General features: G+C 65.0%; 57 protein-coding genes and 5 pseudogenes (2 of these 62 cut by a window edge). 38 read left to right on the top strand and 24 right to left on the bottom strand.

Features of this window, described 5'->3' with window-relative positions:
* The 4 genes and pseudogenes from FQV27_RS19095 to FQV27_RS01930 form a co-directional block, all read left to right on the top strand.
* Positions 1-280 (top strand): annotated as a pseudogene (locus tag FQV27_RS19095) (DNA cytosine methyltransferase) (its annotated part extends 227 nt beyond the left edge of the window); the annotation flags it as partial.
* A gap of 205 nt (positions 281-485) precedes the next feature.
* Complete coding sequence (locus FQV27_RS19090; protein WP_052095741.1) at positions 486-968, top strand: hypothetical protein; 483 nt, start codon at positions 486-488, stop codon at positions 966-968.
* Positions 965-1,201, top strand: coding sequence for a DUF7220 family protein (locus tag FQV27_RS01935; RefSeq protein WP_036751169.1), 237 nt, complete (start codon positions 965-967; stop codon positions 1,199-1,201). Before FQV27_RS19090 ends, FQV27_RS01935 begins: the two co-directional genes overlap by 4 nt.
* Positions 1,171-2,100, top strand: a complete 930-nt coding sequence (locus FQV27_RS01930) for a hypothetical protein (RefSeq protein WP_246132962.1) — start codon at positions 1,171-1,173, stop codon at positions 2,098-2,100. The genes FQV27_RS01935 and FQV27_RS01930 overlap by 31 nt, the downstream gene beginning before the upstream one ends.
* Positions 2,101-2,158: 58 nt before the next feature.
* Here the strand turns inward: FQV27_RS01930 and FQV27_RS01925 are convergent, their stop codons facing one another.
* Both FQV27_RS01925 and FQV27_RS01920 read right to left on the bottom strand, forming a co-directional pair.
* Entirely contained in the window at positions 2,159-2,731 is a 573-nt protein-coding gene (locus FQV27_RS01925) for a DUF3489 domain-containing protein (protein WP_036751167.1), read from the bottom strand.
* A gap of 95 nt (positions 2,732-2,826) precedes the next feature.
* Positions 2,827-3,099, bottom strand: coding sequence for a hypothetical protein (locus FQV27_RS01920; RefSeq protein WP_036751164.1), 273 nt, complete (start codon positions 3,097-3,099; stop codon positions 2,827-2,829).
* A gap of 110 nt (positions 3,100-3,209) precedes the next feature.
* On the opposite strand from FQV27_RS01920, the gene FQV27_RS01915 reads away from it, so the two are divergent.
* The 8 genes and pseudogenes from FQV27_RS01915 (at position 3,210) to FQV27_RS01880 (ending at position 10,995) form a co-directional block, all read left to right on the top strand.
* On the top strand, positions 3,210-3,806 hold the full coding sequence (locus FQV27_RS01915) for a hypothetical protein (RefSeq protein WP_147096140.1): 597 nt from the start codon (positions 3,210-3,212) through the stop codon (positions 3,804-3,806).
* Positions 3,754-5,757, top strand: a complete 2,004-nt coding sequence (locus tag FQV27_RS01910; RefSeq protein ID WP_147096139.1) for a phage terminase large subunit family protein — start codon at positions 3,754-3,756, stop codon at positions 5,755-5,757. The genes FQV27_RS01915 and FQV27_RS01910 overlap by 53 nt, the downstream gene beginning before the upstream one ends.
* Before the next feature lie 42 nt (positions 5,758-5,799).
* On the top strand, positions 5,800-6,009 hold the full coding sequence (locus FQV27_RS01905; RefSeq protein WP_028030714.1) for a phage head-tail joining protein: 210 nt from the start codon (positions 5,800-5,802) through the stop codon (positions 6,007-6,009).
* Positions 6,009-7,577, top strand: coding sequence for a phage portal protein (locus FQV27_RS01900; protein ID WP_147096138.1), 1,569 nt, complete (start codon positions 6,009-6,011; stop codon positions 7,575-7,577). Before FQV27_RS01905 ends, FQV27_RS01900 begins: the two co-directional genes overlap by 1 nt.
* Positions 7,578-7,582: 5 nt before the next feature.
* Positions 7,583-9,636 (top strand): annotated as a pseudogene (locus tag FQV27_RS01895) (prohead protease/major capsid protein fusion protein).
* A 77-nt stretch (positions 9,637-9,713) separates the two neighbouring features.
* Positions 9,714-10,052 (top strand): DUF2190 family protein, encoded by a 339-nt coding sequence (locus tag FQV27_RS01890; RefSeq protein ID WP_147096137.1) that lies wholly within the window; start codon positions 9,714-9,716, stop codon positions 10,050-10,052.
* Positions 10,049-10,360, top strand: a complete 312-nt coding sequence (locus FQV27_RS01885) for a head-tail joining protein (protein ID WP_147096136.1) — start codon at positions 10,049-10,051, stop codon at positions 10,358-10,360. Before FQV27_RS01890 ends, FQV27_RS01885 begins: the two co-directional genes overlap by 4 nt.
* A 5-nt stretch (positions 10,361-10,365) precedes the next feature.
* Positions 10,366-10,995, top strand: coding sequence for a DUF6441 family protein (locus tag FQV27_RS01880; RefSeq protein ID WP_093359950.1), 630 nt, complete (start codon positions 10,366-10,368; stop codon positions 10,993-10,995).
* A 69-nt stretch (positions 10,996-11,064) separates the two neighbouring features.
* Here the strand turns inward: FQV27_RS01880 and FQV27_RS01875 are convergent, their stop codons facing one another.
* Positions 11,065-11,919: a cation efflux transmembrane domain-containing protein gene (locus FQV27_RS01875; RefSeq protein WP_093359427.1), complete on the bottom strand. Its 855-nt coding sequence runs from the start codon at positions 11,917-11,919 to the stop codon at positions 11,065-11,067.
* Between the two features lie 53 nt (positions 11,920-11,972).
* Between FQV27_RS01875 and FQV27_RS01870 the strand changes: the two genes are divergently transcribed.
* The 11 genes and pseudogenes from FQV27_RS01870 to FQV27_RS01825 all read left to right on the top strand — a co-directional run bounded on the left by FQV27_RS01870 (position 11,973) and on the right by FQV27_RS01825 (position 20,659).
* On the top strand, positions 11,973-12,341 hold the full coding sequence (locus FQV27_RS01870; RefSeq protein ID WP_093359426.1) for an ArsR/SmtB family transcription factor: 369 nt from the start codon (positions 11,973-11,975) through the stop codon (positions 12,339-12,341).
* A gap of 108 nt (positions 12,342-12,449) precedes the next feature.
* Entirely contained in the window at positions 12,450-12,869 is a 420-nt protein-coding gene (locus FQV27_RS01865) for an acyl-CoA transferase (RefSeq protein WP_147096135.1), read from the top strand.
* Positions 12,870-12,893: 24 nt separating this feature from the next.
* A complete protein-coding gene (locus tag FQV27_RS01860; RefSeq protein ID WP_147096134.1) occupies positions 12,894-13,835 on the top strand; it encodes a phage tail tube protein in 942 nt (313 codons plus the stop codon).
* Positions 13,835-14,290: a hypothetical protein gene (locus FQV27_RS01855; protein WP_147096133.1), complete on the top strand. Its 456-nt coding sequence runs from the start codon at positions 13,835-13,837 to the stop codon at positions 14,288-14,290. The genes FQV27_RS01860 and FQV27_RS01855 overlap by 1 nt, the downstream gene beginning before the upstream one ends.
* A gap of 98 nt (positions 14,291-14,388) precedes the next feature.
* Positions 14,389-14,529, top strand: coding sequence for a DUF7697 family protein (locus FQV27_RS19080; protein WP_164555301.1), 141 nt, complete (start codon positions 14,389-14,391; stop codon positions 14,527-14,529).
* Entirely contained in the window at positions 14,510-16,927 is a 2,418-nt protein-coding gene (locus FQV27_RS01850) for a phage tail tape measure C-terminal domain-containing protein (RefSeq protein WP_147096132.1), read from the top strand. Before FQV27_RS19080 ends, FQV27_RS01850 begins: the two co-directional genes overlap by 20 nt.
* Positions 16,927-17,553, top strand: coding sequence for a DUF2460 domain-containing protein (locus FQV27_RS01845; RefSeq protein ID WP_147096131.1), 627 nt, complete (start codon positions 16,927-16,929; stop codon positions 17,551-17,553). Before FQV27_RS01850 ends, FQV27_RS01845 begins: the two co-directional genes overlap by 1 nt.
* Positions 17,550-18,434, top strand: coding sequence for a DUF2163 domain-containing protein (locus FQV27_RS01840; RefSeq protein WP_147096130.1), 885 nt, complete (start codon positions 17,550-17,552; stop codon positions 18,432-18,434). Before FQV27_RS01845 ends, FQV27_RS01840 begins: the two co-directional genes overlap by 4 nt.
* A gap of 8 nt (positions 18,435-18,442) precedes the next feature.
* Positions 18,443-18,733: pseudogene (locus FQV27_RS01835) on the top strand (hypothetical protein); the annotation flags it as partial.
* Between the two features lie 11 nt (positions 18,734-18,744).
* On the top strand, positions 18,745-19,821 hold the full coding sequence (locus FQV27_RS01830; RefSeq protein ID WP_147096129.1) for a DUF2793 domain-containing protein: 1,077 nt from the start codon (positions 18,745-18,747) through the stop codon (positions 19,819-19,821).
* 157 nt (positions 19,822-19,978) lie between these two features.
* Positions 19,979-20,659, top strand: a complete 681-nt coding sequence (locus FQV27_RS01825; RefSeq protein WP_090735029.1) for a L,D-transpeptidase — start codon at positions 19,979-19,981, stop codon at positions 20,657-20,659.
* Between the two features lie 36 nt (positions 20,660-20,695).
* Here FQV27_RS01825 and FQV27_RS01820 read toward each other — a convergent pair whose 3' ends face one another.
* Positions 20,696-20,980, bottom strand: coding sequence for a hypothetical protein (locus FQV27_RS01820; protein WP_040610620.1), 285 nt, complete (start codon positions 20,978-20,980; stop codon positions 20,696-20,698).
* Positions 20,981-21,161: 181 nt separating this feature from the next.
* On the opposite strand from FQV27_RS01820, the gene FQV27_RS01815 reads away from it, so the two are divergent.
* Both FQV27_RS01815 and FQV27_RS01810 read left to right on the top strand, forming a co-directional pair.
* On the top strand, positions 21,162-23,516 hold the full coding sequence (locus FQV27_RS01815; RefSeq protein ID WP_090735031.1) for a heavy metal translocating P-type ATPase: 2,355 nt from the start codon (positions 21,162-21,164) through the stop codon (positions 23,514-23,516).
* Between the two features lie 63 nt (positions 23,517-23,579).
* Positions 23,580-24,092, top strand: coding sequence for a L,D-transpeptidase family protein (locus tag FQV27_RS01810; protein WP_090735033.1), 513 nt, complete (start codon positions 23,580-23,582; stop codon positions 24,090-24,092).
* Here FQV27_RS01810 and lnt read toward each other — a convergent pair.
* From lnt to FQV27_RS01760, 10 genes and pseudogenes are all read right to left on the bottom strand, one after another.
* Positions 24,073-25,596 (bottom strand): annotated as a pseudogene (gene lnt, locus FQV27_RS01805) (apolipoprotein N-acyltransferase). The gene FQV27_RS01810 and the pseudogene lnt sit on opposite strands and share 20 nt — an antisense overlap.
* A 50-nt stretch (positions 25,597-25,646) precedes the next feature.
* The gene (gene lspA, locus FQV27_RS01800) at positions 25,647-26,105 is read right to left on the bottom strand and encodes a signal peptidase II (RefSeq protein ID WP_147096822.1); all 459 of its coding nucleotides are present in this window, start codon (positions 26,103-26,105) and stop codon (positions 25,647-25,649) included.
* 19 nt (positions 26,106-26,124) lie between these two features.
* Positions 26,125-26,907: a ZIP family metal transporter gene (locus FQV27_RS01795; protein ID WP_101498978.1), complete on the bottom strand. Its 783-nt coding sequence runs from the start codon at positions 26,905-26,907 to the stop codon at positions 26,125-26,127.
* A gap of 12 nt (positions 26,908-26,919) precedes the next feature.
* Positions 26,920-27,375: a DUF411 domain-containing protein gene (locus FQV27_RS01790; protein ID WP_090735037.1), complete on the bottom strand. Its 456-nt coding sequence runs from the start codon at positions 27,373-27,375 to the stop codon at positions 26,920-26,922.
* Positions 27,376-27,378: 3 nt separating this feature from the next.
* Positions 27,379-28,752 (bottom strand): M23 family metallopeptidase, encoded by a 1,374-nt coding sequence (locus tag FQV27_RS01785; protein ID WP_090735039.1) that lies wholly within the window; start codon positions 28,750-28,752, stop codon positions 27,379-27,381.
* Positions 28,749-29,375: an SCO family protein gene (locus tag FQV27_RS01780; RefSeq protein WP_090735040.1), complete on the bottom strand. Its 627-nt coding sequence runs from the start codon at positions 29,373-29,375 to the stop codon at positions 28,749-28,751. The genes FQV27_RS01785 and FQV27_RS01780 overlap by 4 nt, the downstream gene beginning before the upstream one ends.
* Positions 29,375-29,842, bottom strand: a complete 468-nt coding sequence (locus FQV27_RS01775; protein WP_090735042.1) for a copper chaperone PCu(A)C — start codon at positions 29,840-29,842, stop codon at positions 29,375-29,377. Before FQV27_RS01775 ends, FQV27_RS01780 begins: the two co-directional genes overlap by 1 nt.
* Before the next feature lie 23 nt (positions 29,843-29,865).
* Positions 29,866-30,525 carry a DsbA family protein gene (locus FQV27_RS01770; RefSeq protein ID WP_090735043.1) on the bottom strand — a complete coding sequence of 220 codons (660 nt, stop codon included), beginning with the start codon at positions 30,523-30,525 and terminating at the stop codon, positions 29,866-29,868.
* Positions 30,522-30,944, bottom strand: coding sequence for a disulfide bond formation protein B (locus tag FQV27_RS01765; RefSeq protein ID WP_090735045.1), 423 nt, complete (start codon positions 30,942-30,944; stop codon positions 30,522-30,524). Before FQV27_RS01765 ends, FQV27_RS01770 begins: the two co-directional genes overlap by 4 nt.
* Positions 30,945-30,949: 5 nt before the next feature.
* Complete coding sequence (locus tag FQV27_RS01760) at positions 30,950-31,552, bottom strand: SCO family protein (RefSeq protein ID WP_246132959.1); 603 nt, start codon at positions 31,550-31,552, stop codon at positions 30,950-30,952.
* A gap of 173 nt (positions 31,553-31,725) precedes the next feature.
* Here FQV27_RS01760 and FQV27_RS01755 point away from each other — a divergent pair, with 173 nt between their 5' ends.
* The 4 genes from FQV27_RS01755 (at position 31,726) to FQV27_RS01740 (ending at position 34,617) form a co-directional block, all read left to right on the top strand.
* Positions 31,726-32,154 carry a MerR family transcriptional regulator gene (locus FQV27_RS01755; protein ID WP_007426244.1) on the top strand — a complete coding sequence of 143 codons (429 nt, stop codon included), beginning with the start codon at positions 31,726-31,728 and terminating at the stop codon, positions 32,152-32,154.
* Positions 32,155-32,236: 82 nt separating this feature from the next.
* Complete coding sequence (locus FQV27_RS01750; protein ID WP_147096128.1) at positions 32,237-32,839, top strand: cation efflux transmembrane domain-containing protein; 603 nt, start codon at positions 32,237-32,239, stop codon at positions 32,837-32,839.
* A gap of 88 nt (positions 32,840-32,927) precedes the next feature.
* Positions 32,928-33,698 (top strand): transglutaminase-like domain-containing protein, encoded by a 771-nt coding sequence (locus FQV27_RS01745; protein WP_147096127.1) that lies wholly within the window; start codon positions 32,928-32,930, stop codon positions 33,696-33,698.
* Positions 33,688-34,617: a cation diffusion facilitator family transporter gene (locus FQV27_RS01740; protein WP_090735052.1), complete on the top strand. Its 930-nt coding sequence runs from the start codon at positions 33,688-33,690 to the stop codon at positions 34,615-34,617. Before FQV27_RS01745 ends, FQV27_RS01740 begins: the two co-directional genes overlap by 11 nt.
* Before the next feature lie 173 nt (positions 34,618-34,790).
* Here FQV27_RS01740 and FQV27_RS01735 read toward each other — a convergent pair.
* The 3 genes and pseudogenes from FQV27_RS01735 to FQV27_RS01725 all read right to left on the bottom strand — a co-directional run.
* Positions 34,791-35,036, bottom strand: a pseudogene (locus FQV27_RS01735) (IS3 family transposase); the annotation flags it as partial.
* Between the two features lie 201 nt (positions 35,037-35,237).
* Positions 35,238-35,660: a carboxymuconolactone decarboxylase family protein gene (locus tag FQV27_RS01730; RefSeq protein ID WP_147096126.1), complete on the bottom strand. Its 423-nt coding sequence runs from the start codon at positions 35,658-35,660 to the stop codon at positions 35,238-35,240.
* A 96-nt stretch (positions 35,661-35,756) separates the two neighbouring features.
* Positions 35,757-36,776: an alpha/beta hydrolase gene (locus FQV27_RS01725; RefSeq protein ID WP_147096125.1), complete on the bottom strand. Its 1,020-nt coding sequence runs from the start codon at positions 36,774-36,776 to the stop codon at positions 35,757-35,759.
* 279 nt (positions 36,777-37,055) lie between these two features.
* Between FQV27_RS01725 and FQV27_RS01720 the strand changes: the two genes are divergently transcribed.
* Positions 37,056-37,964 carry a LysR family transcriptional regulator gene (locus tag FQV27_RS01720; RefSeq protein ID WP_147096124.1) on the top strand — a complete coding sequence of 303 codons (909 nt, stop codon included), beginning with the start codon at positions 37,056-37,058 and terminating at the stop codon, positions 37,962-37,964.
* 78 nt (positions 37,965-38,042) lie between these two features.
* Here the strand turns inward: FQV27_RS01720 and FQV27_RS01715 are convergent, their stop codons facing one another.
* The gene (locus FQV27_RS01715) at positions 38,043-38,552 is read right to left on the bottom strand and encodes a fasciclin domain-containing protein (RefSeq protein WP_222611651.1); all 510 of its coding nucleotides are present in this window, start codon (positions 38,550-38,552) and stop codon (positions 38,043-38,045) included.
* Positions 38,553-38,692: 140 nt separating this feature from the next.
* On the opposite strand from FQV27_RS01715, the gene FQV27_RS01710 reads away from it, so the two are divergent.
* The 6 genes from FQV27_RS01710 to FQV27_RS01685 all read left to right on the top strand — a co-directional run bounded on the left by FQV27_RS01710 (position 38,693) and on the right by FQV27_RS01685 (position 43,998).
* Positions 38,693-39,238, top strand: coding sequence for a sigma-70 family RNA polymerase sigma factor (locus FQV27_RS01710; RefSeq protein ID WP_147096123.1), 546 nt, complete (start codon positions 38,693-38,695; stop codon positions 39,236-39,238).
* Positions 39,235-39,933: an anti-sigma factor gene (locus tag FQV27_RS01705; protein WP_147096122.1), complete on the top strand. Its 699-nt coding sequence runs from the start codon at positions 39,235-39,237 to the stop codon at positions 39,931-39,933. Before FQV27_RS01710 ends, FQV27_RS01705 begins: the two co-directional genes overlap by 4 nt.
* A 139-nt stretch (positions 39,934-40,072) precedes the next feature.
* A complete protein-coding gene (locus tag FQV27_RS01700) occupies positions 40,073-40,930 on the top strand; it encodes a putative selenate ABC transporter substrate-binding protein (RefSeq protein WP_147096121.1) in 858 nt (285 codons plus the stop codon).
* On the top strand, positions 40,927-41,586 hold the full coding sequence (locus FQV27_RS01695; protein ID WP_147096120.1) for an ATP-binding cassette domain-containing protein: 660 nt from the start codon (positions 40,927-40,929) through the stop codon (positions 41,584-41,586). The genes FQV27_RS01700 and FQV27_RS01695 overlap by 4 nt, the downstream gene beginning before the upstream one ends.
* Complete coding sequence (locus FQV27_RS01690; protein ID WP_147096119.1) at positions 41,579-43,102, top strand: PhnE/PtxC family ABC transporter permease; 1,524 nt, start codon at positions 41,579-41,581, stop codon at positions 43,100-43,102. Before FQV27_RS01695 ends, FQV27_RS01690 begins: the two co-directional genes overlap by 8 nt.
* 116 nt (positions 43,103-43,218) lie before the next feature.
* The gene (locus tag FQV27_RS01685) at positions 43,219-43,998 is read left to right on the top strand and encodes a transglutaminase-like domain-containing protein (protein WP_147096118.1); all 780 of its coding nucleotides are present in this window, start codon (positions 43,219-43,221) and stop codon (positions 43,996-43,998) included.
* A gap of 24 nt (positions 43,999-44,022) precedes the next feature.
* Here the strand turns inward: FQV27_RS01685 and FQV27_RS01680 are convergent, their stop codons facing one another.
* The 4 genes from FQV27_RS01680 to FQV27_RS01665 all read right to left on the bottom strand — a co-directional run bounded on the left by FQV27_RS01680 (position 44,023) and on the right by FQV27_RS01665 (position 49,203).
* Positions 44,023-44,850, bottom strand: coding sequence for an inositol monophosphatase family protein (locus FQV27_RS01680; protein WP_147096117.1), 828 nt, complete (start codon positions 44,848-44,850; stop codon positions 44,023-44,025).
* Positions 44,851-44,857: 7 nt separating this feature from the next.
* A complete protein-coding gene (locus tag FQV27_RS01675; RefSeq protein ID WP_147096116.1) occupies positions 44,858-45,913 on the bottom strand; it encodes an ABC transporter ATP-binding protein in 1,056 nt (351 codons plus the stop codon).
* Positions 45,910-48,105, bottom strand: coding sequence for an ABC transporter permease (locus FQV27_RS01670; protein WP_147096115.1), 2,196 nt, complete (start codon positions 48,103-48,105; stop codon positions 45,910-45,912). The genes FQV27_RS01675 and FQV27_RS01670 overlap by 4 nt, the downstream gene beginning before the upstream one ends.
* 69 nt (positions 48,106-48,174) lie before the next feature.
* Positions 48,175-49,203 carry an ABC transporter substrate-binding protein gene (locus FQV27_RS01665; RefSeq protein WP_147096114.1) on the bottom strand — a complete coding sequence of 343 codons (1,029 nt, stop codon included), beginning with the start codon at positions 49,201-49,203 and terminating at the stop codon, positions 48,175-48,177.
* A 173-nt stretch (positions 49,204-49,376) separates the two neighbouring features.
* Between FQV27_RS01665 and FQV27_RS01660 the strand changes: the two genes are divergently transcribed.
* Complete coding sequence (locus tag FQV27_RS01660; protein ID WP_147096113.1) at positions 49,377-50,405, top strand: LacI family DNA-binding transcriptional regulator; 1,029 nt, start codon at positions 49,377-49,379, stop codon at positions 50,403-50,405.
* A gap of 25 nt (positions 50,406-50,430) precedes the next feature.
* On the opposite strand, the gene mfd is transcribed toward FQV27_RS01660, so the two are convergent.
* Both mfd and FQV27_RS01650 read right to left on the bottom strand, forming a co-directional pair.
* The gene (gene mfd / locus FQV27_RS01655; RefSeq protein WP_147096112.1) at positions 50,431-53,865 is read right to left on the bottom strand and encodes a transcription-repair coupling factor; all 3,435 of its coding nucleotides are present in this window, start codon (positions 53,863-53,865) and stop codon (positions 50,431-50,433) included.
* A gap of 44 nt (positions 53,866-53,909) precedes the next feature.
* Positions 53,910-54,479 carry a hypothetical protein gene (locus FQV27_RS01650; protein WP_147096111.1) on the bottom strand — a complete coding sequence of 190 codons (570 nt, stop codon included), beginning with the start codon at positions 54,477-54,479 and terminating at the stop codon, positions 53,910-53,912.
* 72 nt (positions 54,480-54,551) lie between these two features.
* Between FQV27_RS01650 and hemB the strand changes: the two genes are divergently transcribed.
* Positions 54,552-54,959: the 5' portion of a porphobilinogen synthase gene (gene hemB, locus FQV27_RS01645; RefSeq protein ID WP_147096110.1), read on the top strand. 591 nt of this gene lie beyond the right edge of the window; only the first 408 of its 999 coding nucleotides appear in the window; the start codon lies at positions 54,552-54,554; the stop codon falls past the right edge of the window.

Raw genomic sequence — 54,959 nt, 5'->3', positions numbered from 1 at the left:
CGTTGCCACCTTCGACGGCCGCCCGTGGCGCGGCGCGGTGGATATCGTCACTGCGGGCTATCCGTGCCAGCCGTTCTCGGTCGCGGGCAAGCGCCGGGGCGCGGACGACCCGCGCCACCTCTGGCCCCATGTCGCCCGGATCGTCGGCGAGATCGAGCCGCCCTTCGTGTTCCTCGAGAATGTCGCCCATCATCTCCGCCTCGGCTTCCCCGAAGTCGCCAGCGGACTGGTCCGCATGGGCTACCGCCTTGCGGCAGGCCTCTTCACGGCGGCGGAAGTCGGCGCGCCTCACAAGCGCGAGAGGCTCTTCATCCTTGCCATCCGCGAGGGGGACGAGCTGGCCGACCCCGCGCGCCTGCTCCGGCACCCGCTCGAGTGGCGGGAACCGGACGGAATTGCTGCGCCTATGGCCGAGGGCGAGGGCCAGCGCCAACGAGAACCGGCAGACCAAACCGACGCCATCGCAGGCAGCGGGCCAGCACGGGATGAACCTCGCGACGACGGCTGCGCTGTGGCCGACGCCGCAGACGGACAGTTTCCACAGCCGGGGCGGCGAACGGCGCGACGAGAAGGGTCTGGACCGCATGGCGCGGGACTGGCCGACGCCAATGGCGAACGACGGCTGCAAGCCGAGCGCGGGCAACCGAAAGACGGCCGATCTGACCCATGCCAGCCGCATGTGGATGACGCCGACGGCGCGGGATCACAAGGATGGGGCAACCACACTGGCGAACACACCGGTGAACGGCCTGCTTGGCCGCCAGGTCCTGGTGACGACGATAGCTGGGAGCGATACCTCCGAGCCGCGCCGGACCTTGAACCCGCTGTTCGTCGAGGCGCTGATGGGCTGGCCCACCGGGTGGACCGGCTTCGGCTCTGTGGCAACGGCGTGGTCCCCTTGGTTGCGGCGCATGCGCTGCGAACTCTGGCGGCTGAATTGCTGGCCGATGGATGAGGCAGCGGCATGAAGCAATCGCGTGCCATGTCGCTGGTCGAGTCCGTCGCCAACGTGATCGTCGGCTACGGCGTCGCGGTGGTCACGCAGATCCTGATCTTCCCGATCTTCGGGCTGCACACGACGCTGGCGCAGAACCTGAAGATGGGCGCGGTGTTCACCGTGGTGAGCATCGCACGATCCTTCGCCCTGCGGCGGGTGTTCGAGGCGATCCGATGCGCCATGGACAAGGAACACCAGCGTTAGGCCGACACCACGAAGCGGTTTCCAAGTTGCCGCTATACCACTCAGATCCTATGGTTTCTCCGAGTTGGAGACGGCGGCTGATCTATTTTGCCGCCCAGAGATTTGGGATCGAGATTGTAGTGCTGCAGAACCAAGAGGAAGAAGGAAATAGCGACGCCGCCGACTTGCTTCCAGACGGCCTAGAGGCGTTGCGGCGAGAGCTCGGCCTCGGAGACGTGATGGGGTTGATCGAGAGGACTGCGCGATGGGTCGATCCGCGAACATTCGAGTATCTTTCCGTCTGGTATCCAGAACACGCGAGACGAGCCCTGTTCTATAAGGCGAACTGGTCCGAGCCGCAGATGAACCGCAATCGGCAGACGGGCGCGATCATCCACAAATTCGAAGGAAACATTCACGCGAACAAGGCACTGACGCTCGCATTGGGCCTTCGTGCCGGGGAACGGCCGAACTGGTCATGTTGCCATATATGGGGTGTGGATGATGCTGCTTATCAGATCAGCAACGCCGTGGTGCAGGATCGGCGCTTCTTTTCCTGCGTGGCGAACATGGTCCTTCTCCCCACGCCACTAAAGGCATTCACGGACGTCATGACCGAAGTAAAGATGATGCTGCGCGTATGCGCGTTGCAACTCTACGGTTGGTCTTGTGACCATGAGGAGGTCGCAGACAACGCGCGGCAGGTGGCGGAATGGTCGGATTGGGGCGCTTACCCGGAAAGCTGGCCGAAGCCTGATCGGCCCTCGCTCCCTCTCGGCACGGCCAAGTTCTCGGCGCGGATCAAGGACGCGGCAGACCGCAGGAAGGCCGTCATTCGCAAGGATCTAGCATCCGCTGGCCCGCACTATCCTCGGGATGATGTCCTCAAGGTGCTCGACTACTGGAACATTTCGCTTTGAGACAAAGAAGCCGCCGCCCCGAGGGACGGCGGCATTTCGACTGGCGTGGTGCGCGGCGCTAGTCGCGCGGCAGGCTATAGACCCGCCCTCGGTTCTCGACCTTCTCCGAAGTCACCTCGAGCCCGAGCTTCTTCTTCAGCGCCCCGGCCATCGCGCCGCGCACCGTGTGCGACTGCCAGCCCGTCGCGGCCATGATCTCCTCGATGGTCGCGCCGTCCGGCGCGCGCAGCATGGCGATCAGGGTGGCCTGCTTGGTGCCCTCGCGCGGCGTGCGCGCTTTGGGCGAAGCCTTCGGTTCGGTGGGGGTGTCCGGCGCAGGCTCCTCGGTCGGCGCGTCCGTCGCGCCCGCAGGCGCGGCGTTCGCGTCCTCGGGCTCGATCCCGATGGCGGCGAGGCCTGCGTTGGTGGCGACCAGCGTGACGCCGTTTCCGTCGCCGGTCTCGCGCCAGACGGGCTCGCCATTGCGCATGTCGGCGTCGACCTCCTGCAGGAAGTTCTTCGCGAGCATCGCGCCGACCACCTTGGCGGCAGCGCCGCCGCGCAGGCTCTCGGGCAGCGGCAGAGCGATGCGGTCCTCGCGCTGTGCGGCGGCGCTGAGGATGATGGCTTGGGTATCGGAAAGCTTGGTCATGGGGTCGTCTCCGTATTCGGGCCCGCGTCATGCGGCGCCTTCTACGACCCCGAGCCGCGCAGGGCGCGCGGCGGGAGTTCCGGCAGTGCCGGAGATCAGCGGGCGTGTTCGCCCTCGCCGAAGGCGCTGTCGGTGATGCGCTTCAGAAGGCTGGCGTAGTGTTCGAGGGTGCCGACCATCGCCCAGCCCGCCTCGTCGGGGGCGCAGTTGAAATGGTCGTCGCTGAGTGCCTGCAGGCGGGCGAGCATCTCGTCGATCTCGGCCTTCTTGCCGATGAAGGCCGCGAGCGCGGCTTCCTTGTTCCGGCGCGCCTTCTCGGCGCGGAGTTCGTGACGCGGGGTGGTGATCGGGTTCAGGCGGGTGGTCATCGTGGTGGCTCCGGGTGAGTTGCATCGCTTCGTTGGAGTGACATTCCCTCTGTCCGCGAGGCTTATCAACTCGATAAGCACTTGAATCTGAATGATAATCGGAGCCGGCGATGCAGGGCATGAGCGAGCGCCAGTACGCCGCCCATGTCGGTCTGTCGCGGGGCGCCATCCAGAAGGCAAAGACGGCCGAGCGGCTGGTTCTCTATCCTGACGGCAGCATCAACGCGGCCGCCAGTGACGCGCGGCGGGCGGAAACGACCGACCCCTCCAAGATCCGGAAGCCGCTCACGCCGAAGCTGAAACCCGTCCCTGAAGCGGCCGTGGCCGCCGTCGGCGACACGCTCCGCGAACAGGGGCTGGCGGTTCCGGCGGTCGGCGGCGGCACGACCTTCCTGCAGGCGAAGACGGCGAACGAGGTGCTGAAGGCGCAGGAGCGGCGCATCCGGCTCCAGAAGCTGAAGGGGGAGTTGATCGAGCGGGCCCGCGCGCTGTCGCTGGTGTTCCGGCTGGCGCGGGAGGAACGGGACGCATGGGTGAACTGGCCCGCGCGCGCGGCGGCGCTGATGGCGGCCGAGCTCTCGGCCTCGTGCAGCGACGCGACGGGCCAGCAGATCACCGTGGAGCCAGCCGCGATGCAGAAGGTGCTGGAGAAACATGTACGCGCCCACCTCATTGAGCTCGCCGAGGTCCGGCCCGACTTCAGGTGATGATGACGCACTGACGGACTTCGACGGCGCGGGCGAAATCCTGCGCGCCTGGGGCAACGGGCTCCGGCCCGACCCGGACCTGACGGTGTCGGAATGGGCGGACCGGCATCGGATGCTCTCGGGCCGCGCCTCGGCCGAACCCGGGCGGTATCGCACAGTGCGCACGCCCTACATGCGCGAGATCATGGACCGGCTCTCGCCCGGCGACACGATGCAACGCATCGTGTTCATGAAGGCCGCGCAGGTCGGAGCGACCGAGGCGGGCAACAACTGGATCGGGTTCGCGATCCACCAGGCGCCCGGCCCGATGCTGGCAGTCCAGCCCACGGTGGACCTGGCCAAGCGCAACTCGCGCCAGCGGATCGACCCGCTGATCGACGAAAGCCCGGAGCTGCGGGAGCGGGTGAAGCCCGCGCGCTCCCGCGACGCGGGCAACACGATGCTGTCCAAGGAGTTCGCGGGCGGCATCCTGATCATGACCGGCGCGAACTCGGCAGTCGGGCTGCGCTCGACCCCGGCGCGGTACATCTTTCTGGACGAGGTCGACGCCTATCCAGCCTCGGCCGACGAGGAAGGCGACCCGGTCACGCTGGCCGAGGCCCGGTCATTGACCTTCGGCCATCGGCGCAAGGTGCTGCTGGTCTCGACGCCGACGATCCGGGGGCTGAGCCGGATCGAGCGGGAATACGAGGCCAGCGACCAGCGCCGGTTCTTCGTGCCGTGCCCGCATTGCGGGCACGCGCAATGGCTGAAATTCGACCGGCTGCGCTGGCAGAAGGGTCGCCCGGAGACGGCGGAATATCACTGCGAGGGCTGCGAGACGCCCATCGCGGAGCATCACAAGACGGCGATGCTGGAGAACGGCGAATGGCGGGCGACCGCCACGGCCGCCGATCCGACCACGGTCGGCTATCACCTCTCGGCGCTCTATTCGCCGATCGGCTGGCTGAGCTGGGAGCGGATCGTGCGGGCCTGGGACGCGGCGCAGGGCTCGGACGAGGCCATCAAGGCGTTCCGCAACACGATCCTCGGCGAGACCTGGGTCGAGACCGGGGAAGCGCCGGACTGGCAACGGCTCTACGACCGGCGCGAGCGCTGGACATCCGGCACGGTGCCAGCGGGCGGGCTGTTCCTGACGGCCGGGGCCGACGTGCAGAAGGACCGGATCGAGGTCGATGTCTGGGCTTGGGGTCGCGGGCTTGAAAGCTGGCTCGTCGATCACGTCGTCATTGAAGGCGGGCCGGATCGGCACGACGCCTGGTCGGAACTGACAGCGCTGCTGGACAGGTCCTGGCCGCACGAACGCGGCGCGCATCTCAGGATCGCGCGGCTCGCCATCGACACCGGCTACGAGGCCCCGGCGGTCTATTCCTGGTCGCGGGCGCAGGGGTTCGCACAGGTCTCGCCGGTGAAGGGTGTCGAGGGGTTCAACCGCTCGAGCCCCGTGTCGGGGCCGACCTTCGTCGACGCGACCGAGGGCGGCAAACGCCTGCGGCGCGGTGCGCGGCTCTGGACCGTGGCGGTGTCGACCTTCAAGGCCGAGACCTACCGCTTCCTGCGGCTGGCGCGCCCGACCGACGAGGAGATGGCCGACGGGGCGGCATTCCCGCCCGGCTCTGTGCATCTGCCGCATTGGGTCGAGAACGAATGGCTGAAGCAGTTCGTCGCCGAGCAGCTGGTGACGGTGCGCACGAAACGCGGCTTCGCGCGCCTCGAATGGCAGAAGCTGCGCGAGCGCAACGAGGCGCTGGACTGCCGGGTCTACGCCCGCGCCGCCGCCTGGATCGCGGGCGCGGACCGATGGCCCGACGAGAAATGGCGCGACCTCGAGGATCAGCTCGGGGCGGCCCCCACCGACACCGATCCCGCCGGTCAGATCAACCGGCCGGGACAGGCCCCGCAGGGCAAGCGCCGCTCCGACTGGCTCGGACGGCGCGGAGGTTGGTTCTGAACAAGAGGCGCAGAGGGCCAGCGGCCCGACAGGGAAACAACAATGACCGACTGGACGGAAACCGAGCTTTCGGCGCTGCGCCGCGCCTATGCCAGCGGCACGACCCGCGTCAGCTATGACGGCAAGTCCGTCGACTACGGCTCGGCCGAGGATCTGCTGGCCCGCATCCGCACCATCGAGCGCGCTATCGCCGGGACCACTCGACCACTGCCGGTGGCCGGGCTCGCGGGCTTCTCGCGCGGGGATCGCTGATGTCCGCAACCTGGTTCGATCACGCCATCGCCACGGTGGCGCCGCGCATGGCCGCGCGCCGCGTGATGGCGCGGCAGGCCTTCGAGACCCTGACGCGGGGCTATGACGGCGCCGCGCGCGGGCGGCGCACCGAGGGCTGGCGCGCGCCGGGATCCTCGGCTGACACTGAGATCGGCGTGGCCGGGGCGCTGCTGCGCGACCGGATGCGCGATCTGGTGCGCAACAACCCGCATGCGGCCAAGGCCGTGGCGGTGCTGGTCAACAACATCATCGGCTCAGGGCTAATGCCGCGCGCCGCGAGTGGCGACGACACGCTGGACCGGAAGGTCGACGCGCTCTTCGAACGCTGGACGGCGGACTGCGATGCCGACGGCCAGCTCGACTTCTACGGGCTGCAGACGCTGATCTGCCGCGAGATGGTCGAGGCGGGCGAGGTGCTGGTGCGCCGCCGTGTCCGGCGCGCGAGCGACGGTCTGCCGGTCCCGCTGCAACTGCAGGTGCTCGAGGCCGACTTCCTCGACGCCACGAAATCCGGCGCCCTCGGCGCGGGACGCCTCGTGCAGGGGATCGAGTTCGACCCGGTCGGCAAGCGCCGGGCGTACTGGCTCCATGCCGAACACCCGGGCGACGCCTATGGGGCCTTGCAGAACGGGTTGCAGAGCCGCCCGGTCCCCGCGACCGAGATCGCCCACGTCTACGAGAAGCAGCGCACGCAGGCGCGCGGCGTGCCTTGGGGCGCACCGGTGATCCGCAGCTTGCGCGATCTCGACGATTACGAGGTCGCCGAACTGGTCCGCAAGAAGACCGAGGCCTGCGTGACCGCCATCGTCTTCGGCGATGACGAGGCCCAGCAAGGGATCGCGCCCTCCGTGGTCGATGCCGATGGCAACCGGGTGGAGCAGTTCGAGCCGGGGCTGATCGCCTATGCACGTGGCGGCAAGGACATCCGCTTCAACCAGCCCTCGGCCACCGGCGGCTACGGCGAATACAAGCGGGCGAGCCTGCACACGATCTCGGCGGGCTTCCGGGTGCCCTACGAGCTGCTGACCGGCGATCTCAGCCAGGTCAACTATTCCTCTATCCGGGCGGGGCTCGTCGAGTTCCGCCGCCAGATCGACGCCGTCCAGTGGCAGTTGTTCATCCCGATGTTCTGCGCCCCGGTCTGGCGGTGGTTCACGGAAGCAGCATGGGCCGCGGGTCAGATCCCGTCGCCCATCGTACCGGTCGAATGGTCGCCGCCGAAGTTCGAGGCGGTCGATCCGCAGAAGGACGCGATGGCGAACCTGTTGTCGATCCGCTCCGGCACCATGACGCTGGCCGAGGTGATCGCGAAACAGGGCCGCAACCCCGACGCGGTGCTGGCCGAGATCGCCGCAACCAACGCCAAGCTCGACGCGCTGGGGCTGGTGCTCGACAGCGACCCGCGCCGCGTCACCAAGACCGGCAGCGCACAATCCAAAGACGGGGCCAGCGATCCGGCGACCGATCCGGCCGCTGACGAACCGGACACGGACGACCCGGCCGCCGACGCGGAAATAGACCCGGCGCAGGCCGACCAACAGGACTGACCCTCATGGACACGATGATCGAACTGCCGGCCATGCGCCGGTCGGCGGAGCTTGCTCCGAACACCGCCGATGCCGACAGCCGCACCGTCGAGGTGGTCTGGTCGGCCGGGGCCCGCGTCCGCCGCGCCACCTTCTTCGGCGAGCCCTATGACGAGGAACTGAGCCTCGATCCGGCCCATGTCCGGCTCGACCGTCTGAACGCGGGCGCGCCCTTCCTGAAGGTGCACGAGCTCGACACGCTCGATGCGGTGATCGGCTCGGTCGTGCCGGGCTCGGCGCGGATCGAGAACGGCCGCGGCATCGCGCTGGTGCGGATCAGCGAGCGCGCCGACGTCGAGCCGATCTGGCGCGACATCCAGGCTGGGCACATCCGCGCGGTCTCCATCGGCTACCAGGTCCACCGCTTCGAGGTCTCGAAACCCGAGGCCGCCCGCGAACTCTGGCGGGCGGTCGACTGGACGCCCTTCGAGGTGTCCGCCGTCGCGGTCGGCGCGGACCCCGCCGCGGGCTTCCGCGCCCAGCATCCCCTTCACGACTGCGTCCTCCACCGCCGGGACGCCCCCACACCGCAAGGAGCATCCCCGATGACCGACAAGACCCAGACCCCGGCGAGCGACGCCGCCGCACCCGCCACCACCCAGCCGACCGCGCCGGTCGAAACCGAGGACGCCCCCATGACCGAGCCGAAAGCGGCTGCGCCCGAGCCGAAGGCTGCCGCAGTCGAAACGCGCAGCCAGCCGAAGACGCAGGCAACTCCCGCGCCCGACACGGAAGCGGTCGCGACGCGCGCCCGCGAGGCCGAGCGCGACCGCGTCTCCACCATCTACGATCTGGCAGGCCGCCTGAACCTCGAGCGCGGCTTCGCCGAGGACCTGGTGAAGCGCGGCGTCAGCGTGGACGAGTCCCGTCGCCTGATCCTCGACCAGGTCGCGGCCAAATCGGACGAGGCCCGGACCTTCAGCCAAGTCTCCGTCCCGCTCGGCGGCCGCGACGAGCGCATCACCCGCCGCGATGCCGTGGCGAACGCGCTGCTGCACCGCTACAGCCCGACGCTCTTCCAACTGGAGGACGCCGCGCGCCAGTATCGTGGCATGACGCTGCTGGAGCTTGCCCGCGAAAGCTTGGGCAATGCCGGGGTCAACACGCGCGGCCTGTCGCGCGACGAGGTGGCGACGCGGGCGCTGCACTCGACCTCGGACTTCCCCGAGATCCTGTCGGCGGTCACCAACAAGACCCTGCGGCAGGCCTACGAGGCCTATCCCCGCACCTTCATGCTGTTCTGCCGTCAGGTGCTGGCCACCGACTTCAAGGCGATGCACCGGGTCCAACTCGGCGAAGCGCCGCAGCTGCTGGAGGTCGGCGAGAGCGGTGAGTTCAAGCGCGGCACGCTGGGCGAGAGCAAGGAGAGCTACAAGGTCAAGACCTATGGCCGGGTGGTCGCGATCACCCGCCAGACCTGATCAACGACGATCTCGACGCCTTCACCCGCATCCCGGCGATGTACGGCAACTCCATCGCCCAGCTGGAGTCGGACGTGGTCTGGGGCATCATCACCTCGAATCCGGCGATGGCCGACGGCAACGCGCTGTTCCACACCACGCACAAGAACCTCGCGGGCACCGGCGCGGCGCTCGATGTAGGCAGCGTGGGCGCGGCGCGCGCGGCGATGGCCAAGCAGACGGGGCTCGACAAGAAGACGGTGCTGAACGTCCGCCCCGCCTTCCTGATCGTGCCTGCCTCGCTGGAACTGAAGGCCGAACAGCTGGTCGCCCAGAACCTGGTGCCCGCCGCAACGTCCAGCGTGGTGCCGCAGTCGATCCGCACGCTCGCGCCGATCAGCGAGCCGCGCCTCGACGCCGCGAGCGAGACCGCCTGGTATCTGGCGGCCAGCCCGAACCAGATCGACACCATCGAGTACGCCTATCTCGAGGGTCAACAGGGCGCCTACATCGAGACGCGCAACGGCTTCGACGTCGATGGCGTCGAGATCAAGTGCCGCCTCGACTTCGGCGCCAAGGCCATCGACTGGCGCGGCCTCTACAAGAACCCGGGCGCATAAACCGCACCCCATGCTGAACCCTGACACACGGGCGGTCCAATCGGGCCGCCCTTCGTCTTTCCACGAGGATCACCCCCATGAAAAACTACGTCCAGCCCGGCAACACCATCACCCTGACAGCGCCCTATGCCGTCGCTTCCGGCGATGGCCTGCTCGTCGGCTCCATCTTCGGAATCGCCGCTGGCGCCGCCGCCCTCGCCGAGCCCGTCGAGACCGCGCTCGTCGGCGTGTTCGACATCACCAAGGTCGGCTCTCAGGCCTGGACCGTCGGCGCCAAGGTCTACTGGGACGACACCAACAAGCGCTGCACAACCGTGGCCACCGACAACACCCTCATCGGCGTGGCCATCGAGGCGGTGGCGAGCGGCGCGGGTGACACCATCGGCCGGGTCCGCCTGAACGCGGCGTTCTTATGAGCGCGTTTGCCGCCGCCGTGGGCGCGCTCTTCGCCGATCCGAACGTCGGTCGGGACGCGGTCTACATCGCCGACGGCGGCGCGCCCGTGCTGGTGCGCGCCGTCGCCCGGCATGCGGACGCGACCACCGACTTCGGCGATGCGCGACTCTGGTCCGAGACCACGCGGATCGATCTGCGCGTGGCCGAGGTGGCGAACCCGCGCCCCGGTGACCGCATCGAGATCGACGGCGACGCCTTCCTCATCCAGGGCGAGCCCGTCCGCGACCGCGAGCGGCTGGTCTGGACCGTCGATCTGCGCCCGGCGTGACCGTGATGAAGCTGAAGCTCGACATCGATCCCGACATCGTCGCGATGATGGCGGCCGAGGTCGCGGCGGGCGAACGCGCGGTGACGGCCGCCATGCGCGAGGCCGGGTCCGGGCTGAAGTCGGCCTGGCGGTTGCAGATCACCGGCGCGGGGCTCGGCCCCCGGCTCGCCAACTCGATCCGCAGCCAGAACTTCCCGAGGTCGGGCGAGAGCCTCGACGCCGCGGCGCTGGTCTGGTCGAAAGCGCCGGTCATCGTCGGCGCGCATGACACCGGCCCGCTGATCCGCTCGAAAGACGGGTTCTGGCTGGCGATCCCGCTGCCAGCTGCTGGCAAATCCCTGCGCGGCGGCCGCATCACGCCCGGCGAATGGGAACGACGGCGCGGGCTGCGCCTGCGCTTCGTCTATCGCCGCACGGGCCCGAGCTTGCTGGTGGCGGAAGGACGGTTGAATACGAAGGGTCAAGCGGTCGTGTCGCGGTCGAAGACCGGCCGCGGCAAGGTCACCGCGCCGATCTTCCTGCTGGTGCCGCAGGTGAAGCTGCCGAAGCGGCTGGACCTGGCGCGGGATGCGGAGCGCGCAGTGGACGGTGTGCCGGGGCTGATCGTGGCGAGCTGGGTGGAGCAGAGGTTCTGAAGATGACTGCTGTGGCGGGCCTTGCGCTTATTCGACGATGTCCGCGATGGCCGCTTCGAACTGATAGCATCAAGTTGTCTTCAGATCAGCCCGCGCGTCGCGGATAATCGACCAGGACGAATGCAGGAATAGTCCCGCAATCCCGAACGCGACGATCAGGTCGGGCCATGCGCTGCCCAGCCACGCGACGAGGGCCGCGGCCACAACCACGGCCGCATTGCCGATCGCGTCGTTGCGCGAAAAGAGCCAGACGGCCCGCATGTTCGCGTCACCCTTGCGAAACCGCAGCAGCGGCAGGACCGCGAGGACGTTGACCACGAGAGCGATGAGACCGAATAGCCCCATGAGACCGGCGTCCGGCGTCGTCTGGGTAAAGGCGCGCCAGATCGTCGTCCCAAGAACCCCAAGGCCCAGAACGCCAAGGAAGATGCCTTGGATCAGGGCGGATCGCGCCCGCCAGACAATGCTCCAACCGATTGCCAGAAGGCCCAGAAAGGTGATGAGGCCGTCGCCAATGAAATCGAGCGCGTCGGCCTTCACGGCCTGCGATCCGGAAATGAAGCCGCCGATCATCTCCGCAATGCCATACCCGACGTTGAGAATTACCACGATCCAGAGCGCGCGCCGATAGGCCGGGTCTTGGTAAGCTGCGCCCTCCTGCGCTTCGTCGTCGCCCGCTTCGATGCGATCGAACCCGTAGCCGGTCGCGGCCACGGCCCGTTCGATCTCGGACAGCCGCGCTTCGGGGACGTTCAACGTCAAGATGTGGGTGGCGGAGGAGACCTTTACTGCCTCCGGCGCCACGCCCGCCGACTGCGCGGCCCGCTCGATCTGGGCGGCATCCTTGGCGCAATCCATTCCGGAGACGCGGTAGCGGAAAGATGCGACATCTGCGGTCGGTTCGGCGCCTTGGGCATTGGCCATGCTTGCATTGGTCCTGCTATCTTGATGTGCGAAACACATCAGCGGAGAATGATATGGAACAAATCGCCGCGGACCGCAATGCCGTCGCGACGGCCACCGAGCGGCGGGCGAAGTTCTTTCGCGGCCTCGCGGACCAGAGCCGGTTGGCGATCCTGGATGCTCTGTGCGCCGGGCCGCTGGTCGTTCACGAGATCGTCGGGCGCACGGCCCTGACACAACCCAACGTCTCGAACCACCTTCGATGTCTGTCGGAGTGTGGCCTCGTAACCAGCATGCGCGATGGTCGTTTCGTGCGCTATCGGATTAGCAGCCCCCGGATTGCGGATCTTCTGCACGATGTGGAGGCTCTGCTCGACGCGGTGGCTACAGGCGTCGAAGCTTGTCGCAATTATGAGCCTGACGAGGATGAGTTCCACCGCTGACCCGCGTCACGACCTTAGCACATTGGCGCCGTCCGTGAATGCTGCTGCATTGGTCCGACTGGGCTTGAGGCGTATTCTTTCCGCAGTCGCCAATCGTGGTCCATCTCCATGCCCAGCCCTCGTGAAACCATCCTCGCCGCGCTGCACGCGCGGCTCTCGGCGCTGCCCGCGACCGCGCTGCGCGGCGAGGTGCTGCCCGAGCGTGTCCCGGCCGAGGGCCTGCTGATCCTGCGCGACGGCGAGCCGGGGGAGCCGGAGGTGACGTTGTCGCCCCTGCGGTATCACTACCAGCACCGCGCCGAGATCGAGGCGGTCGTGCAGGGCGCCGCCCGTGACGCCGCCTTCGACACGCTCTGTGCCAGCATCGGGGCTGCGCTCTCCGCCGACCGGACGCTTGGCGGGCTCTGCGACTGGGTCGAAGCGGAAGCGCCGCGGCCGGTGGACTTGGCCGTAGAGGGCGCGGCCAGCCTGAAGGCCGCCGTGATCCCGGTGGTCCTGCACTATTCCACGGCCGATCCGCTGGCCTGATCCCGACAACCCGAGGAGAACACCATGGCACGAGCCCAGGGGGCGCGGGCGCTGATGGCGCTTGCGTTCGAGACGACCTATGGAACGCCGCCCGCCAGCGGCTTCACCCGCATGCCCTTCGCCAGCACGACGCTCGGCGCGGAGCAACCGCTGCTGAACTCGGAGCTGCTGGGGTACGGCCGCGATCCGCTGGCGCCGATCAAGGATGCGGTGACGGCTGATGGCGACGTTGTCGTGCCGCTCGACGCCGAGGCCTTCGGCTTCTGGCTGAAGGCGGCATTCGGCACGCCGACGACCACGGGCGTGGAGGCCCCGTACACCCACGAGTTCCAGTCCGGGTCCTGGACGTTGCCCAGCATGTCGATCGAGACCGGCATGCCGGAGGTGCCGCGCTACGCGATGTATTCCGGCTGCGTGCTCGACCAGATTACCTGGCAGATGCAGCGGTCTGGCCTGCTGACGGCGACGGCGCGGCTGGTTGCGCAGGGCGAGACGGTAGGGACGACGACCAGCGCAGGCACACCGGCGGCACTGGAATTGAAGCGCTTCGGGCACTTCAACGGCGCGATCACCCGCAACGGCACCGCCCTCGGCAATGTGGTCTCGGCCGAGATCACCTATGCCAACAATCTAGACCGGATCGAGACGATCCGCTCGGACGGCCGCATCGACGGGGCCGACCCGTCCATCGCGGCGCTCACCGGCCGGATCGAGGTGCGCTTCGCCGACCAGACGCTGGTGACGCAGGCCATCAACGGCGAGGCCTGCGAGATGGAATTCGCCTACGTCCTGCCCTCGGGCGAGAGCTTCACCTTCACCGTGCATGCCGTCTACCTGCCGCGCCCCCGGATCGAGATTTCCGGGCCGCAGGGCGTGCAGGCGACCTTCGACTGGCAAGCGGCGCGCGACAGCGTGGTCGGCCGGATGTGCACCGCAACCCTCGTGAACGATGTGGAGACCTACTGATGCTGACGCTCGACCTGACCAATGCCCCGCGCTGGCATGACCTGGCACCCGGCGTGCGGGTGCAGCTGCGCCCGCTGACCACCGCGCTGATGGTGGCGACACGCAGCGACCCGGCCGTCGAGGCCGTTCCCGAGGAGGCCTCTGATGAGGAGCGCGCCGTCGCCTTCGCCAAGGCGCTGGCGCGGCGGGCGGTGCTCGTCTGGGAAGGCATCGGCGATGCGGAGGACAATCCCATCGATCCGAGCTCGGAGGCCATCGACGCACTGCTCGACGTCTGGCCGATCTTCGAGGCCTTCCAGCTGACCTACGTCTCCAAGGGCCTGCAGCTGGAACAGGAAAAAAACGGCTCCGCGCTCTCGCCGAATGGTCCTTCGGCGGGGGCGAGCGATACTGCGAGGGTTGCGAACCCTGCGGAGCCAGCGCGCAAGCCTGCCCGGACTGCCCGGCGCGGCTGAACCGTCCGGAAACGCCGGAGGGCTGGCAGGTTTGGGACCTGGTCGGTCGTCTCGGCGGCCAGCTGCGTGTCCTGCCCGGCATAGTGATCGGCTGGGACATGTCCGCCGCGCTGGCGCTCGGTGACGCCCTCGGCGTGCCGCCGATCGCCATGGCCGAACTATTGCCCGTCATCGAAGCGGTGATGGTCGCCAAACTCAACGAACAGATGGATCACTCCCATGGCGGAAAAACGAGTTAGCGTCCGCCTCGCCGCCGTGGGCGGACGGCAGGTGCGCGCCGAACTGGAAGGCGTGGGCGAGGCTGGCGCGCGCGGCTTCGGACGGCTCAGCCGGGAGATGGAAGCGGCCAACGCCCGGCTCGCAGCCTTCTCGCGACGGGTGCGCGTGGCCGCCGCAGCGGCGGTTGCCGCCGCAGCCGCCGCTGGCGTGGCCATGGTCCGCTCTGGGCTTCAGACGGTGGATGCGCAGGCCAAGCTGGCGCAGTCGCTGGGCACGACCGTCGCCTCGATCCAGACGCTCGAGCGGGTGGGCGAGCTGGCGGGCGTCTCGATGTCCGGCATCGAGCAGGCCACCAAGGATCTGACGCGCCGTCTCAGCCAGGCGGCGGCCGGGACCGGCCCTGCCGCCGACGCGCTCGACCGGCTTGGCCTTTCCGCCACCGACCTGATCGCGCTGCCGCTGGACCAGCGTGTGGGTGCCATCAACGCCGCCATCGAGAGCTTCGTGCCTGCCGCCGAACGCGCGGCGGTCGCGGGTCAGCTCTTCGGCGAGGAAGGCTCCATCGCCATGTCGCGGATCGACACGGCGACGCTGCGCCAGGCGACGGAGGATGTCCTCGCCTTCGGCGTCGTCGTATCGGAGCAGGACGCCGACCAGATCGAGCGCACGAACGATGCCATTTCCCGGCTCGGGCTGATCTGGCGCGGGCTATCGAACCAGCTGGCGGTCGCTGCAGCCCCCGCGCTGGAAGCGGTCGCCAACGCCATGGCGGCGGTCGCCAGCCGCACCGGTCCGCTTGGCATCGCGATACGTGGTCTCTTCGACAACATCGGCCGCCTGACGACCTACGCTGCCACCTTCGCCGCCTTCCTCGCGGGACGCTGGGTCGCTGGCATGGCCGCGGCAGCGCTCTCCGTACGCGGCCTATCCACCGCGCTTGTTCTGCTGCGGGGCGCGCTGATCCGTACCGGCATCGGGGCGCTGATCGTCGGCGCGGGCGAACTCGTCTACCAGTTCACCCGCCTCGTGTCCGGGGCGGGCGGCTTCGGCGAGGCACTGTCGCTCCTGAAGGACCTCGCGGTCGAGGTCTGGGAGCGGATCAGGATGGGCGCAGCTGCGGCTGGCGCGGCCGCGACGGCGATGTTCTTCGACCTGAAGGCGGACGCAGCATCGGGCATGCAGAGCGCCATCGAGAGCGTCGTCGGTTTCGGGAACAGCGCCGCGAACACCTTTGAGGGAGCCTACGAGGCGATCAAGGCGATCTGGGGCTTGCTGCCCTCCGCCATCGGCGATCTGGCGTTCCAGGCCGCGAACAGCCTGGTCGACGGCGTCGAGGCGATGCTGAACGGCGTGGTCTCCCGCATCAACGGCTTCATCGGGGGCATCAACCAGGGGCTGGAAGCGCTCGGGTCCGAGCGCCGCATCTCGCTGGTGCCGGACCTCGACCTCGGCGAGATCGAGAACCGCTTCGAGGGTGCGGCCAGTGCCGCCACGACAGCGGCGCAGGCGGCGTTCGACCGGGCCTTCGAGGACAACCCGCTCTCCGCGCCTGATCTCGGTCTGACCGAGGCGGTGAACAGGGCGCTCGAGTCTGCGAACCTTTATCGCGGCGCGGCCCGTGATCTGGCCGAGGGCGCTCGCGCGCCTCTCGAAAGCTGGCAGGCGCTGCGCGATGCCGTGCGCGGCACCGACGAGGCCAGTGCCGATGGGCTGACCGAGGCCACCGGCGCGGCCGAACGGCTGGAGACGGCGCTTGGTGAAGCCGGACGCGCCGCCACAGGTGCTGGTGCGGCGGCCGGAGCCGCCGCCGCTGCCGCGGAGCCCGCGACCGAGGCTGCCGTCACCGGCTGGCGGGCGGTCACCGCCGCGCTCTCCGACTACGCCAGCAAGGCCCGCGAGATCGGCGGCGACATCGGCCAGAGCCTCGTCGGCGCCTTCCAGTCCGCCGAGAACGCTGTCGGCGAGTTCGTGCGGACCGGCAAGCTGAACTTCCGCGATCTCGTCACCTCGCTGCTGGCCGATCTCGCCCAGCTGGCCGCGCGGCGGTTCATCCTGGGGCCGATCGCAAACGCGCTCTCCGGCGTGTTCTCCGGGGCGGGCGGCATCTTCGCCAACGTCCTGCATGCGGGCGGGATGGTGGGATCGGCTGGGCCCTCTCGGATGGTCCCGGCCATGGCCTTCGCCGCTGCCCCGCGAATGCATTCAGGCGGCATGGCGGGGCTGCGCCATGACGAGGTGCCTGCGATCCTACAGCGCGGCGAGCGGGTGCTGTCGCGGCGAGAGGCGCAGAGCTACGGCGCGGGTGGCGGGGTCAACGTCACGATCATGGCGCGTGACGCCGAGAGCTTCCGGCAGTCCCGCACGCAGGTCGCGGCAGACATCGCCCGTGCGGTCTCGCTCGGGCGGAGGGGCATGTGATGGCGTTTCACGAGGTCCGGTTTCCCGACAACATCAGTCGCGGCGCGCGGGGCGGGCCGGAGCGGCGCACCCAGATCGTCGAGCTCGCCTCGGGCGACGAGGAGAGGAACGCCAGCTGGGCCATTTCGCGTCGCCGCTACGACGTCGCCTATGGCATTCGCCGCGCCGACGATCTGGCGGCGGTCGTCGCCTTCTTCGAGGCGCGCAACGGGCGCCTGCACGGTTTCCGGTTCAAGGATTGGGGCGATCACAAGTCCTGCCTGCCTTCGGGCACGCCTTCGCCCACCGATCAGGCGATCGGCACCGGCGATGGCGCGACGACCGCCTTCCAGCTGGTGAAGCGCTACGCCTCAGGCGCGCAATCCTGGACGCGCGCAATCGCCAAACCGGTGGCGGGCAGCGCGCGCATCGCGCTTGCCGGGATTGAACAACCCTCCGGCTGGTCGGTCGACGCCACGACCGGCGTCGTCACCTTCAGCACCGCGCCGGGCGCTGGCCTCGCCATCACCGCGGGCTTCGAGTTCGACGTGCCGGTCCGTTTCGACACCGACGTGCTCGACGTGACGCTCGACCTCGAGCGGCTCGGCTCGATCACCTCCATCCCGCTGCTGGAACTGCGCCGATGAAGACCCTCGACCCCGCCCTGCAGGCCCATCTCGACGAGGGCACGACGACGCTCGCCTGGTGCTGGCGTATCGCCCGCGCCGATGGCGCGAGTTTCGGCTTCACCGACCATGACCGGACGCTGAGCTTCGACGGTACGGAGTTCGAGCCGGAGAGCGGGCTCACGGCCTCGGAAGTGCGCTCCGGCTCGGACCTGTCCGTCGATGCGCAGGACGCTGAAGGCGTGCTGACCTCGGACCGGATCACCGAGACCGACATCCTCGATGGCCGCTGGGACAATGCCGAGGTCGAGGTCTGGCGGGTGAACTGGGCGGACACGAGCCAGCGCGTGCTGATGCGGCGCGGCGCCATCGGCCAGATCCGGCGCGGGCGGCTGGCCTTCGTTGCCGAGGTCCGCTCGCTCGCGCACGTGCTGGGCCAGACGGTCGGGCGGACCTTCCAGGCGACCTGCGACGCTGCGCTCGGGGACGCGCGCTGCGGCATCGATCTGGAGGACCCGGCCTACGAGGGCACGGGCGCCGTCATCGATCTCCTGCGCGACCGGGCCTTCACCGCCTCGGGACTTGGCGGCTTCACCTCCGGCTGGTTCACCTTCGGCACGCTCGAATGGGCCAGTGGTGCGAACGCCGGGCGGCGCACCGAGGTGCTGGGCCACGACGTGACGGACGGCATCGCCGTGCTGACCCTGCTCGAAGCGCCGGTGCGGTCCATAGCCGAGGACGACGGCTTCACCATCCGTGCGGGCTGCGACAAACGGATGGAAACCTGCGGGGCGAAGTTCGCGAACACCGCCAACTTTCGCGGCTTCCCGCACATCCCTGGTCAGGACGCCGTACTCCGCTACGCCACCAAGGACGGTGGGCACGAGGGAGGCGTGCTGTGACCTCCGCCGATCCCACCCGCTGGACGCGCAGGTCCCGAGCCCTCGCGGCCGACAGCTGGGGCGGGCTCGAGGTGCCGCTGGCCGAGGAACTGGAAGCCTACGAGGTCGAGATCCTCGACGGCCCCGCCGTGAAGCGGGTGCTGAGCACGGAAACGACCAGCGCGCTCTACACCGCCGCCCAGCAAACCGCCGACTGGGGCGCGCCGCTCGCCCCCGGCGACACGCTCGACATCCGCATCTTCCAGCTCTCCGCCCTCGTCGGGCGGGGCGCGCCCAAGACCGTCACGCTGATACTCTGAAGGCTTTTCCCATGTCCGACGCCACGACCCATCTCCTGCTTCCCTACATCCTGGCGGCGCAGGCCCAGAAGCACGTCACCCACAACGAGGCGCTGCGGATCCTCGACGGGCTCGTCCAGCTCTCCGTCCTCGACCGGGACCTGACCGCGCCGCCCGGTTCTCCCGCCGATGGCGATCGTTACATCGTCGCCTCGGGCGCGACGGGCGACTGGGCGGGCTGGGACCTGAACGTCGCGCTCTGGACCGATGGCGCCTGGCTGCGACTTCCCCCGCGGATCGGCTGGCGCGCATGGGTCGAGGACGAGGGCCTGCTGCTGGTCTATTACGGCGCGAGCTGGGTTGGCACGACGCCGCACGCTTTGCAGAACATGGCGCTCCTCGGGATCGGCACCACGGCGGATGCGTCGAACCCGTTCTCGGCCAAGCTGAACGCGGCACTCTGGACCGCGAAGACCGTGGCCGAGGGCGGGACCGGCGATCTCTTCTACACCATGAACAAGGAGGCCGCCGCAGGCGATCTCGGGCTGACCCTCCAGACCGGCTTCGTGACCAAGGCGCTGGTCGGGCTGTTCGGCTCGGACAGGTTCCGGCTCGCCGTCTCGGCCGACGGCAGTACCTTCTTCGACGGGCTGAGCGTCGACAACGCCACCGGCATCGTCGACCAGCCGCGGCTGCCGCGGTTCAAGGCGTACACCAACTACGACAACTATGTCGGCGTAGGAACCTGGACGAAGATCGGCCTGAACAACACCGATTATAACGATCAGGGGGCGTTCGACGCCGCGAACAACCATTTCGTGGCGCCTTCGGATGGCACCTACCTCTTCGGCGCGACGCTGCTTTACAAGATCAACGCCAGCGCCACGGCCCGCATGCGCGGGCGGCTCGTGCTGAACGGCACGACGGAAATCCGCGGCTCCCTCGGCGAAATCTCCGCCACCCATGTCTCGCTAGCCACCGCGATCTGGCTGCAGACCATGGTCCCGCTCACTGCGGGCGACACCGTCGAGTTGCAGGGGTATTTCCGGGTCGCGGACGGCTACTTCGCGGCTGACCACACCTCGTTCTGGGGCGCGAAGATCGGCTGAGCGGCAACAACGGGATTGCACACGCCCCTTTGACCTGTGCGGCGCTAGCGGAAAGAAATGCCTTGAAGCTCTAGTTGGTGGAGGTTGCATATCGAGACACGAAAGCGCTGCTCGTGCCTCGCGAGCCTGCGCAAATGCCCAGAACAAAGGCTGCCAAATGCTGACAAGACGACACTTCGTTCGATCAACCACAGCGCTGTTTTCAGCGTCGGTCTCCGGCCCACTCCTCGCCGATACCTGGCCCACCGAGGCGCAGAAGGCTGCCTGGGATGCACAGGTGACGCCTCCAAATTATGTCCCCGAAACCTCCAATCCTTGGGGTCTGCACCCGCGGTTCCTGCCGCAACGAGTCGTCGCGAAGGACGGTCTCGTACCGGGAGATATCCATGTCGATGCGGTCGCGCGATATCTCTACCATATCGAGGAGGGTGGAACCGCTATGCGTTATGGCGTGGCGATCGGGCGTGGCGACCTCTACGAACCGGGTATCTATACGATACAGCGCAAGGTCGAGTGGCCGCACTGGACCCCGACCCAGAACATGATCGAGCGGGAACCGGAGATTTATGCGCAGTTCGAGGGTGGTGTGGAACCCGGGCCCGAGAACGCGCTCGGATCGCGGGCCATGTACCTCTACGTCGGGGATCGCGACACATATTTGCGGATTCACGGTACCCCGTTTCCGCAAAGTATCGGCAGCCGAGCCAGCTCGGGTTGCGTCAGGATGGTGATGGCGCACATCAACAGTCTCTATCCACGTGTCGAGATCGGCTCGACGGCGTATCTCTATTCGGCGGAAGGCAGCCTTGCGGCACCAGAGGTTGGCGACCTGTGGTGATGCGCGCCGAGCGACGGATGCTGCCGTTCGCATTCGTCAGGCCTGCGCCTGCCGACAGATAGCCGCTCCGTTTCTTGCCCGAAGTGGCAGGAGCGTTGTCTCGACCTGACCGCGATGCTCGTACCAGTAACACCCGTCGTCAGGCAGCAGGCGGACGGTTGAGAGATCCTGACCGTCCGCCGCCAATTCGAGAACGATCTCGGGAACGCCGGACTCGGGTTCAGTGGCAGGCAACTGGCCGACCTCCTGCGAGCCGCAGCTTGCGGTCAGAAAGAGTGCGACGACAGCCATCTTCATCCGTGTCCGAGTAATACTCAGCATTGTTGTTCCTTCCGCTTATGCCACTCCTCGCGACGGTTTTCATGGGTAGTGCTAAAACCGCACGGATCACCGCACTTTCTAGCAAAAATACAAACTGAAATACCACCGTATTTTGCTCTTGAAGCTCTAGCTACTGTAGGGGCTATGTCATGGTGATGCACCCGAATCCAGAGGTCCATTCATGCCGTCCGACACCCATCACCACGATCACGATCATGCCGAAGACGACCAGGCAAACGGCGGCAACTGTTGCGGGAGCGCGGGAACGTGCGGCGACATCGAGCCGACGACGCCCGCGCCGACGGGCGGGCGCAGTTTTCAGGTGTCCGGCCTCGATTGCGCCGAGGAGGTCGCGATCCTGAACAAGGTGGTTGGCCCGAAGATCGGCGGGGCCGAGCATCTCGCGTTCGACGTGATCAATGGACGGATGACTATTCTCGACAGCGCCAAGAGTGTATCGGACGGCGAAATTGCAGAACTGGTCGCAAGCACCGGCATGACCGCCAAGCCCTGGGATGCCGAAAACGCGTCGGTCGACCAGGCGGCCCATCTTGCACGACAGCGGCTGTTTACGGCGCTCAGTGGCGGCTTCTGGGCCGCGGGATTTCTGTGGCACATCATCGAGACCGGCATGGGGGGGGCACTCGGCCTCTTCGCAGGGCACGGCGAAGCGCCGATGCCACTGGTCGAGGCAGGGCTATTCGCGGTTGCGATCCTGTTCGGTGTCTGGCTCGTGGCACCCAAGGCATGGTCGTCCGCACGGAGGCTGTCGCCCGACATGAACCTGCTGATGGTGGTCGCGGTGGCCGGTGCCATAGGGCTTGGCGAATTCTTCGAGGCGGCGACGGTTGCGTTCTTCTTCTCGCTCTCGCTCTACCTCGAAAGCTGGAGCGTCGGGCGTGCGAGGAATGCGGTCTCGGCGCTCTTGGATCTTGCACCACCGACGGCGCGCGTGATCCGCGAAGACGGAAGCGAGGCCGACGTTCCGGCGGCTCAAGTCGCCGTAGGCTCAAGCTTCATAGTACGCGGTGGCGACCGTATCCCCCTCGATGGTGAGGTGACGGACGGCGCGGGCGCGGTCGATCAGGCGCCAATCACCGGAGAGAGTGCGCTGGTCCCAAAGGAACGAGGCGACGAAGTCTATGCCGGCACGATCAACGGCGAAGGCACATTGACGGTGCGCGCCACGAAGGCCGCCTCGGACACCGTCTTGGCCAAGATCATCCGCATGGTCGGCGACGCCCATGCCCGCCGCGCGCCGGTGGAGCAATGGGTGGCGAAGTTCGCCCGCATCTACACGCCTATCGTCATGGCTCTCGCCATTGCAATTGCCCTGCTGCCGCCGCTCATTTTCGGTGGGGCCTGGGATTATTGGTTCTACAATGCACTCGTACTGCTAGTGATCGCCTGCCCGTGTGCTCTGGTCATCTCGACACCGGTCTCCATCGTCGCCGCACTCACCGCCTCAGCGCGGGCCGGAGTGCTGATCAAGGGCGGTGCATATGTTGAGGCACCGGGCAAGACCACTGCACTGGCCATGGACAAGACCGGCACGATCACCATGGGCGTGCCCGAGGTGGCGGCGGTGCATCCGCTGGGTAGAGCATCGGCGCAGGATCTGATGAGCCTCGCCGCGGGGCTCGAGGCACGTTCCTCGCATCCCTTGGCGCGCGCCATTCTCGCGCGGGCAGAAGCCGACGGCATCAAGGTGTCCGCCGCAGAAGATACCCGAACCGTTCCTGGTAGGGGACTTGAAGGACGCACTGACGGCCGGTCGATCTGGCTAGGGTCGGACCGGTTTGCCGAGGAGAAGGGTTTCGGCGACGCCATTCCGAAGGATTTGCGCGACCGCATCGAAGGGGCTGGCAGCACCCTTGTTGCCGTGGGCGACGACACCGGCGTGACCGGCATCCTGGAATTGCGCGACCGTATCCGCCCCGACGCCGAGGGCATCGTGGCACAGCTCCACGCGCAAGGCGTGAAGACCATCGTCATGCTGACGGGCGATAACGAGCGGACGGCGCGCGCCGTTGCAGCCGAGGTCGGCATCGACGAGGTCCGCGCCGAGCTTCTGCCCGAAGACAAAGTGACAGCCATCGAAGAACTGGTCGAAACGCATGACATGGTGGCCATGATCGGCGACGGGGTGAACGACGCCCCCGCCATGGCGCGGGCGCATTACGCCATCGCGATGGGTGCTGTTGGTTCGGACGCGGCAATCGAGACTGCGGATATTGCCCTGATGACCGACGACCTCGGCAAGGTGCCTTGGCTGATCGGTCATTCGCGCCGGACAATGTCGATTATCCATCAGAACATCGGTATTTCCTTGGCGACCAAGGGCGTTTTCGTTGTCGCTACCGCGTTTGGAGTGGCATCGATGTGGGGCGCTATTGCAGCCGACGTAGGAGTGTCATTGCTGGTGGTGGCCAACGCCCTGCGCCTGCTGAACAGCCAAGAGGCTAAGGCGCCGCCGTCCGGCGGTGAACAGGTTGGCCCACAAATGGCAAAGGCCGCGCTTGCCCACGGACATTGATCACGCAGCATTTGCAAGGTAACGTAATGTCCATATCAGACCTCACGAAAGAGGCATCGAGCAGTGAAAACCATCCGATTTCCCCGCCGCGCCGTCCTGTTAGGCGGGCTGGCAGCGTTTTTGTCCGGCTGTGCCAGCAAGTTCCGCAGCTATGGCGGACCCGAGGTGACCCGTGTTCGGCTCTACAAGGGGCAGCGCTTGCTTGTTCTCGACGGAGCCGATCGAGTATTGCAAACCTATCCGGTCGGACTGGGTTTCGCGCCCGAAGGTCACAAGCAATTCGAGGGAGACGGTCGGACCCCGGAGGGCAACTACGTTGTCGATAAGCGCAACCCTGAAAGCACTTATCATCTTTCGGTTGGCATCTCTTATCCGAATGAGGCCGACATCGCTTTTGCCGAGGCGCAGGGCCGATCCCCCGGGGGCGACATCTTCATCCATGGTGGTCCACGACCCGGCATCGACCCAACGGACGTCCGCGACTGGACAGCTGGCTGCATCGCGGTCACAGATCGGCAGATCGAGGACATCTATGCAATGGTGAAGGACGGAACACCTATCCACATCTTTGCATGACGGTGTTTCTCATGCGGCGGTAGCGCGCCGTCGCATTGGTCGCCATTGCCCAGCTCCACGAAGCCAAGATGAGCGCCAGCAGCATCCAGTCCCCGAAGCTCGCGTAGAGTGTCGGCGGTCGCGCGGAGGGCAGGCTAGCGTCGATGATGCCCGTTTCGCCGGTATCGAGCCGCGCAACGATCTCTCCGTTCGCGTCGATGACCGCGGAGATGCCCGTATTCGCGGCTCGGATGACAGGAAGGCCTTCCTCTACGGCGCGCATCCGTGCGGAAGCCAGATGCTGCTCCGGTCCGATGCTGGTGCCGAACCAGGCGTCGTTCGTCGCGTTGAAAATCCAGTCAGGTCGGAACAGGTCGTCGACCACATGGCCTGGGAAGATGATCTCATAGCAGATCGCTAGGGCGACCAGCGGCATACCCGGAAGTGCAAGCGTTCGTGGGCCCGGTCCGGGCGTAAAGTCGCCGAGCCCCGCCGTCAGCCGCTCGATGGGCAACCAGCCGCGGAATGGCACATATTCGCCGAAGGGTACGAGATGATGTTTCGCGTATCCGGTCAGGATTCTGCCGATCGCGCCAAAAGCCTAGACCGTGTTGCAATATCGGGTGCCATCTTCGCTCGGTACACGGTCCGGCACACCGGTGAGCAGCACCCTGCCGTCTGGTAGCGCAGCGGCAATGCGATCCCGTGCCTCCGTATCCTCATCGAGGAAACCCGGAGAGGCGGTTTCCGGCCAAAGAAGAACGTCGAAATCGCCGGGCTGGGTTGAAAGCTCAAGATAGCGCGCGAAGGTCGCCTCGCGGTTCTCGGGCGCCCATTTCTCCTCTTGTGGAATGTTGCCCTGGACGATGCGCAGGTCGACACCGGGTGGCTGTTGTGCATCCGACTGGAGGCGAAGCGTGCCGACAGCCCACATCGTCGCGATGCCCGCCAGCGCCATGAGCGAAACGGTCAATCGTTGCCGCCCGGACGCCATGACAGCCGCGCCGGGAAGTGCCGCGACGAACACGGTGAGAAAGCTTAGCCCATAGCTTCCGACCCAGGCGGCGGGTTGGCGAGGAGCGGCGTAATCGACCAAAGCGTAGCCGGCGAGGTTCCATGGAAAACCTGTCAGAACGTGACCGCGCAACCACTCGGCCACGGTCCAGGAGGTCGCGAACAGGAGGCAGGCCAAGAGACTGCCCATGGCTCCACGCCGCGCGATTTCGGCGAAAAGCGCGGCGGCAATGGCCGGGAAAATCGCGAGACCTGCGGACAATCCCGCGACGGCCGGGATCGCCATCGCCCCGAACCGCTCGGCCTCGACGTAGAAACTCTCTGCAATCCACGAAATCCCGAAACCGAACTGGCCGAGACCAAACGCCCAGCCGACGAGGAAAGCGCGCCCGAAGGAGAGATCGCGAAGCCCGACAAACAACGCGGAATAGGCAACGGGAACAAGCAGGAGAATCGAAAGAGGCGGGAAAGTCAGAACCGTCAGCGCCCCGGCGGCGAAACCAAGCGTCATCCGCGAAAGCAAACAGGGGCGCAGAGCGATGCGGTTCAGAATTTCCGTCTTCACGACTTGATCGGACGCCGCGCGCTGATCCATGGCGCGGCGAGCAAGAGCCCTACGCCACTGACGACAAATACATCGGCCATGTTGAAGGCAGGCCAATGTGTTGTGCCAATGTAGAAATCGAGAAAGTCTGTTACAGCCCGATAGCGCACACGATCGATGACATTGCCCAGCGCTCCGCCAATGATCGCGCCGTAGGCAAGTGTTTCGGCCGCATTTTCGACGCGAAACAGCATGACAGCAAGCCAAACACAGATGGCAAGAGCGAGAGCGGTGAGGCTCCACCACGGCGCGCCGCCCAGCATCCCGAAAGTCACGCCGTCATTACGAGAAAAGACGAGGTTGAATCCCGGAAACACGGAAATCCTGGCGCTAAAAGTGGCGGCATTCGCAACGACAATGGCTTTGGTGATCTGATCGATTGCGAACGCAGCAAGCGCGGCAAAGACGCCGATCACTTTGGGTAGTGACATTGCCTCACCCCAACCAGACATCGAGAAACAGCATCAGAACGAGCCCGACAGCCAGGCCGAGCGTCGCCCTGTTCTGATAGCCGCTGCGATGGGTTTCGGGGATAATCTCGTGGCTGATGACGTAGAGCATTGCGCCCGCGGCAAAGGCCAGTCCCCATGGAAGCAGCGGTTCCGACAGTGTGATGATGCCGGCCCCGAGCAGACCGCCAATCGGCTCGACCATGCCAGTCAGCGCCGCAATGCCCCAGGCGCGCAGCTTCGGATATCCCTCGCCCAGCAGCGACACCGCGACGGCCAATCCTTCGGGCGCGTTCTGCAAGCCGATGCCGATGGCGAGTGGGAGGCCACCTTCCATGCCACCGGAGCCGAACCCGACCCCGACCGCGAGACCCTCGGGAAAGTTGTGGATCGTGATCGCGATGATGAACAGCCAGACCCGCCGCAATGACGCCGCTTCGGGCCCTTCGCGTCCCGTCTTGAAATGCTCGTGCGGCAGCTTTTCGTTCATCAGGGCGACAGCCCCCATGCCCAGAAGGATCGAGACGCATACGATGGCCGCAGGCATCGCGCCGTTCTCGAACATCGGCTCTGCGGCATCTAATGCCGGGATGATCAGCGAAAAGAACGAGGCTGACAGCATGACACCGGCAGCGAAGCCGAGCGACAGATCGCGCGTGGCCCGGGACGGGATGCGCCCGAACAGCACGGGAGCTGCTCCGACTGCCGTGAGCGAACCGGCGGCGAGACTTCCGAGAAAGCCGAGCATTATCGGGGACAGATTTTCCATGGGCGGGCCAGATTATCCTTCGGCGTAGCTTGAAAAGACTTCCGTCGCCCCGTCCTCGCGGATGAGGAAGACATCATAGGCTTCGCGGTCATCCTCAGGCCCCATACCGGGCGAGCCATAGGGCATCCCCGGAACGGCGAGGCCTACGGCGTCCGGGCGCTCCTCGAGAAGGCGGCGGATGTCAGCGGCCGGGACATGGCCCTCGATCACGTAGCCATCAATGAGCGCGGTGTGGCAGGAGACCATGCGCTGCGGCACGCCGTTGTCGAGCTTGAAGCGAACCAGCGATCCACCGAACATGTCCTGGCCGGTCGGCGCAAAACCGTTTTCTTCGAGATGGTTCATCCACGAGAGGCAGCAGCCGCATCCGTTCGTCTTGCGGACGTCGATCGCCGTTGCCTCTGCGAGGGCCTGTGCCGCCGGGGAAAGGGCGAGCGTGATGGCCAGAGCTTGGGTCATGCGTTTCATGGATCAGAGCCTTTCGGTTATCGTTTCGGCAATCTCGCTGCCGAGGTTTTCATTCAGAAGCGCCCGCGCCTCGGCCAGACGCGAGAGCGCGGCGGTATCATCCGCTTCGCGCTCGGCTGCTTCGGCGAGCCGGTCGTCAGAGAGGGGGTCAGTCGGGCGCCCATCCACGAGCACCTCATAGTGCAGGTTCGGACCTGTCGCCGTGCCAGTCGCGCCGACGCGGCCGATCACGTCTCCCGCCGCAACGCGTTGGCCTTGTGCCAAGTCTTCCGGCACGGCGCTCAGATGCGCGTAGCGCGTCATGGTGTCGGAGCCGTGCAAGATTTCGACCACGCGACCATATCCGCCGCGCCAGCCGATGAAATTGACCCGCCCCGGTGCCGTCGCTTGAACCGGTGTCCCACGTGCCGCTGCGAAATCGACGCCGGTGTGCATCCGGACGTTGCCAAAGACCGGATGCGTGCGGCGTCCGAACACCGAGCTCAGGCGCGCACCCTCGACCGGCTGTGCGAAGACGCGCAGCACCTCGCCATCGACGTAGATCGTCGCCTGACCGCTGCCGTCGTCCGGCCATACGATCTCGTAAAGCGAACCGCCGATCTCCAGTGCGGCGAAGGCGAGTTCGGGCTGTCCGATCCTGTCCTCGCCGACCCGCGCCTCACGCCAGAGAAGCCTTAGTGCTTCGCCGCCGGCCATCTCGCGGCGGAAATCCACGGTCCCACCCAGCATCTGCGCAAGGTCCACGGAAAAACGGGCGGGTATGCCGGCTTCGTCGAGTGCCGCGAAGATCGAGCTGTCGATCACGGCTTTGCCGGCAAGGGTTACGATTTCCGGATCCGGAGTCACGACCTGTGTGGACAACTGCTCGCCGAAAACCACCTCGATCCGAACCCCGTCCTCGACGGCAAGTGAGACGGTGCGGGGGCTGCCGTCCATGGTCGAAGCGACAGTGACCGAGTGCCCCGGCCGCAGCCGTCGCAGATCGTATTCCGCGCCAAGCGCGAGGGCAACTTCGGCTCTGTCAGAAGCCGCAAGTCCAGCTTCGGACAGCAAGAAATCGAGCGTCTCGCCTGGTGCAATGTCGCGCGACCACGTCGACAGCGGTGGCTCGATCGCCCTTACCGGCCTGTCGGCAAACGCGACCTGCAGAAGGGGCAGCGGGCTGAGGTCGGATGCATCGTCTGCCCATGCCGCCGCGGGCAGCATCACGGGGATGTCAACGTTCTGGGGGGCTTCAGGACCTTGGGGCATCCAGCTACCTGCCTGGGCAAGTTCCGGCGGCACGGGTTCTTTCGACAAAAGATCGGAGATCGCGATAGCTGCCCCGGGAACCGTCCCCGCAATTGCGACACAAGCCGCCAAAGTTCTGAGCCTCATGTCGCCCCCTCCATTTCTTCTTCCAGCGCGCGGCGAATTTTCGGCACCGCGAATTCTCTGGGTTCGTGATAGTCGATCATGGTGACGAACCGCCCAGAGGCTGCGAACAGGAAGACGCTCGCGCTGTGGTTCATCGTGTAATCGCCGCTCTCCGTCGGCACCCTTTCGTAGGTGGCGTGGAAGCCGTCCGCGACGCGCGCTATCTGCTCCTCCGGCCCCGTCCAGCCGCGAATCGCCGGATGGAAGTAGCCGACATATTCGGCCATCGTTTCGACAGTGTCGCGCTCGGGATCGACCGTGATGAAAACCACGTTCATCTCGTCGGCCTCGTCTCCCAGATCGTCGAGCCATCCCGAAATGTCCGAGAGCGTGGTCGGGCAGACATCGGGACAGTAGGTGAAGCCGAAGAACGCCATCGTCGGTCGCCCGATCAGGGTTTCCGGCCCGACCGCGTTGCCCTCATGATCCGTCAGACGGAAATCCATCGCGGTCAGAGCCACAGGCCGCTGCCCGATAGGCTCAGGTCCACCGGGGCCATCGACCTGCCACCAACCGGCAAAGAGCATCAGGGCGACCACCCCGACACCAGCCGCGCCGTACCCTAGGATCGCCCGTCGCCGCATCAGTCCTCCGGCCCCCGCGCGGAGATGCCGAGGATCGTCACCTCGACCGTCACTTCGCCTCCGTCGTCGAAAAGCAGGGTCAGCGGAAAGGTTTCCCCTTCCGTCATCGGTTCTTGCAGCCGCATCAGCATTGCGTGCAGGCCCCCCGGTTCGAGCGCGACGCTCTCGCCCGGGGCGATCGCGATTTTCCCCGCCGGGCTCATGGAACTCACACCCTCGGCATTGGTCTTCGTCTCGTGAATTTCGGGCATCATCGCGAGCGGTGTTGTAAGGCCGATCAGCGTCACCGGCTCGTCGCCAGTGTTGCGGATCGTCATGTAAGCGGCCCCGGGACGGTTCACCCCGATGGAGGCGCGGGACCACGCGTTCTCGACGACAACATCCTCGGGTCCGGCCAGCGCGGGCACTGAGAGGCCTCCAAGGGTCAAAAGCGCCGCCAGTATGCTGGTCAAAATATACTTTTTCATCGTTTTGATCCTGCCCTTTCCATTCAGCTTTGCGCGGCAGCGACTTCGGCAGCCACCAATCGCCGCAGTTCTGCCTCCCCGAATGGATCGAGCGGCTTGCCGTTCACGAAGAATGTGGGCGTCTGGCGAACTCCCACGGTCTCTACATCGGCACGATCCTGATTCAGGATCGCCACGACATCGGGTGCCAGCATTTGCGTGCGCGCGGCCTCGGCATCGAGTCCGGCCGTGGCGGCGATCTGAAGGATCAGGCCAGGCGCCGGGGCACCGTGTGACGCCCATCTCGGCTGTTCCCGCAGAACGGCCTCGAGCACCGGCACGTAAACGTCCTGCATGTGCGCCGCCTCGAGCACGCGGATGGCTTCCTCGGATGCCGCGCCGTGGAAGGGCGTGTAGCGGATCACGACGCGGACAGCATCCCCATGCTCGGCCATGATGTCCTTCAAGAAGGGGTGAAAGGCGCGACAGGCCTCGCAGGCCGGATCGAAGAATTCGACGATCGTGACGGGCGCTTCCGCAGGCCCGAGGATGGGCGAGTAGGGGCGGATCATCGCGTCCGCGAGTTCCGGCGCAACAGGCTCCGCTTCGGCCACCGGGCCGGGGCGGGTTGCAAACCAGGTGGCTCCGCCGAAACCGGCGACGCCGAGGGCGAGAACGGACAGGATCAGGCCGCGTCGGTTCATGTTCGTGTGTCCTTCAATGAAAGGGCCGACAGCGCCCCGATCAGCGCGAAGGCGGCGAGCGCCATCAGCGGGATCGGGATGCCGAAGACCAGTTGGTTGTCATCGGTGCAAGAGGGGCCGGTGGCCGTGCAGGGCTGGATGCGTTCGGGAACAAGACCGACGTACAGCCCCATGTGCCAGAGGGCGATTGCGCCGCCGCCAAGCGCCAATGCGATGCCGTAGCGCCCCACGCGGCCGTCCCGCCACCAAAGGCCGAGCCCGAGGACAATGGCCAAGGGGAACATGAAGGCGCGCTGGAACCAGCACAGCACACAGGGCGTCTGCCCCAGCACCTCGCCGATGAAAAGCACGGCAAGCGAGGCGACGAGCGCGATGATCCACGCTAGCCCGAGGGCTGTTTCTCCGGATATGCGGTTCATTTCGGTCAGATCCTCTCTTCCAGATCGGCGAGAATCTCCTCGGCGGAGGTGCCGTAGGGCCACGAGTCGGCGAAGCCCGCGTCGGGATCGAAGAGGAACAAATGCGACGTGTGGCCCATCGTGTAACCATCCGGCGCCGCAGCCTCTTCGACGCGTTCAAAGAAGATCGGAAACGTCTCGGATGTGGCGGCGATCTGTTCCGGCGTGCCGGTCAGACCGATGATGCCCGCATCGAACAGCGGGACGTATTCGGCGAGTGCGGCGGGCGTGTCCCGTTCGGGGTCGATGGTGATGAAAATCGGCTGGACCTTGGCGGCATCGTCGCCCAGACTGTCCATCACCGCCGCGACCTCAGATAGGGTCGTCGGGCAGACGTCGGGGCAGTTGGTAAAGCCGAAAAAAACAAGCATCCAGCGCCCCGCAAAGTCCTTCTCGGTTCGGACCATACCCTGGTGGTCCGTCAGTTCGAATTCAGCGAAGAAAGGCGGCTCGGCGTCAGTTCGGGCGCTGTCGGCACGATAGTCGGACCAGAGTAAAAGCCATACGAAGGCAAGCGCTGCCACGCCTGCCAAAACCCAAAGAAACTTCTGTGCCGATGTAAGAGACAATCCTGTTCGCCTGCCATTGATCCTTGTGTGTCTGCGCGTCTACATCCTCTAGCCACTGAAGGTTCAAGCATGAAGATGGCGCCTTGATGCGACATCACGCGCCTGTGAATCCCGCACTTGCCCGCTCACACCGCAAAACCTACAAGGACTGTATACTTTTTCTGGAGGCGAGAATGCTCACGATCGGCACTCTGTCAAAGAAGACCGGCACGAAGGTGCAGACCATCCGGTACTACGAGCAGATCGGGCTCATGCCCGAACCTGGCCGGACCGAGGGCGGACAGAGGCGCTACGACGGTTCACAACTCGATCGCCTGTCCTTCATCCGCCACTCGCGGCAACTCGGCTTCTCGCTCGATGCGATCCGCGAGCTGCTCGACCTCAGCGACCATCCCAATCGGCCCTGTGATGAAGCTGATGCCATCGCGCGTCGCCAGCTCAAACGGGTGGAGCAGCGCATGGCCCGCCTGAAGGCGCTGCGCACGGAACTGAAACGCATGGTCCACGAGTGCAGCGGCGGGCGGACAGCGGATTGCCGGGTGCTGGAGGTATTGCGGGACCATTCTGAATGTCTGACCGAGCACGACGAGATTGGGGCCTGATTGGACCATGCCGATGTCGCGGCAGGAACTTAGACCAGCCGCAGGAGTTCTTCGATCGTAAACCACGAGCCGAAAACGAGAAATGGCCGCAGAACAAGATTCAAAAGAGAGACGCACGCTCTGGATCGTTCTGGCGCTCAATATCGGTCTGGCCGTGGCTTTTTTTGCAACCGGTGCGTTCGGCGATTCCAGCGCCTTGATCGCCAACGGCCTCGACAACCTTTCCGACAGCTTCGTCTACGCTATCAGCCTGTTTGCGCTGTCCCGGTCCGGCAAATGGAAACGCGGAGCGGCGAACATCTCCGGTGGGCTGCTGATCCTGTTCGCTGCAGGCATCCTCTACGATGCATGGCGCCGCTACATCGGCGGGTCAGATCCGCTCGGGACGATCATGATCGCCATGGCCCTGATCGCCGCGGCGATCAACGCGGTCTGCGTCTGGTTGCTCGCCCGACTCCGCGAACCGGACGTCAACATCCGCGCGGCGAACACCTTCAGCTGGAACGACTTCGCCGCGAACCTCGGGATCGTCGTGGCTGGCGGTCTCGTCGCCTGGCTGGGAACGAACTGGCCGGACCTGGTCGTGGGTGTGGTCGTGGCCGGGATCGCGTCGTGGGGCGGTATCGACATCCTGCGCGATGCACACGGCGAACACCACAAAGCCGTTCATGCCGACGACCGGTAGCGATTGATCGCCTTCTGAGAAAAAGGACTTGAAGCTACAGTCGCTCGAGCATTTATGTAGATCCTCGCCAGACTCGAGGAGATGCATCTTGCCCGCCGTTGACCCCTTGCTGACAGCCACGCGGCTGCTGGATTTCGAAGCCGCTCCTATTGCGGATCTGGTCGCGGGCCGCGGCTGGCAGGCTTTTGGCGAGCATGACCGGATCGGTGCCGCCTATGATTTCGTCCGAAACGAGATCGCTTTCGGCTACAATCGTGCCGACGACATCCCGGCCTCAGAAGTGCTGTCGGACGGCTACGGCCAGTGCAACACCAAGGGCACGCTGCTCATGGCGTTGCTACGTGGCCTTGGCATTCGGTGTCGCCTGCATGGCTTCACCATCCACAAGGCGCTCCAGCGCGGTGTCGTGCCCGAGTGGGTTTATCCGCTGGCCCCCGCGGAAATCATCCACTCCTGGGTAGAGGTCGAGACCGAGAATGGATGGATCAATCTCGAAGGGTTCATCCTGGACACGCCCTTTCTGAAATCGCTGCAACGGGCGTTCATCGAGATGGAAAGCCTTTGCGGCTACGGGGCCAGCACCGACTGCTTGAGCGGCCCACCGGTCGAGTGGACCGGCGACGACACATATATCCAGAAGACCGGCATCGCCCGCGATCTCGCAACATACGCTATACCAGACGAGTTCTACCGGGGGCATCGCCAGGACTTCGGCGCCTTGCGCGACTGGCTCTATCGCCACGTCATCCGCCACTGGATGAACAGACGCGTGCGCGCAATTAGGCGGGGCAAGGTGCCGCAAATCCCCGGCCTCGCTCGCCCGAACCATCTTCATGAGGAGACGCACCGTGCCGCATGATCACGGCCATGCCCACATCGATCCCGCATCCGGTGACCGGCGCGTGTCCATCGCGATCTGGGCGAACGCCCTTCTGACCGTCGCACAGATCGCGGGCGGCGTCGTTTCGGGCAGTCTCGCGCTGATCGCGGATGCGCTGCACAACTTCTCGGACATGGCGTCGCTGGTGATCGCTTTCGCGGCGCGCAAGATCGCGCGGCGGCCCGCCGACGAACGCATGACCTTCGGATACGGCCGGATCGAGATTGTCGCTGCACTGATCAACTACACGACACTCATCCTCGTCGGCGTTTACCTGATCTACGAGGGCGGTATGCGCATGATCGATCCGCCCGAGGTTCAGGGTTGGACCGTTGTGATCCTCGGCGGCGTGGCGCTCGTGGTCGACGCTCTGACTGCGGCGCTCACCTGGTCCATGCAGAAGGGCAGCGTGAACATCCGCGCGCTCTTCCTGCACAACCTCTCGGATGCGCTCGCCTCGGTCGCCGTGATCGTCGGCGGCACGCTGATCATTCTCTACGACCTGCGCTGGGTCGATCCCGCAATCACCATCGGTATCGCGCTGTATATACTGTATCTCGCACTGACCGAGATCGGCGGCCCGATCCGGACACTGATGCTGGGCAGCCCGCCGGATATCGACAACTCGGCCGTGATTGCCGCGATGCGGGACGTGGACGGCGTTACGGATGTCCACCACGTGCATCTATGGCAGATGCAGGAACACGAGGCGGCGCTCGACTGCCACGTGGTCGTCGCCGAAGATGGATGGACAAGAATCGAGGCCATCAAGGGCGAGATCAAAGCACGACTGAGCGAGCGCTTCGGCATCGCTCATTCCAGCCTCGAATTCGAGAATGAAAGGAACGCCCACACCAACGCCAACCTCTACGGTCACGGTAGTAATGGCCATGAATGATCAGGAGCACGAATTGACGGAAGAACGATATTATCTCGCACCTTCATACACTTAAGCGCAGGGCAGGCAGTGTCAGCTTGGTGGAGAAGGTTGGATATCAGGCCCATCCCCTCCGCCATTACCACCCTTTCGAACCTGTCCCGGCGGCGGGTCCGAGGCGGAATTTCTCAGGTTTAGAAGGGGTTTCCGGTCAGGTGCTCATGTTCGGAGGCCCTCTGTTCGAAGGCCACGGGTGATTTCCAGCCCAGGGCGGAGTGTTTTCTACGCGGGTTGTAGAAGACGTTGATGTATTCGAAGAGGGCGATCTCGACCTCGCGCCGTGTTCGCCAGTCGCGGCGCCAGACAAGTTCTGCCTTCAGCGATTTGAAGAAGCTTTCGACAGCTGAATTGTCGTAGCAGTTGCCTTTCCCGCTCATGGAAGTGCAAATCGACAGAGAAATCATCACCCGCAGGCGGTGACAACCGACACCGCCGGGCGGCGAAATTCGACAGTGCCGAGCATAGCTAGTGACATCATTGCCTCGAAAAGCGGGGCCGGATCGCGATGAGGATGTTCATTCGGGCGGTGTGCTTACAAGATCTCCATGGCCTGAATCAACCGACAGCTAAATGCCGGCCGCTCATTCCTGAAACTCCTCCTTGGCAATTGCCAAAGCCGACACAGCTGCTGGCCAGCCGGCATAGAACGCCATCTGGGTTATCGTCTCGACGATTTCCTCCTCGGTCAGCCCGTTTCGCAGCCCGACATTGATATGAGAGCGAAGCTGGTCGGGGCGGTTCAGGGCGATCAGCGCCGAGATCGTGACCAGACTGCGGTCGCGTTTGGCAAGTTCTGGACGCTCCCAGATATCGGCATAAAGCACGTCATCCGTCAGCTCGACCATCTTCGGGGAAATCTCGCCGAAAAGCTGCTGCGCGCGCGAAGGTTCATTCTCCTGCGCTGCCTCCGCATCGGGTTCCTGGGTCTGCGCATCTGCGACGCCTGCCATTCCCGATGACAGGAGAAGGCCCGAGGCCAGGATCGCATTTCTGACATTCTTCATAAGAAAATTCCTTGATTGATCAGACCGGCACCGCAATTGGACGGCGGCACCGGCCAGTCGGTTTCGACTAAGTGCCTGCAACAAAAAACGCCGGGATCAGGCACGATCCTGCGCAACGGTCCGGGCGTAGAAGGCATCAAGTTCAGTCATGGCCGCGTTCACATATTCCGGGACCCAGTAAGTCTCGATATGTTTGGCGCCCTCGATCGTGAACAGCTTCTTGTCATTGGTGCCGGTCGCTTTCGGGAAAGCGTCCTCGGTCATATACAGGCTGTCCGCCGCGGTGCCCGCGATCATCAAAAGCGGCTGGTCGATCAATTCGATCTGATTGGTGGCATCCCACCGCATCAGGTCAAGCATGCTGCTCATGGTGTAGCGCCCGTTCGAGTTCGGATGAGCATGCGTTTTTCCGTAATACTCGAACCCCTGACGATACAGATCGAACGGCAGCGCCGCGATCTGTTCATCCGTCAGCACGGCGTCGCCCAGATACTTGATTTCGCCTCCGGCAGCTTCCTGCGCCCGGGCATCCGATGCCTGCTTCATCCGATCATGGATCGTGCCGAGGTCCGAATCCATATAACCGTTGCGACGAACCCTGCCGGTATTGAACATGCTGATCGTGGCGACGGCCTTGAATCGCTTGTCGGTCTTTGCTGCGGCCAGTGAATATCCACCGCCGCCGCAAATGCCCAGCAGGCCCATCCGCGTTGTATCGACGCCGGGATATTGCTCGATATAGTCTGCCGCGCCGTGAATGTCCTCAATACGGAATTGCGGCTTGTCGGTATTACGCGGCTCGCCGCCGCTGCCGCCCTGATAAGCCGCATCCATCGCGATGGTGATATAGCCCAGCTCTGCCAGACGCTGTGCGTAAAGACCGGCCACCTGCTCTTTCACGCCGCCATTCGGGTGCGCCACAACAATCGCCGGATAGCTGCCGGCCGGGTCATAATTGGCCGGCGTATAGACATTCGCGGCGATTTCGACGCCGTGCAGGTCGTATTGCACCGGGTGAATGTTGACCTTTCCCGGCTCGTTCGCGTTGATTGCATCTGCGTAAACGAGGGTAAACGGGTTCTCGCCTGCTGCGGCCTTGGCTGCGGTACTTGTCATGAAGTTAGCTCCTATCATCGTAGCGGTAAGCGCGAATGCGGACGTCCCCAGGAAACGCCGCCGTGTCGGGTTGATCTGCGTTTGGGCAACTTTGATCATGTTCATCTGTTCGTTCTCCATAAGAACCTCAGGCGAGCATCGGGTGCCTGTGCGGGTTGCCAGGAAAGCAGCGCGGTGCTGAAGGAATCTCTGGCTTGGCTCGCGAATCTTCTATAATGATGCAATATCCTCATCAATGATGGATATATTTCACAAACCTGTTCAAAAGTTCTCAACAATATGGCTCAAGTAGATCTTGCGGAACTGAACACCTTTGCCATGGTCGCAGATCATCGCAGCTTTCGCGAAGCTGCGCGCGTGCTTGGCGTGTCGCCCTCGGCGATCAGCCACACGATCCGCAATCTGGAGGCAAAGCTTGATGTGCGCCTGTTCAACCGGACAACTCGTTCTGTCGCCCTGACCGATGCGGGCGAGCAGCTTTTGCGGCGCGTCCGCCCCTCGATTGCGGATCTTGAGAATGCCGTGAACGAGGTGGCGGCCGGGCTGGATCGGCCGACCGGCTCAATCCGCATCAGCGCGGCGGAAATTGGCGCCAAGCCCATAATCCAGAACGTCTTGCCGGGGTTCTTGAAGAAGTATCCCGATATCCATGTTGAAATCGTTGTCGACACGCGGCTGGTGGATGTCGTGGCCGACGGCTTCGACGCAGGCATCCGCATCCGCGAGGACGTGCCGAGGGACATGGAGATCGTGCCATTCGGCCCTGACTGGCGGTTCATCGCAGTCGCCGCCCCGGCCTATCTGGCACGATCCCCCGACATCAGCACGCCGCAGGATCTTCTAAACCATCGCTGCATCCGTTACCGCTTCGCCAGCGGTGCGCTTTTCCCATGGGAACTGCAGCGTGATGGCGTGACGACTTCAATCGACGTTTCGGGCCCGATGACGCTGGGCAATACCAATCTCATCCTTGAAGCAGCGCTCGGCGGCATTGCGATCGCATGGCTTCCCGAAATGCTGGCCGCTGACCATCTGGCCGATGGCAGGCTTATCCGTGTCCTGCCGGAATGGGGACACGTGTTTTCAGGAGCATGTCTGTATTACCCGGCAAACCGGCATCAGCCGACGGCGTTCAGGCTGTTCGTGCAGGCCATTCGCGATTGGGCGGAGGGTGCTGCACACGACTGAAAGTCAGACACGCAGCCGCCTTGATCATGAGGCCGGGCGCAGTCAGGCTGCGCCCGGCCGGACATGTTGCGCCCGGGGTCACATAGCGGGCAGCAGCACGCCGTCCACGACATGAACGACACCGTTTCCGGCTTCCATATCCGCCGCGGTGACGGTCACGACATCATTGATTTTCACCATGTCGCCGTCGAGCGTCAGGTTAAGCTCGCAATTGCCCATCGTCGTGACGGGATGGGTTCCACCGTCATCGGCGATCATCTGGGCGACGTCGGCGGCAAGCGCGCGTGCCTCGACGACGTGACACCCCAGGATCTGGACCAGCTTGTCGCGGTTTTCGGGCATCAACGCCTCTTCCAGCGCGCCCTCTGGCAATGCGGCAAAGGCTGCATCGGTCGGTGCAAAGACGGTGAACGGCCCCTCGCCCATCAGCGCCTCGCCCATATCGGCGGCAACGACTGCCTGTTCGAGTGTCGTGTGGTCCGGAGATTCCATCACAATATCGGCGACAGTTGCCGGCATGTCCTGCGCAAGCGCCGCAGAAGCGGCAAACGCAAAGACAGTGGTCATCGCAAATTTCATAACCTTCATTCCATCCTCCTTTGGTATGTGGTCATGAGACGGGGCCGCGACCGGATTTGTTGCGCCTATCACGGTTTCGTGAAGGAGCACGGCGTCTTGCAGCAGGCGCGTCGCTGTTGCATGCTTTCCCCGATGAAGCGGAGCATCCCATGACGCCTGACCCGGCAGAGCTTCAGGACCTGCTGGCACGCGTTGCCATGCGGGATCGTGCGGCATTCCGGCAGCTTTATCAGGTTGCTTCACCGAAACTTTTCGCGATCTGCCTTCGTATTCTGAAGGATGAACAGGAAGCCGAAGATACCTTGCAGGAGGTGTTCGTCAAACTCTGGCACAACGCCGACCGCTATGCCCCGCAGGTGGCCAGCCCGCACGCGTGGATGAATGCGGTGACGCGCAATCTCGCCATAGACACGCTGCGCCGCCGCAAGCCCGGTGGCGGCGACCTTGACGCCGTGGACAATCTTGCCGATGCCGCGCCGGGGCCGGAAGCGGACGCTATCCGGCGGTCAGAGGGGCGGCGGATCGAGGCATGTCTGGCCGAGCTTGACCCCGACCGGGCGCAGGCGGTGCGTCTGGCCTATGTCGAAGGCGAAAGCTACCTCGAACTGGCAGAGCGTTTTTCGGTGCCGCTGAACACAATGCGTAGCTGGCTCCGGCGCAGTCTCATCCGATTGAGGGAGTGTCTGACAAGATGACCGACGACACCCCCGCCCTTGATCCGCGAGACATTGCCACGGCTGGCGAATACGTGCTTGGCACATTGCCGCAACCCGAGCGAGAAACATTCCGCCGCCGCCTGCTGAGCGAACCCGCGCTGCTTGCCGAGGTTGCCAGATGGGAAACTCATTTCGACCCGATCGCCGAAGAAGTGCGCCCTGTCAGCCCGCCGGAACGGGTCTGGGACGGGATTGAAAGGCGAATTCAGCCCGGCATGGGTTCGGCCGCGCCGAACGGCGCGCTGCGGCTGTGGCGCTGGCTCGCGATCGGCAGCGCCCTGGCGACCGCGGCACTGATCCTGGTCATGTGGGCTGGCATTCAGCGCGCGCCGGATGAGCGCCGGCTTTGGGTCTCTGACATGGTGTCGGAAGACAGTTCGGTTCGATTGACAGCGCTTTACGATGAAAGCGACGGCGAGATGAGGGTCTCGGTCGCCGGCACCCCTCCCGGCGAGGGTCGCGATTTCGAATTGTGGCTGATCGAGGGTGACAACGCGCCGATCTCGCTTGGCGTCATGCCGCATGAGGGGCAAGCCGCGATGCCGCTGCCAGAGGATCTGCGGACCCGTGTGGCAAACGCGACCCTTGCGATCACCGACGAGCCTGCCGGCGGCGCGCCGGGCGGCGTGGCGACCGGGCCAATCATCGCGCTGGCAGAAATGCGGCGGATTTAGCGTCGAGTGGCAGCCGTTGCAGGGTTGCCGCTTGCCGCATTCTTCGTTCAGATATGCCCCGAACAACCTTTACATCAAAGAATCGGGTCGGGCAGCGGAGCCTGCCGCGCCGCAGATGCCTCTCGGGAATGGAACTGACATGATAAAGCACCTTGCCCTTTCTGCCGCCCTCATGATTGCGGGCCTGTCGGCCGCCGGGGCGGAGACCTTCTATTTCTCGGCAATTCCCGACGAGGATGACACCGCGCTGAAGGAGCGTTTCGACAAGGTCGCGGATTATCTGGCGGGCGAGCTTGGCGTGGACGTGGCCTTCGTGCCGGTCAAAAGCTACGCGGCTTCGGTAACGGCATTTCGCAACGACCAGATCCAGCTGGCCTGGTTTGGCGGGTTGACCGGCGTGCAGGCGCGGATGGTCACACCTGGCGCGAAGGCCATCGCGCAGGGCGTCGAGGACAAGCAGTTCGTCAGCTATTTCATTGCGAATACCGAAACCGGGCTGAGCGCATCGGAAGAATTCCCGATGGACATGCGCGGGCTCAGCTTCACCTTCGGGGCCAAGACCTCGACCTCGGGCCGGTTAATGCCGGAATTCTATATCCGCGAGGAGACAGGCGATGCGCCGGAAGACTTTTTCAGCCGCGTCGGCTTTTCGGGCGATCACAGCCAGACGCTGCGGCTGGTATCGACCGGGGCCTATGACGTGGGCGCGCTGAATTTCTCGGTCTATGACAAGGCGGTCACCGACGGCCTGCCAGAGATCGAAACCGCGAAGATCATCTGGAAGACGCCGCCTTATCCCGATTACAACTGGACGATCCGCGGCGATGTCGATGATCGCTTTGGCGAGGGTTTTTCGGACCGCGTCCAGCAAGCGCTTATCGGGATGACAGACCCCGATCTGCTGGCAAGCTTCCCGCGCTCTGGCTTCATTGCCGCAGCGAACGAGGATTACGCGCCGATCCAGACCGTGGGCGAGGAGCTGGACCTTTTGGAATGAAGGCACGGCTCGACGGCGCGACGCTCGGCTATGGCGCGAAACCGGTTCTCAGCGGGGTCGATTTCACGCTGAACGACGGCGAGCGCGTGGTGCTGCTGGGGCCGTCCGGGGCGGGAAAATCGACGCTTCTGGCCGCGATCTATCGTCAGATGACCAAGGCCCGAACGCGCGTGGCGCTTGTTCCGCAGGATCATGGGCTGGTGCCGCAGCTTTCCGTGCGCCGCAATGTCTATATGGGCCGGCTGGACGATCATTCCGGGATCATCAACCTGGGTCGCCTGATCCATTTGCCGCAGCATGTGCGTGACGGCATCGACGCGATCCTTTTGCCGCTGGGACTGTCCGAATTTGCTACCCGCCCGGTCGAGGCACTGTCGGGCGGGCAGCGTCAGCGCACCGCGCTTGGCCGTGCGCTTTATCGCGGCGGCGAAGTCATCGTCGCAGACGAGCCTGTATCGGCTGTGGATGCGGTCCAGTCGCGCGACATCATGTCGATGATCGCTGCCCGCTTTCCGACGGCGCTGATCGCACTGCATGACATCGACCTCGCCCGCCTCTACGCGACCCGGATAATCGGTCTCAAGGACGGTCGCGTCCGCTTCGACGCCGAAACGAAGAAGGTCAGCGACGCACAGATCGAAGCGCTTTATGCGTGACCGGCTGTCGCCATATGCGGTCGTCGTGATCTTCGTGGCGATCGCGGGGCTGATGCTGCCATTCGCCGATCTGGGCATCGCGGGCCACGATCCCTGGCCACTGCTTGGCCGCATGCTGGCGGGATTTGCGCGCCCGGATTTTTCCGCCGTCGAGACGCTGGCCCATGCCCTGGCCCTGACCGTCGCATTCGCAGTTGCGGGTGTCTCGATCGGCGCGGCGGCGGGGCTTCTGATGGCGCCGTTGTATGATCGTCGGCCCGTACGCGCGCTGTGCATCGCGCTGCGTTCCATTCACGAAATTTTCTGGGCGCTGCTGCTGATACAGGCGATAGGCATTGGCGCGCCGGCAGGGGTTCTTGCGCTCGCCCTGCCCTATGCGGGCATCTTTGCCAAGGTCTTTGCCGAACAGATCGAAGAAGCCGACCCCCGGCCCCGCAACGCCCTTCCCCCGCGAACCGACGCCGTTTCACGCTTTGTCTGGGCAAGCCTGCCGATGATCCGCGCCCCGATGCTGGCTTACACGCTTTACCGGCTGGAATGCGGCATGCGGGCAAGCGCCGTGATCGGCTTCATCGGGTTGCCGACCCTTGGCTTCCAGCTCGACAGCTTTTTCCGGAAAGGGGATTACGGCGCGGCCTCCGCGATCCTGATCTGTTACATCCTGCTGATCGCGACGATCCGGCTGTGGATGCGCCCCCGGCTCGCGCCGTTCTGGATCATCGCCGCCTTTTCGCTTCTGGCAACGGTGAATGCGCCACCGATGGGGACCGGCGCGCTCTGGCGTTTTCTCAGCGAAGACATCATCCCGGCACCACTTCGTGACGGCCAGGGGCTGACCGGCCTGTTCGATTGGCTCCGAGAGATGACGCTGGCCCAGATCTTGCCCGGCATCTGGAACACCGTCGTCGCCACGCAGGTCGCGCTTGTGCTGACCGGTTTGGTGGCATTCTTCGGCTTCGGCCTTGGCGTTGCGGCGGTCAGCGGACAGATCGGCCGGCTTCTGGGACATTTGCTGTTGGTGACACTGCGCAGCCTGCCCGAATACATGCTGGCCTATCTGTTCCTGCAGATCTTCGGTCCTTCGCTGTTGCCCGCGATCCTTGCGCTTGGCCTGCATAACGGCGCGATCATCGGGCACCTGCTTGGCCGCGAGGCAGATGCGATCCTTCCGGAAATGCGCCCCGACGCGCCGCGAGGCCTGAGCCTTTGGGCCTGGGAGCTTGCGCCCCGCCTTTTCGGCCGCTTTCTGGCATTGTGCCTGTATCGGTGGGAGATCATCCTGCGCGAAAGTGCGGTCATGGGCATCCTCGGGATCGCAACACTGGGTTTCTTCATCGACAGCGCCCTTGCCGAGCTGCGCGTTGACCGTGCCGTGATACTGCTTGCCGTGATCGCGCTGTTAAGCGCGACAATCGACGCCATCTCGCTTCGGCTGCGCCGTCGCATGAAGGTTCAGGGCGTCGCGGAAACCGATTGCGCGCTGCTGCCGGTCGAGCGCGCCACCCAGCACGCTTAAGAAGCAGCATCAGACGCCGCGTTGGGCCGCCCGAATCCGGCAAATGAGATTTGGCGCTGGAAACCCGGATACACGAATGCGAAGAACGCGCCGCTGCAAAAAGGATGAATCGGTCAATGAAACTTTCCGTGGAAACGACGCTTGAATACGATCTGGAAGAACCCGGTCCCGCCGTCCTGTCGGTCGAAACCGCAGGTGCGCTTGGCCAGACGATCCTGAACGCGCATATCGACCTTGGCGATCTGGAAAGCTTCGCGCGCGTGCCGGGCGACGAGGGCATCGGCGAGCGCATGATTATCCGTCCGCGCGAACATCTTTTCTGCAAATATACCGCAACCGTCCTGGTCGAGCGCCAGCGCACCGATCTCGCCCTGCTGAACGCGACCCCGTTCGAGCGCCTGCCGGGCGATGCGCTGCGATATACCCTTCCCTCGCGCTACTGTCCGTCCGAACGCTTTGGCCATTTTGTCAACAAGGCCTTCGGCGATCTGTCCGGCGGCGCGCGGGTCAAGGCAATGCGCGACTGGGTCGAAGACAATCTCGATTATGTGTCGGGTGTGTCGGGGCCGGAAACCACGGCCGTCGACACGTTTCTGGAACGACGTGGGGTGTGCCGCGATTATGCGCATCTGCTGATCTCGCTGTGCCGGGCGGCGAATATCCCCGCACGCATGGCAAGCGTCTATGCGCCCGATGTCGACCCGCCGGATTTTCATGCCGTGGCCGAAGTCTATCTGGACGGCGCGTGGCATCTGGTTGACGCTACGGGCATGGCACATGCCGATGACATGGCCATCATTGCCGTGGGCCGTGACGCAACCGACGTCGCCTTCCTGTCCTCGGTCCAGATGGCGACCCTGGTTTCGCAGAAGATTTCGGTGCGCCGCATTGACTGACTTCGATGCATCTGTGTGATCAGATCAGGCGTCGGGGGCGCGGTCCCAGTCAGCTGCCGCGAAGTCGGTCAACGCGGCAAGCGCTTCAAAATCCCTGGGGGCAGAAGCGATAACGCCGTATTGCCGGCCACGCATCGCCTCGGCACCGATTTCGCCGACGCGACCGCCGGCAGCCTCGATCAGCGCATATCCCGCAAGGCAGTCCCACAGGGCCATGCGCGGCTCGCAATATCCGACAAGCCTGCCCGCCGCGACGAATGCCAGCATCAGCGCACCTGAGCCGTAACGGACATGGGCAATGCCATTTTCGGCAAGGTCCGCGTAAAGCCGGCCCATCCGATCCGGCGAAGCCCGGTCATTCGCGCCCGTGCCAAGCAACCCGGTCGACAGATCGAACCGGTCGGTGACAGTCACCGGCTTTCCGTCAAGCGTCGTGCCCATACCACGCGCGCCCGCATAGACCTCTCCCAAAACCGGTGCGTAGATCACGCCAAGCAGCGGGCCAGTGGCATCCATAAGCCCGATCGACACGCACCATCCGGGCAAGCCGTTCAGAAAGGGCGCGGTCCCATCAATCGGATCGACAACCCAGGTCAGGCCCGTGACCCCTTCGCTCAGCCCATATTCCTCGCCCAGAAAGGCATCGCCGGGAAAAGCTGACTGAAGCCGCGCTTGGATCAGGCGTTCCACCTCGCGATCCGCGACCGAAACCATGTCGGTCAGGGCGCGCTTCGTCTCGATCTCCAGCGAGCTGCGACTGGCGAAATATTCCAGCGCCAGATCGCCAGCCGCGCGCGCCACCTGTTCTGTGATCGTCAGGCGCGCGGCAAGGTCCGGTTCGGAAAGATCCATCATATCCTCAGGCGATCAATGCGACGCCGACGCCGCGGAATTGCAGACGAACGGGCGTGCCGGGGGCGAACGCGGTTGTGCTGGTGTCGTCAACGACGAACAGGCGCCCGGCGCCGCTGTCGATTTCATATTCGATGTGATCGCCAAGATAGGCGGCGGTGGCAACCTTGCCGTCCAGCCCATCGCCGGTTTCGGCGACACGGAACGCGCCGGGCCGGACTGCAAGCTTTGCCGGACCGGGCCCGGCGCCGCGCGCGGGCAGGCCGATTTCGGCACCGCCTGCACGGATACGGGCCATATCGCCCTGAACCGAAAGCACCTGACAGTCGATGACATTCGCCTCGCCGATGAAGTCGGCGATGAATTCGGATGCCGGGGATTCATACAGATCGCGGGGGGTGCCGTCCTGCGCAATCAGGCCGTCCTTCATCACCACGATACGGTCGGACACCGCCAGCGCCTCGTCCTGATCATGGGTGACATAGACGGCGGTGAAACCGAGGCGTTGCTGCAATTCGCGGATTTCGGTCCTGACCCGGCGGCGCAGGCGCGCGTCGAGGTTCGACAAGGGTTCATCCAGCAGCAGCACCTGAGGTTCCAGCACCAGCGCGCGGGCGACCGCAACGCGCTGCTGCTGGCCGCCCGACAGTTCCGATGGCAGCCGGTCGCCCAGCCCCGACAGGCCGACCAGATCGAGGCCATTTTCGGCCAGCTTTCGCGCCTCGGCCTTCTTGATGCCGTCGGATTCCAGACCGTAAGCGATATTGTCGAAAACGGTCATATGCGGGAACAGCGCATAGCTTTGGAACACCATCGTCACGTCACGGCGGTTCGCCGGCAGCCGGGTCACGTCCTGCCCGCCGATCAGGATCGCGCCTTCGGTCGGCGTTTCCAGCCCCGCCAGCATCCGCAGCGTCGTCGTCTTGCCGCAGCCTGACGGCCCCAGGAGGGTGACAAGCTGGCCCGGTTCAATCGACAGGTTCAGCTGCGGAATGGCGGTGAAATTGCCATAGTCCTTGCGGACCGCGCGGAATTCGACCGCGCCTCTTTGGGGATTGGTCAAACGGTCGCCTCCTTCGCGGCGGGTGGGACGGGGCGGCGGCGCAACCTGCGCTCGCCCACCAGAAGCTGGAAGCCGCCGATCACGGTTATCATCACAAGGATCAGGACCGAGGAATAGGCGATGGCCACGCCATATTGCCCGTTCTCGACCAGACCGACGATATAGGCGGTGGCCATGTTGTATTTTGCCGAAACAAGAAAGATGACCGCCGAAATCGAGGTGATCGCGCGCACGAAGCTGTAAACCAGCGCCGCCATGATCGCGGGGCGCAGAAGCGGCAGGATCACCCGGCGAAGGGTGCGCCCGGAACCCGCGCCAAGGGTCAGCGATGCCTCGTCCAGGCTGCCGTCAAGCTGCGCCATGGCCGCGACGCTGCCGCGCACGCCGACCGGCATGTTGCGGAAGACGAAGCAGACGATCAGGATCAGCGCGGTGCCGGTCATCTGGATCGGCGGCAGGTTAAAGGCCATGATATAGCTGATGCCGATGACCGTGCCGGGGATCGCGAAGCTCATCATCAGCACGAATTCAAACACAGCCTTGCCGGGGAATTTCTGGCGCGAAATCAGCCAGCCGGTCAGCAGCCCCACCGCCGCCGTCAGCGGTGCCGCGATCAGGGCGATGGTCATGGTGGTCCAGAAGCTGTTCCATGCCACGCCGGTCCAGCGGATGCCGCCATCGAATGTGATGCCGAAGGCGCGGACGTAATGTTCCAGCGTCAGCGAGTGATCCAGCCCCCACAGCTTCACGAAGCCGCCGAACAGGATCATCGCATAGACGATGATGGTAAACAGGCTCCACGCTGATACAACGCCGATCACCGGCCATGCGACGCGGGCGGGCAGTTGCGCATGGGTGCCGCCATCGCCCTTGCCGCCGACAGTGGCAAAGCTGCGGCCCGACAGCCAGACGCGCTGCGCGATGAAAGCGGACAGGGTGAAGAACAGCAGCACCGCCGCCAGCACCGCCGCGCGCGACGGGTCGTTCTGCGCACCCACGACCGAGAAGAAGATTTCCGTCGACAGCACCCCGCCCGATCCGCCCAGCACCAGCGGGTTGCCGAAATCGGCCATGCTTTCGATGAAGCCGATCAGGAAGGCATTCGCCAGACCCGGCGCCATCAGGGGCAGCGAAACCTTGCGGAAGGTCCGCCAGCGCCCGGCGCGCAGGGTTTGGCTGGCTTCCTCCATCGAGGGGCTGACGCCTTCGACGACGCCGATCAGCACCAGAAACGAGATCGGCGTGAAGCTGAGCACCTGCGCCAGCCAGATGCCGGTCAGCCCATAGATCCAGCGTCCAAGCTCGATCCCCGTCACCGCATAGATCGCCTGCGTCAGCGTGCCCTGTCGCCCCAGCAGCATGATCAGCGCAAGGCCCACCACGAAAGGCGGCGTGATGATCGGCAGGACGGTCAGCAGGCGCAGGCTTTTCTTGAAGGGAAAGCGGGTGCGGGTGGCGACAAGCGCGAAGGCGAGGCCCAGAAGGGTTGTGGCCGTGGCCGTGCAGATGGCCAGAAAGAAGGTGCGCCACGCGACGCCGCAGGCACCGCCGGTCAGGCAGCCAAGGCTCCATATCTTCGGGTCCGCGATATTGCGGCGCACGCCCTCGGTCGTGAATGAACCGTCGAAATCCTGAAACGCGCCGGTGAAGATCGACAGGATCGGGTAGAAAACGAAGGTGCCGACCAGCAGAATCAGCAGCGCAATCGAGGTGAGCACGAAGGCATCGCCCTTCAACGCGCCGCGTTCGGCCGCGCCAAAGGAGATCATGCAGGTGAAAAACAGCGACAGGATGACCGCGCCCGCACCGAAGGCGGGCTGGCCATCGACCTCGCCGAAACTGGCTTCCAGCAGGCCCCAGTTCCAGCCGCGGGTGCCGACTGACAGCCCCTCGGCCGCCAGCCAGATCAGACCCAAAGCGCCGATCCAGACCATCGCGCGACCGCGACCCGCACTGGATGGCACGCGAATACGCAGATACAGGGCGGCGGCGGCCAACAGGATGATCGGCCAAAGCTGCCAGCGCCCCATCAGCGCCTGAACCAAACCGGGCCACAGATCGGGCTCGGACAGAAAATCGCCCAGCCAATCGAAGCTGAAAAAGCCTGCGCGGATGCGATACCAGGGCAGGATCAGCAGCGCCAAAATCGCGCCGCCAAGGATCCAGTCAAGCCGCCTGTTGTCAGCGTTCATCCACGCCACCCGTCATCTGGTCAGAAAGGACCGGGGCAGCCCCTCATGCTGCCCCGGCAAGCCCGGCCGTTATTCGGCAGCGCGGCCGCCAATTTCCGCGTCCCAACGCGCCAGCAATTCCTTGCGGCGGTCGGCCGAGCCATATTCGGCGAAATCATAATCGATCAGTTTGATCTGGCTGATATCCGGCACCTTGTCCGATACCTTCGCCGACTTGTTCGACGGGATCTGGAACGAACCCGCTTCGGGCATCAGGTTCTGCGCGTCCGCTGTCAGCACCCAGTCATAGAAGACCTTCGCCTCGTCCGGGTTCTGCGCGCCTTCGATCAGCGACATCGACCCGACCTCGTAGCCGGTGCCTTCGCAAGGCGCCACGACCGCGATTGGGAAGCCCTCGACAGATTGCGACACGGCGTCATGCATGAAGACGATGCCCAGCCCGGTTTCGCCGCGCGCCGCAGCCTTCACCGGGGCCGAGCCCGACTTGGTATATTGCGCGACATTGGCGTTCAGGCCCTTGAGGTATTCGAACGCCTCATCCTCTCCCATCAGCTGCACCAGCGTCGCCAGCGTCGTATAGGCTGTGCCAGATGAGTTCGGATCGGCGATCTGGATCTCGCCCTTCAGGCCCTCGTTCAGCAGGTCAGCCCAGCAGGCCGGGGCTTCCAGGCCCTTCTGTTCGAAGATCTGGGTGTTATAGCCCCAGCCGAGCGCGCCGCTGTAAACCCCGACCGTGCGGTGACCCGACACATCTGCCTGTTCGACCGCCCAATCCTGCAATTCGCCCAGCATCGGGGATTCATAAACGGCGGTCAGTTCGTCATGCGCCGCCTGCAGATGCGGGTCGCCGGTGCCGCCCCACCACAGGTCAGTCTGCGGGTTGCGGCCTTCTGCGCGGATCTTGGCATAGGCCTCGCCCGAGGACAGGCGAACCATGTTCACATTGATGTCCGGATGACCCGCTTCGAATTCCGTGACCAGCTTTTCGCAGATCACCACGTCGGCAGAGCAGATCAGGTTCAGTTCGGCAGCACCGGCAGCAAAAACCGGCATACCCATGACCGCGCCTGCCGCGATTGCGGCATTCTTGATGTTCATCGTAATCCTCCCTTAACCCCCACCCTGAGCAACCGGGTGCAAAGCTGTGCATCAGGTTCCAATGCGAATCGGCTTTGTGTCAACGGATTTTTGTGGTCTTATTCCGCAAAATGTCAGTTTCTCGCATCGTTTTGTGCAATGCTGTGCAACAGTCAGACCTCAAGGATCGCCAGATGCCCCGCACACCAGCCAGCGCCAAGGATGTCGCCGAACTTGCCGGGGTGTCTCGCGCCGCGGTGTCTCGCTGTTTTACCCCCGGCGCCAGCATCTCGCCCGAAACCCGCGCCCGGATCCTGAAGGCAGCCGACACGCTTGGCTATCAGGTTAACCGCCTTGCCAGCGGGCTGATCCGCAACGAATCCGGCATCGTCGCGCTGATCAGCGCGGAAATCGCGACGCCTTACCGGGCGCAGCTTCTGGCGGCGCTGACATCAGCGCTGCAAAAGGCGGGAAAGGTGGCGCTTGTCATCAACACCGATCGGTCGGATGAAAGCGTCGAAACAGCGCTTCGCCAGGCGATCAGCTATCGGACCGATGCGGCGATCTTCCTGTCGGGAATGCCTGCACGCTCGCTTGCCGAGACCTGCCAGCGCAACGGCATGCGGCTGGTCCTCATCAATCGCGAGGGGCAGCATCCCGGCTCGCTGATCGTTCGGCTGCCGGATGAGGAAGCCGGTCGCCGGGCCGTGTCGTTGCTGCGCGCGGCGGGGTGCCGGCGGCTGGCGCTCGCAAGCTCGCTGACCGGGACGCCCAGCCTTCTCGGGCGCGAGACCGGCTTTCGCGCCGCCGCAGCCGAAGCCCGCATCGACTGGGTCGAGAAACGGCTTGGCGCGACATCTTATGAGACCGGACTGGAGCTTGGTATGGCACTGCTTACGGGCCCCGACCGACCGGACGGGATATTCTGCACCACCGACCTGATGGCCTGCGGTATCATGGACGCCGCGCGCTGGCGTCTTGGCATCCGCATTCCCGACGCGCTGTCGATCATCGGCTTCGACGACATCCCGCAGGCCGGTTGGGAAGGATACGACCTGACCACCTTCCGTCAGCCCGTCGATGAAATCGCAAGACAGTCGGTGGAATGGCTGCTGTCAGACAGCGGGCACGACAACCCCGACGCGCTGATCCTGCAACCGCATCTGAGCGCGCGCGGCTCGCTTCGGCAGGGTTTCGCACCACGGGGGCAAGGCGCATCCTGAGCGTCGGCCCGGCCCTCCGCGACGGTCAGACTTTCGCTTTCGCGGCCAGGTCACGCGCTATCGCATAGGCGCCCTTGATCCTGTCACCATCGGTCGACCAGTCACGGCGAATGACGATCTTGTTGTCCGCGACCTTTGCCTGCCCGCGCTGATCGGTCAGGAATTCGACCAGCCCCGCCGGGTTCGGGAATTTGTCGCCATGGAACTGCACCGTCACCCCTTTCGGCCCGGCATCCAGCTTGGCGATATTGGCGCGCTTGGCCATCGCCTTGATGCGGATGACGTTCATCAGCATGTTCACCTCTCGCGGGACGGGGCCGAAGCGGTCGATCAGTTCGGCGGCAAAGCCCTCCATCTCGACTTTCGAGGAAATATCCGCCAGCCGACGATACAGCCCCAGCCGCACATCGAGATCGGCGATATAGCTTTCCGGGATCGTCACCGGCACGCCCAGGTTAAGCTGCGGCGCCCATTCGTCTTCCGGCGTGCCTTCAAGCTCGCCCGATTTCAGCTTGGCAATCGTTTCCTCCAGCATCGCCTGATAAAGTTCGAAGCCGACTTCCTTGATATGGCCCGACTGTTCCTCGCCCAGCAGGTTCCCTGCCCCTCGAAGGTCCAGATCCTGCGAGGCGAGGTTGAAACCCGCCCCCAACCCGTCGATATTGCCCAGAAATTTCAGCCGCCGTTCGGCCTGCGGCGTCAGGGGGCTGCGCGGTTTCGTCGTCAGATAGCAATAGGCGCGGGTGCGCGAGCGCCCCACCCTGCCCCTGATCTGGTAAAGCTGGGCGAGGCCGTAAATATCGGCGCGCCAGACAACCATCGTGTTTGCCGTGGGAATATCGAGGCCACTTTCGACGATCGTCGTCGCCAGCAGCACATCGGCCTGACCGTCATAGAAGGCGTTCATCCGCTGATCCAGATCGCCGGCCGCCATTTGGCCGTGCGCAACGATGAAGCTGACCTCCGGCACGTTTTCGCGCAGCCAGTCCTCGATTTCCGGCAGGTCGGCAATGCGGGGGACGACAAAGAAGCTTTGGCCCCCACGATATTTCTCGCGCAGCAGGGCCTCGCGGATGGTTACGGTGTCGAACTCCGACACATAGGTGCGGATCGCCAGACGGTCGACGGGGGGCGTGCCGATGATCGACAGATCGCGCACACCGGACAGCGACAGTTGCAGGGTGCGCGGGATCGGTGTCGCGGTCATGGTCAGGACGTGAACGTCGCTGCGGAGTTCCTTCAGCCGTTCCTTGTGGCCGACGCCGAAATGCTGCTCCTCGTCGATGACCAGCAGGCCCAGGTTTTTGAAGCGCACCGCCTTCGCCAGCACGGCATGGGTGCCGACGACGATATCGACCGTGCCGTCCGCCAGCCCTGCCCGCGTCGCCGCTGCGTCCTTGGCGCTGACGAAACGCGACAGCGGGCGCACGTTCAGCGGCGTGCCGCGAAAACGTTCGGCAAAGCTGCGGGCGTGCTGGCGGGCCAGCAGCGTGGTGGGCGCGATTACCGCGACCTGCTTGCCCTGCGACGCCGCGATGTAAGCCGCGCGCATCGCCACTTCGGTCTTGCCGAAGCCCACATCGCCGACGATCAGCCGGTCCATGGGGCGGCCCGCCGCCAGATCGGCCATCACATCGTCGATGGCGGCCATCTGGTCGTCGGTCTCGGTATAGGGGAAGCGGGCCGAAAAGGCCTCCCAGTCGTGATGTTCAGGCTCCAGCACCGGGGCCGTGCGCAGCAACCGTTCCGCCGCGACCCGCATCAGCCGGTCGGCGATCAGGCGGATGCGTTCCTTCAGGCGGGCCTTGCGCGCCTGCCATGCCCCACCGCCCAGACGGTCCAGCAGGCCTTCTTCATGGCCATAGCGCGACAGCAGTTCGATATTCTCGACCGGCAGATACAGCCGGTCGCCGCCAGCATATTCCAGCGCCACGCAATCATGCGGCACGCCTGCGGCGCGAATGGTTTCAAGCCCGGTATAGCGCCCGATCCCGTGTTCGACATGGACGACCAGATCGCCGGGTGTCAGCGCAGTCGTATCCTTCAGGAAATTCTCGGCGCGACGGCGTTTCCTTGCCCCCCGGATCAGCCGGTCGCCCAGCACGTCCTGTTCCGAGATCACGGCGATCTTGCCAAGCGCAGTGCCGTCCGCAACAAAGCCTTCTTCCAGCGGCCAGACCGCCAGACCAAGCGCGCCCGGCTGGTCCGACAGATCGGTCAGACGCCCGATATCCTTGCCACCCTCGACCCCTTCATCGGCGATCAGCCCGCGCAGGCGTTCTCGTGCACCGTCGCTGAAGGATGCGATCACGACACGATGGGTCCTGCGCAAATCCTTCAGATGCGCGGCAAGCGCGCCGAACAGGTCCAGCTGTTCCGACTGGCGTTCCGGCGCGAAATTGCGGCCGATCTTGCCGCCGGCATCCAGCAGGCCCGGACCGGGCGGGGCCGCATTGACCGACAGGCGCAGCTGGCGGCGCGCGGCCAGCCAGTCCTGCCATTCAGCGTCCGTCGCGAACATCGCCTCGGGCGCGACGGGGCGGTAAATGCTTTCCGCGCCACGTTTCGCCCCTGCCTCGCGCCGGGCCGAGTATTGTTCCGAGATCATTTCCCACCGCGCATCCAGCACCTGTTGGATACGGTCGTCCAGCATGACGGAAGCGCCCGGCAGATAGTCGAAAATGCTGTCGAGGCCGTCATAAAACCACGGCAGCCAGTGTTCCGTGCCCGCCAGCTTCCGGCCCGCGCTGACGGCTTCATAAAGCGGGTCGTTCGACCCCCCGCCATATTCGGTGCGATAGGTGGTGCGGAAACGGGTGATGGCATCTTCGTCCAGGATCACCTCGGACATCGGCACCAGTTCAAGGCGGTCCAGTTTTTCCTTGCTGCGCTGTGTCTCGGGGTCGAAACGGCGTGCCGAATCCAGCACGTCGCCGAACAGGTCCAGCCGGATCGGACCGGACGGCCCCGGCGGCCAGATGTCGATAATGCCGCCCCGGATCGCGTAATCGCCGGGTTCGGTCACGGTCGGCGCCTGCGCAAAACCCATCCGGGCGAGCCAACTGCGCAAACCTCCCTCGTCGATCCGGTGCCCGACGCGCGCGGTGAAGCTTGCCTCGCGAAGCGCCGCGCGCGGCGGCACGCGCTGGATCGCGGCATTCAGCGTCGTCAACAACACGAACTTTCCCGGCACGGCATCATGGGCAAGTGCCGCCAGCGTCGCCATGCGCGCCGCCATGACCTCGCCCGCCGGCGACACACGGTCGTAAGGCGTCGTGTCCCAGGCGGGAAATTCCAGCACGGTCAGACCGGGCGCGAAAAAGCGCAGCCCCTCGCGCATCGCCTCGGCGCGGCGGTCATCGCGGGCGATGTGAATGACGGGGCCGCGCTCTGCCTCGCGCGCCAGCAGCGCCGCGTCATAGCCCTCTGGGGCGCCGGAAAGGGTGATGATGTCAGCCATGTCGTCCAGATAACGGCGCGTGCGGCGGGGTCAAGGCCGCAGGGTCAGACGCCATGCGGATGAAGCACGATCCAGCGCGTCGCCCAGAATGCTGCCAGAATTACCGCAACAAGCGAAATCGCCATCTGAAGCACGCGATAACGGTTGATGCGGCGCAGCGCCTCGGTCGCGGCTTCAGGCACGGGCTGGCCCAGTTCTGCCGCTTCAAGAACCCAGTAAAGCTGCGCGGCCAGCCGCACCCGCAGCACCAGAAGGATCGCCTGCGGTAGCATCAGCAGCACGATCGCCTGCGCCATTTCAAGATTGGCCCCGAAGCCAAGCACGATCAGCACGGCCAGAACGAAGCAGATCAGCGCCGTTATCGCCGCGCCGACACCCGGCGACATGCGCCAGCGCGGCACGTTAAGCGACATCCAGTCGAGAAGGGCCACCACCTCGGCCCGTGCCTCGGACGGATAGCGACGCAGCGAACTGCCCGCATCCGCAAGAACATCAGCAGGAATACCCAGCACCCGACGGCCGCCAAAGGACCAGATCGCCAGGAGGACCAGCCAGAACCAGGGCGACGAAAAGGAACGGGCGTCGAGGATAGAGATGATGTCGGTAAGAAACACGCGGGCTTGCCTGCTTGTCGTGGCGCGACGGCGACATTAGAACAGGCGCAAAACAAGGAAAAGCCGAAAGCCATGCCCGCCAATCCGATTATTGCGCCATTCCCGCAGACGCGTCTGCGCCGCCTGCGCCGCAGCCCGCTGCTGCGCGACATGCTGACCGAAACCACGATTTCGGCCGCGAACCTGATCTGGCCCGTCTTCGTGACCGAAGTCGAAGGCGCCGATTGCGACATCGCCTCCATGCCCGGTGTGCGTCGCTATACGGTCGATGGCGTCAGGGCCGCAGCGGAACATGCCGCAGGTCTTAACATCCCGGCGATCTGCGTCTTTCCCCATTCCGATCAAGCGCTTCGCACGGAAAGCTGCGAACGCGCATGGGACCCTGAAAACATCGGCAATCAGGCGATCCGGGCAATCAAGGAGGCCGTGCCGGAGATGGTCGTGATGACCGACATCGCGCTCGACCCCTATAACGCGAAT

It is taken from the genome of Paracoccus aurantiacus (genome assembly GCF_007993065.1).
Lineage (GTDB): Bacteria > Pseudomonadota > Alphaproteobacteria > Rhodobacterales > Rhodobacteraceae > Paracoccus > Paracoccus aurantiacus.
The sequence above is the reverse complement of the archived record's forward strand: the minus strand, read 5'-3'. Positions and strand labels throughout refer to the sequence as shown.

Bases quoted from the DNA above. Each gene is read 5' to 3' on its own strand.
- FQV27_RS19090 (WP_052095741.1), top strand. From the start codon at position 486: ATGAACCTCGCGACGACGGCTGCGCTGTGGCCGACGCCGCAGACGGAC.
- FQV27_RS01935 (WP_036751169.1), top strand. From the start codon at position 965: ATGAAGCAATCGCGTGCCATGTCGCTGGTCGAGTCCGTCGCCAACGTG.
- FQV27_RS01930 (WP_246132962.1), top strand. From the start codon at position 1,171: ATGCGCCATGGACAAGGAACACCAGCGTTAGGCCGACACCACGAAGCG.
- FQV27_RS01925 (WP_036751167.1), bottom strand. From the start codon at position 2,731: ATGACCAAGCTTTCCGATACCCAAGCCATCATCCTCAGCGCCGCCGCA.
- FQV27_RS01920 (WP_036751164.1), bottom strand. From the start codon at position 3,099: ATGACCACCCGCCTGAACCCGATCACCACCCCGCGTCACGAACTCCGC.
- FQV27_RS01915 (WP_147096140.1), top strand. From the start codon at position 3,210: ATGCAGGGCATGAGCGAGCGCCAGTACGCCGCCCATGTCGGTCTGTCG.
- FQV27_RS01910 (WP_147096139.1), top strand. From the start codon at position 3,754: ATGTACGCGCCCACCTCATTGAGCTCGCCGAGGTCCGGCCCGACTTCA.
- FQV27_RS01905 (WP_028030714.1), top strand. From the start codon at position 5,800: ATGACCGACTGGACGGAAACCGAGCTTTCGGCGCTGCGCCGCGCCTAT.
- FQV27_RS01900 (WP_147096138.1), top strand. From the start codon at position 6,009: ATGTCCGCAACCTGGTTCGATCACGCCATCGCCACGGTGGCGCCGCGC.
- FQV27_RS01890 (WP_147096137.1), top strand. From the start codon at position 9,714: ATGAAAAACTACGTCCAGCCCGGCAACACCATCACCCTGACAGCGCCC.
- FQV27_RS01885 (WP_147096136.1), top strand. From the start codon at position 10,049: ATGAGCGCGTTTGCCGCCGCCGTGGGCGCGCTCTTCGCCGATCCGAAC.
- FQV27_RS01880 (WP_093359950.1), top strand. From the start codon at position 10,366: ATGAAGCTGAAGCTCGACATCGATCCCGACATCGTCGCGATGATGGCG.
- FQV27_RS01875 (WP_093359427.1), bottom strand. From the start codon at position 11,919: ATGGCCAATGCCCAAGGCGCCGAACCGACCGCAGATGTCGCATCTTTC.
- FQV27_RS01870 (WP_093359426.1), top strand. From the start codon at position 11,973: ATGGAACAAATCGCCGCGGACCGCAATGCCGTCGCGACGGCCACCGAG.
- FQV27_RS01865 (WP_147096135.1), top strand. From the start codon at position 12,450: ATGCCCAGCCCTCGTGAAACCATCCTCGCCGCGCTGCACGCGCGGCTC.
- FQV27_RS01860 (WP_147096134.1), top strand. From the start codon at position 12,894: ATGGCACGAGCCCAGGGGGCGCGGGCGCTGATGGCGCTTGCGTTCGAG.
- FQV27_RS01855 (WP_147096133.1), top strand. From the start codon at position 13,835: ATGCTGACGCTCGACCTGACCAATGCCCCGCGCTGGCATGACCTGGCA.
- FQV27_RS19080 (WP_164555301.1), top strand. From the start codon at position 14,389: ATGTCCGCCGCGCTGGCGCTCGGTGACGCCCTCGGCGTGCCGCCGATC.
- FQV27_RS01850 (WP_147096132.1), top strand. From the start codon at position 14,510: ATGGCGGAAAAACGAGTTAGCGTCCGCCTCGCCGCCGTGGGCGGACGG.
- FQV27_RS01845 (WP_147096131.1), top strand. From the start codon at position 16,927: ATGGCGTTTCACGAGGTCCGGTTTCCCGACAACATCAGTCGCGGCGCG.
- FQV27_RS01840 (WP_147096130.1), top strand. From the start codon at position 17,550: ATGAAGACCCTCGACCCCGCCCTGCAGGCCCATCTCGACGAGGGCACG.
- FQV27_RS01830 (WP_147096129.1), top strand. From the start codon at position 18,745: ATGTCCGACGCCACGACCCATCTCCTGCTTCCCTACATCCTGGCGGCG.
- FQV27_RS01825 (WP_090735029.1), top strand. From the start codon at position 19,979: ATGCTGACAAGACGACACTTCGTTCGATCAACCACAGCGCTGTTTTCA.
- FQV27_RS01820 (WP_040610620.1), bottom strand. From the start codon at position 20,980: ATGCTGAGTATTACTCGGACACGGATGAAGATGGCTGTCGTCGCACTC.
- FQV27_RS01815 (WP_090735031.1), top strand. From the start codon at position 21,162: ATGCCGTCCGACACCCATCACCACGATCACGATCATGCCGAAGACGAC.
- FQV27_RS01795 (WP_101498978.1), bottom strand. From the start codon at position 26,907: ATGGAAAATCTGTCCCCGATAATGCTCGGCTTTCTCGGAAGTCTCGCC.
- FQV27_RS01790 (WP_090735037.1), bottom strand. From the start codon at position 27,375: ATGAAACGCATGACCCAAGCTCTGGCCATCACGCTCGCCCTTTCCCCG.
- FQV27_RS01785 (WP_090735039.1), bottom strand. From the start codon at position 28,752: ATGAGGCTCAGAACTTTGGCGGCTTGTGTCGCAATTGCGGGGACGGTT.
- FQV27_RS01780 (WP_090735040.1), bottom strand. From the start codon at position 29,375: ATGCGGCGACGGGCGATCCTAGGGTACGGCGCGGCTGGTGTCGGGGTG.
- FQV27_RS01775 (WP_090735042.1), bottom strand. From the start codon at position 29,842: ATGAAAAAGTATATTTTGACCAGCATACTGGCGGCGCTTTTGACCCTT.
- FQV27_RS01770 (WP_090735043.1), bottom strand. From the start codon at position 30,525: ATGAACCGACGCGGCCTGATCCTGTCCGTTCTCGCCCTCGGCGTCGCC.
- FQV27_RS01765 (WP_090735045.1), bottom strand. From the start codon at position 30,944: ATGAACCGCATATCCGGAGAAACAGCCCTCGGGCTAGCGTGGATCATC.
- FQV27_RS01755 (WP_007426244.1), top strand. From the start codon at position 31,726: ATGCTCACGATCGGCACTCTGTCAAAGAAGACCGGCACGAAGGTGCAG.
- FQV27_RS01750 (WP_147096128.1), top strand. From the start codon at position 32,237: ATGGCCGCAGAACAAGATTCAAAAGAGAGACGCACGCTCTGGATCGTT.
- FQV27_RS01730 (WP_147096126.1), bottom strand. From the start codon at position 35,660: ATGAAGAATGTCAGAAATGCGATCCTGGCCTCGGGCCTTCTCCTGTCA.
- FQV27_RS01725 (WP_147096125.1), bottom strand. From the start codon at position 36,776: ATGACAAGTACCGCAGCCAAGGCCGCAGCAGGCGAGAACCCGTTTACC.
- FQV27_RS01720 (WP_147096124.1), top strand. From the start codon at position 37,056: ATGGCTCAAGTAGATCTTGCGGAACTGAACACCTTTGCCATGGTCGCA.
- FQV27_RS01715 (WP_222611651.1), bottom strand. From the start codon at position 38,552: ATGAAGGTTATGAAATTTGCGATGACCACTGTCTTTGCGTTTGCCGCT.
- FQV27_RS01710 (WP_147096123.1), top strand. From the start codon at position 38,693: ATGACGCCTGACCCGGCAGAGCTTCAGGACCTGCTGGCACGCGTTGCC.
- FQV27_RS01705 (WP_147096122.1), top strand. From the start codon at position 39,235: ATGACCGACGACACCCCCGCCCTTGATCCGCGAGACATTGCCACGGCT.
- FQV27_RS01700 (WP_147096121.1), top strand. From the start codon at position 40,073: ATGATAAAGCACCTTGCCCTTTCTGCCGCCCTCATGATTGCGGGCCTG.
- FQV27_RS01695 (WP_147096120.1), top strand. From the start codon at position 40,927: ATGAAGGCACGGCTCGACGGCGCGACGCTCGGCTATGGCGCGAAACCG.
- FQV27_RS01690 (WP_147096119.1), top strand. From the start codon at position 41,579: ATGCGTGACCGGCTGTCGCCATATGCGGTCGTCGTGATCTTCGTGGCG.
- FQV27_RS01685 (WP_147096118.1), top strand. From the start codon at position 43,219: ATGAAACTTTCCGTGGAAACGACGCTTGAATACGATCTGGAAGAACCC.
- FQV27_RS01680 (WP_147096117.1), bottom strand. From the start codon at position 44,850: ATGGATCTTTCCGAACCGGACCTTGCCGCGCGCCTGACGATCACAGAA.
- FQV27_RS01670 (WP_147096115.1), bottom strand. From the start codon at position 48,105: ATGAACGCTGACAACAGGCGGCTTGACTGGATCCTTGGCGGCGCGATT.
- FQV27_RS01665 (WP_147096114.1), bottom strand. From the start codon at position 49,203: ATGAACATCAAGAATGCCGCAATCGCGGCAGGCGCGGTCATGGGTATG.
- FQV27_RS01660 (WP_147096113.1), top strand. From the start codon at position 49,377: ATGCCCCGCACACCAGCCAGCGCCAAGGATGTCGCCGAACTTGCCGGG.
- mfd (WP_147096112.1), bottom strand. From the start codon at position 53,865: ATGGCTGACATCATCACCCTTTCCGGCGCCCCAGAGGGCTATGACGCG.